At 58.9% G+C, this 57237-nt stretch carries 52 protein-coding genes and 1 pseudogene (2 of these 53 cut by a window edge); 34 read left to right on the forward strand and 19 right to left on the reverse strand.

Annotation, left to right across the window (positions count from 1 at the left end):
- Nucleotides 1-1125, reverse strand: partial view of a malto-oligosyltrehalose trehalohydrolase gene (treZ, locus tag HMPREF2860_RS10305; protein WP_038625756.1) — the 5' portion only. The gene continues 792 nt to the left of window position 1, outside the view; 1125 of the gene's 1917 nt are visible here — the first part of the coding sequence; the start codon lies at nucleotides 1123-1125; its stop codon lies off the left edge, out of view.
- 147 nt (nucleotides 1126-1272) lie between these two features.
- On the opposite strand from treZ, the gene HMPREF2860_RS10310 reads away from it, so the two are divergent.
- Nucleotides 1273-1974 carry a YigZ family protein gene (locus tag HMPREF2860_RS10310; protein ID WP_210386755.1) on the forward strand — a complete coding sequence of 234 codons (702 nt, stop codon included), beginning with the start codon at nucleotides 1273-1275 and terminating at the stop codon, nucleotides 1972-1974.
- A gap of 6 nt (nucleotides 1975-1980) precedes the next feature.
- On the opposite strand, the gene HMPREF2860_RS10315 is transcribed toward HMPREF2860_RS10310, so the two are convergent.
- The gene (locus tag HMPREF2860_RS10315) at nucleotides 1981-2727 is read right to left on the reverse strand and encodes a helix-turn-helix domain-containing protein (RefSeq protein ID WP_038625754.1); all 747 of its coding nucleotides are present in this window, start codon (nucleotides 2725-2727) and stop codon (nucleotides 1981-1983) included.
- A gap of 152 nt (nucleotides 2728-2879) precedes the next feature.
- Here HMPREF2860_RS10315 and HMPREF2860_RS10320 point away from each other — a divergent pair, with 152 nt between their 5' ends.
- The gene (locus HMPREF2860_RS10320) at nucleotides 2880-3125 is read left to right on the forward strand and encodes a hypothetical protein (RefSeq protein WP_038625752.1); all 246 of its coding nucleotides are present in this window, start codon (nucleotides 2880-2882) and stop codon (nucleotides 3123-3125) included.
- Nucleotides 3126-3518, forward strand: a complete 393-nt coding sequence (locus tag HMPREF2860_RS10985) for an RNA-binding S4 domain-containing protein (RefSeq protein WP_016422972.1) — start codon at nucleotides 3126-3128, stop codon at nucleotides 3516-3518. It begins immediately after the preceding gene.
- On the opposite strand, the gene HMPREF2860_RS10325 is transcribed toward HMPREF2860_RS10985, so the two are convergent.
- From HMPREF2860_RS10325 to HMPREF2860_RS10335, 3 genes are all read right to left on the reverse strand, one after another.
- On the reverse strand, nucleotides 3466-4632 hold the full coding sequence (locus tag HMPREF2860_RS10325; RefSeq protein ID WP_070628904.1) for a GTP pyrophosphokinase: 1167 nt from the start codon (nucleotides 4630-4632) through the stop codon (nucleotides 3466-3468). The genes HMPREF2860_RS10985 and HMPREF2860_RS10325 overlap by 53 nt on opposite strands.
- On the reverse strand, nucleotides 4622-7084 hold the full coding sequence (gene treY / locus HMPREF2860_RS10330) for a malto-oligosyltrehalose synthase (RefSeq protein WP_070628905.1): 2463 nt from the start codon (nucleotides 7082-7084) through the stop codon (nucleotides 4622-4624). Before treY ends, HMPREF2860_RS10325 begins: the two co-directional genes overlap by 11 nt.
- Nucleotides 7085-7197: 113 nt before the next feature.
- Nucleotides 7198-8841 (reverse strand): exonuclease domain-containing protein, encoded by a 1644-nt coding sequence (locus tag HMPREF2860_RS10335; RefSeq protein WP_070628906.1) that lies wholly within the window; start codon nucleotides 8839-8841, stop codon nucleotides 7198-7200.
- A 323-nt stretch (nucleotides 8842-9164) separates the two neighbouring features.
- Here HMPREF2860_RS10335 and HMPREF2860_RS10340 point away from each other — a divergent pair, with 323 nt between their 5' ends.
- A complete protein-coding gene (locus HMPREF2860_RS10340) occupies nucleotides 9165-9407 on the forward strand; it encodes a HigA family addiction module antitoxin (protein WP_005510305.1) in 243 nt (80 codons plus the stop codon).
- A 296-nt stretch (nucleotides 9408-9703) separates the two neighbouring features.
- On the opposite strand, the gene glgX is transcribed toward HMPREF2860_RS10340, so the two are convergent.
- Entirely contained in the window at nucleotides 9704-11845 is a 2142-nt protein-coding gene (glgX, locus tag HMPREF2860_RS10345) for a glycogen debranching protein GlgX (RefSeq protein ID WP_049182116.1), read from the reverse strand.
- A 274-nt stretch (nucleotides 11846-12119) separates the two neighbouring features.
- Between glgX and HMPREF2860_RS10350 the strand changes: the two genes are divergently transcribed.
- From HMPREF2860_RS10350 to HMPREF2860_RS10370, 5 genes are all read left to right on the forward strand, one after another.
- Nucleotides 12120-13616 carry a methylmalonyl-CoA carboxytransferase subunit 5S gene (locus HMPREF2860_RS10350; RefSeq protein WP_070628907.1) on the forward strand — a complete coding sequence of 499 codons (1497 nt, stop codon included), beginning with the start codon at nucleotides 12120-12122 and terminating at the stop codon, nucleotides 13614-13616.
- Between the two features lie 23 nt (nucleotides 13617-13639).
- A complete protein-coding gene (locus HMPREF2860_RS10355; protein ID WP_070628908.1) occupies nucleotides 13640-15253 on the forward strand; it encodes an acyl-CoA carboxylase subunit beta in 1614 nt (537 codons plus the stop codon).
- Entirely contained in the window at nucleotides 15253-15558 is a 306-nt protein-coding gene (locus HMPREF2860_RS10360) for a hypothetical protein (RefSeq protein ID WP_049182113.1), read from the forward strand. Before HMPREF2860_RS10355 ends, HMPREF2860_RS10360 begins: the two co-directional genes overlap by 1 nt.
- A gap of 71 nt (nucleotides 15559-15629) precedes the next feature.
- Nucleotides 15630-15989 carry a biotin/lipoyl-containing protein gene (locus HMPREF2860_RS10365; protein ID WP_038625742.1) on the forward strand — a complete coding sequence of 120 codons (360 nt, stop codon included), beginning with the start codon at nucleotides 15630-15632 and terminating at the stop codon, nucleotides 15987-15989.
- Between the two features lie 88 nt (nucleotides 15990-16077).
- On the forward strand, nucleotides 16078-17442 hold the full coding sequence (locus tag HMPREF2860_RS10370) for a Na+/H+ antiporter family protein (protein WP_038625739.1): 1365 nt from the start codon (nucleotides 16078-16080) through the stop codon (nucleotides 17440-17442).
- A gap of 40 nt (nucleotides 17443-17482) precedes the next feature.
- Here HMPREF2860_RS10370 and HMPREF2860_RS10375 read toward each other — a convergent pair whose 3' ends face one another.
- Complete coding sequence (locus HMPREF2860_RS10375; RefSeq protein WP_224786581.1) at nucleotides 17483-18151, reverse strand: TetR family transcriptional regulator; 669 nt, start codon at nucleotides 18149-18151, stop codon at nucleotides 17483-17485.
- Nucleotides 18152-18342: 191 nt separating this feature from the next.
- Between HMPREF2860_RS10375 and bioB the strand changes: the two genes are divergently transcribed.
- From bioB to nadC, 6 genes are all read left to right on the forward strand, one after another.
- Nucleotides 18343-19350, forward strand: a complete 1008-nt coding sequence (bioB, locus tag HMPREF2860_RS10380; RefSeq protein ID WP_038625737.1) for a biotin synthase BioB — start codon at nucleotides 18343-18345, stop codon at nucleotides 19348-19350.
- Nucleotides 19337-19639: a biotin synthase auxiliary protein BsaP gene (locus tag HMPREF2860_RS10385; RefSeq protein WP_070628909.1), complete on the forward strand. Its 303-nt coding sequence runs from the start codon at nucleotides 19337-19339 to the stop codon at nucleotides 19637-19639. The genes bioB and HMPREF2860_RS10385 overlap by 14 nt, the downstream gene beginning before the upstream one ends.
- Before the next feature lie 75 nt (nucleotides 19640-19714).
- Nucleotides 19715-20293 carry a hypothetical protein gene (locus HMPREF2860_RS10390; protein ID WP_070628910.1) on the forward strand — a complete coding sequence of 193 codons (579 nt, stop codon included), beginning with the start codon at nucleotides 19715-19717 and terminating at the stop codon, nucleotides 20291-20293.
- Nucleotides 20294-20585: 292 nt separating this feature from the next.
- Nucleotides 20586-21662: a quinolinate synthase NadA gene (gene nadA / locus HMPREF2860_RS10395; RefSeq protein ID WP_038625731.1), complete on the forward strand. Its 1077-nt coding sequence runs from the start codon at nucleotides 20586-20588 to the stop codon at nucleotides 21660-21662.
- Between the two features lie 58 nt (nucleotides 21663-21720).
- The gene (locus HMPREF2860_RS10400; protein WP_239122805.1) at nucleotides 21721-23232 is read left to right on the forward strand and encodes an L-aspartate oxidase; all 1512 of its coding nucleotides are present in this window, start codon (nucleotides 21721-21723) and stop codon (nucleotides 23230-23232) included.
- A 6-nt stretch (nucleotides 23233-23238) separates the two neighbouring features.
- A complete protein-coding gene (nadC, locus tag HMPREF2860_RS10405) occupies nucleotides 23239-24120 on the forward strand; it encodes a carboxylating nicotinate-nucleotide diphosphorylase (RefSeq protein WP_048734667.1) in 882 nt (293 codons plus the stop codon).
- A 34-nt stretch (nucleotides 24121-24154) separates the two neighbouring features.
- On the opposite strand, the gene HMPREF2860_RS10410 is transcribed toward nadC, so the two are convergent.
- The 3 genes from HMPREF2860_RS10410 to HMPREF2860_RS10420 are packed head-to-tail and all read right to left on the reverse strand — an operon-like array spanning nucleotide 24155 to nucleotide 28354.
- Nucleotides 24155-24730 (reverse strand): hypothetical protein, encoded by a 576-nt coding sequence (locus HMPREF2860_RS10410; RefSeq protein ID WP_038625726.1) that lies wholly within the window; start codon nucleotides 24728-24730, stop codon nucleotides 24155-24157.
- A gap of 50 nt (nucleotides 24731-24780) precedes the next feature.
- Nucleotides 24781-26607: a hypothetical protein gene (locus HMPREF2860_RS10415; protein ID WP_224786580.1), complete on the reverse strand. Its 1827-nt coding sequence runs from the start codon at nucleotides 26605-26607 to the stop codon at nucleotides 24781-24783.
- 40 nt (nucleotides 26608-26647) lie between these two features.
- Nucleotides 26648-28354: a hypothetical protein gene (locus HMPREF2860_RS10420; RefSeq protein ID WP_038625724.1), complete on the reverse strand. Its 1707-nt coding sequence runs from the start codon at nucleotides 28352-28354 to the stop codon at nucleotides 26648-26650.
- Nucleotides 28355-28650: 296 nt separating this feature from the next.
- On the opposite strand from HMPREF2860_RS10420, the gene hisD reads away from it, so the two are divergent.
- The 3 genes from hisD to hisB are packed head-to-tail and all read left to right on the forward strand — an operon-like array spanning nucleotide 28651 to nucleotide 31826.
- The gene (gene hisD, locus HMPREF2860_RS10425; RefSeq protein ID WP_070628911.1) at nucleotides 28651-30000 is read left to right on the forward strand and encodes a histidinol dehydrogenase; all 1350 of its coding nucleotides are present in this window, start codon (nucleotides 28651-28653) and stop codon (nucleotides 29998-30000) included.
- The gene (locus tag HMPREF2860_RS10430) at nucleotides 30000-31142 is read left to right on the forward strand and encodes a histidinol-phosphate transaminase (RefSeq protein WP_070628912.1); all 1143 of its coding nucleotides are present in this window, start codon (nucleotides 30000-30002) and stop codon (nucleotides 31140-31142) included. The genes hisD and HMPREF2860_RS10430 overlap by 1 nt, the downstream gene beginning before the upstream one ends.
- Before the next feature lie 45 nt (nucleotides 31143-31187).
- Nucleotides 31188-31826, forward strand: a complete 639-nt coding sequence (gene hisB, locus HMPREF2860_RS10435) for an imidazoleglycerol-phosphate dehydratase HisB (RefSeq protein WP_052155531.1) — start codon at nucleotides 31188-31190, stop codon at nucleotides 31824-31826.
- Nucleotides 31827-31836: 10 nt separating this feature from the next.
- Here hisB and HMPREF2860_RS10440 read toward each other — a convergent pair whose 3' ends face one another.
- A complete protein-coding gene (locus HMPREF2860_RS10440) occupies nucleotides 31837-32502 on the reverse strand; it encodes a pyridoxamine 5'-phosphate oxidase family protein (RefSeq protein ID WP_224786579.1) in 666 nt (221 codons plus the stop codon).
- Between the two features lie 202 nt (nucleotides 32503-32704).
- Nucleotides 32705-33927 (reverse strand): annotated as a pseudogene (locus HMPREF2860_RS11360) (IS110 family transposase).
- A 574-nt stretch (nucleotides 33928-34501) separates the two neighbouring features.
- On the opposite strand from HMPREF2860_RS11360, the gene HMPREF2860_RS10455 reads away from it, so the two are divergent.
- The gene (locus HMPREF2860_RS10455) at nucleotides 34502-35923 is read left to right on the forward strand and encodes an MFS transporter (protein ID WP_070628913.1); all 1422 of its coding nucleotides are present in this window, start codon (nucleotides 34502-34504) and stop codon (nucleotides 35921-35923) included.
- Between the two features lie 107 nt (nucleotides 35924-36030).
- Here the strand turns inward: HMPREF2860_RS10455 and HMPREF2860_RS10460 are convergent, their stop codons facing one another.
- On the reverse strand, nucleotides 36031-36654 hold the full coding sequence (locus tag HMPREF2860_RS10460; protein WP_070628914.1) for an arsenate-mycothiol transferase ArsC: 624 nt from the start codon (nucleotides 36652-36654) through the stop codon (nucleotides 36031-36033).
- Nucleotides 36655-36842: 188 nt separating this feature from the next.
- On the opposite strand from HMPREF2860_RS10460, the gene hisH reads away from it, so the two are divergent.
- The 12 genes from hisH (at nucleotide 36843) to pyk (ending at nucleotide 48315) form a co-directional block, all read left to right on the forward strand.
- On the forward strand, nucleotides 36843-37541 hold the full coding sequence (gene hisH, locus HMPREF2860_RS10465; RefSeq protein ID WP_038625717.1) for an imidazole glycerol phosphate synthase subunit HisH: 699 nt from the start codon (nucleotides 36843-36845) through the stop codon (nucleotides 37539-37541).
- A gap of 148 nt (nucleotides 37542-37689) precedes the next feature.
- Nucleotides 37690-38424 carry a bifunctional 1-(5-phosphoribosyl)-5-((5-phosphoribosylamino)methylideneamino)imidazole-4-carboxamide isomerase/phosphoribosylanthranilate isomerase PriA gene (priA, locus tag HMPREF2860_RS10470; protein WP_016422946.1) on the forward strand — a complete coding sequence of 245 codons (735 nt, stop codon included), beginning with the start codon at nucleotides 37690-37692 and terminating at the stop codon, nucleotides 38422-38424.
- Nucleotides 38425-38526: 102 nt separating this feature from the next.
- Entirely contained in the window at nucleotides 38527-39339 is an 813-nt protein-coding gene (locus HMPREF2860_RS10475) for an inositol monophosphatase family protein (RefSeq protein WP_038625716.1), read from the forward strand.
- Between the two features lie 83 nt (nucleotides 39340-39422).
- Nucleotides 39423-40199, forward strand: a complete 777-nt coding sequence (gene hisF / locus HMPREF2860_RS10480; protein ID WP_005510401.1) for an imidazole glycerol phosphate synthase subunit HisF — start codon at nucleotides 39423-39425, stop codon at nucleotides 40197-40199.
- Nucleotides 40196-40594 (forward strand): phosphoribosyl-AMP cyclohydrolase, encoded by a 399-nt coding sequence (gene hisI, locus HMPREF2860_RS10485; protein ID WP_038625714.1) that lies wholly within the window; start codon nucleotides 40196-40198, stop codon nucleotides 40592-40594. Before hisF ends, hisI begins: the two co-directional genes overlap by 4 nt.
- A 110-nt stretch (nucleotides 40595-40704) precedes the next feature.
- The gene (locus HMPREF2860_RS10490; RefSeq protein ID WP_070628915.1) at nucleotides 40705-42249 is read left to right on the forward strand and encodes an anthranilate synthase component I; all 1545 of its coding nucleotides are present in this window, start codon (nucleotides 40705-40707) and stop codon (nucleotides 42247-42249) included.
- 7 nt (nucleotides 42250-42256) lie between these two features.
- On the forward strand, nucleotides 42257-42907 hold the full coding sequence (locus tag HMPREF2860_RS10495; RefSeq protein WP_038625711.1) for a TIGR02234 family membrane protein: 651 nt from the start codon (nucleotides 42257-42259) through the stop codon (nucleotides 42905-42907).
- Nucleotides 42908-42911: 4 nt separating this feature from the next.
- Nucleotides 42912-43718, forward strand: coding sequence for an indole-3-glycerol phosphate synthase TrpC (gene trpC / locus HMPREF2860_RS10500; RefSeq protein ID WP_038625709.1), 807 nt, complete (start codon nucleotides 42912-42914; stop codon nucleotides 43716-43718).
- 147 nt (nucleotides 43719-43865) lie between these two features.
- The gene (gene trpB, locus HMPREF2860_RS10505; protein WP_005510336.1) at nucleotides 43866-45155 is read left to right on the forward strand and encodes a tryptophan synthase subunit beta; all 1290 of its coding nucleotides are present in this window, start codon (nucleotides 43866-43868) and stop codon (nucleotides 45153-45155) included.
- Entirely contained in the window at nucleotides 45156-45935 is a 780-nt protein-coding gene (gene trpA / locus HMPREF2860_RS10510; protein WP_038625708.1) for a tryptophan synthase subunit alpha, read from the forward strand.
- Nucleotides 45936-45942: 7 nt separating this feature from the next.
- On the forward strand, nucleotides 45943-46866 hold the full coding sequence (lgt, locus tag HMPREF2860_RS10515; RefSeq protein WP_052155530.1) for a prolipoprotein diacylglyceryl transferase: 924 nt from the start codon (nucleotides 45943-45945) through the stop codon (nucleotides 46864-46866).
- A gap of 33 nt (nucleotides 46867-46899) precedes the next feature.
- Entirely contained in the window at nucleotides 46900-48315 is a 1416-nt protein-coding gene (pyk, locus tag HMPREF2860_RS10520) for a pyruvate kinase (protein WP_038625706.1), read from the forward strand.
- Nucleotides 48316-48438: 123 nt separating this feature from the next.
- Here the strand turns inward: pyk and HMPREF2860_RS10525 are convergent, their stop codons facing one another.
- Both HMPREF2860_RS10525 and HMPREF2860_RS10530 read right to left on the reverse strand, forming a co-directional pair.
- Nucleotides 48439-49716, reverse strand: a complete 1278-nt coding sequence (locus HMPREF2860_RS10525) for an amidohydrolase (protein ID WP_049182096.1) — start codon at nucleotides 49714-49716, stop codon at nucleotides 48439-48441.
- Between the two features lie 46 nt (nucleotides 49717-49762).
- Nucleotides 49763-51112: a DUF4921 family protein gene (locus HMPREF2860_RS10530; RefSeq protein ID WP_070628916.1), complete on the reverse strand. Its 1350-nt coding sequence runs from the start codon at nucleotides 51110-51112 to the stop codon at nucleotides 49763-49765.
- Between the two features lie 111 nt (nucleotides 51113-51223).
- Here HMPREF2860_RS10530 and HMPREF2860_RS10535 point away from each other — a divergent pair, with 111 nt between their 5' ends.
- The 3 genes from HMPREF2860_RS10535 (at nucleotide 51224) to HMPREF2860_RS10545 (ending at nucleotide 54064) form a co-directional block, all read left to right on the forward strand.
- Entirely contained in the window at nucleotides 51224-51607 is a 384-nt protein-coding gene (locus HMPREF2860_RS10535) for a hypothetical protein (RefSeq protein WP_038625702.1), read from the forward strand.
- Nucleotides 51608-51862: 255 nt separating this feature from the next.
- Complete coding sequence (gdhA, locus tag HMPREF2860_RS10540) at nucleotides 51863-53206, forward strand: NADP-specific glutamate dehydrogenase (RefSeq protein ID WP_038625701.1); 1344 nt, start codon at nucleotides 51863-51865, stop codon at nucleotides 53204-53206.
- Between the two features lie 96 nt (nucleotides 53207-53302).
- A complete protein-coding gene (locus tag HMPREF2860_RS10545; RefSeq protein ID WP_038625700.1) occupies nucleotides 53303-54064 on the forward strand; it encodes a sulfite exporter TauE/SafE family protein in 762 nt (253 codons plus the stop codon).
- Between the two features lie 49 nt (nucleotides 54065-54113).
- Here HMPREF2860_RS10545 and HMPREF2860_RS10550 read toward each other — a convergent pair whose 3' ends face one another.
- From HMPREF2860_RS10550 to HMPREF2860_RS10565, 4 genes are all read right to left on the reverse strand, one after another.
- A complete protein-coding gene (locus HMPREF2860_RS10550) occupies nucleotides 54114-54887 on the reverse strand; it encodes an amino acid ABC transporter ATP-binding protein (protein ID WP_038625699.1) in 774 nt (257 codons plus the stop codon).
- On the reverse strand, nucleotides 54888-55805 hold the full coding sequence (locus tag HMPREF2860_RS10555; protein ID WP_370547264.1) for an amino acid ABC transporter permease: 918 nt from the start codon (nucleotides 55803-55805) through the stop codon (nucleotides 54888-54890).
- A 63-nt stretch (nucleotides 55806-55868) separates the two neighbouring features.
- Nucleotides 55869-56762 (reverse strand): ABC transporter substrate-binding protein, encoded by an 894-nt coding sequence (locus HMPREF2860_RS10560; RefSeq protein WP_038625697.1) that lies wholly within the window; start codon nucleotides 56760-56762, stop codon nucleotides 55869-55871.
- A gap of 219 nt (nucleotides 56763-56981) precedes the next feature.
- On the reverse strand, nucleotides 56982-57237 hold the end of the coding sequence (locus HMPREF2860_RS10565; protein ID WP_038625696.1) for an NAD(P)-dependent malic enzyme. Its footprint extends 1064 nt past the window's final position; the window shows 256 of its 1320 coding nt (coding positions 1065-1320); its start codon lies off the right edge, out of view; it ends in the stop codon at nucleotides 56982-56984.

Raw genomic sequence — 57237 nt, forward strand, 5'->3', positions numbered from 1 at the left:
TTCCAAAGCGCTAGCCAGCGCTTCCACCGAACCAAAGTCCGAGTAGTAGGCGTGGTCTTCACCAGAGATCAACGTGTGTAGCGCATGGTGGACGTCATCATCCCACTGAGCGTTGAGGCCAAAGCCACCGGCAGCCCGCGGGCGGACCAAGCGCGGATCATTTTGATCGGACTCTGCAATCAAGGAACGCGGAATACCAGTCTCAGCTGCGACAGTGTCTGCGACAACCTGCATCTGCTCCAGAATGTGGAATGCGCCCTCGTCATGCAGGGCATGGACCGCATCCAGGCGCAGACCGTCGACGTGGTAGTCCACCAACCATTGGCGTACCGCATCCAAAATGTACGCACGCACCTCATCAGAGTTGTCGCCGGTGAGATTGACAACCTCACCCCAACCCGTCGAACCACCAGCGGTGTAGGGCCCGAAAAATCCCACATAGTTGCCGTCCGGACCGAAGTGGTTATAGACCACATCAAGAATGACGGCCAAACCCTTGCGGTGGCAGGCATCAATCAGCTTCTGTAGTCCCTGCGGGCCACCGTAGCCCTCGTGCACACTGTGCCAGGACACACCGTCATAGCCCCAATTACGGTCACCGCCGAAAGGCTGCACTGGCATCAGCTCAATGTGTGTTACCCCCAGCTCAATCAGGTGGTCTAGATGTTCCAGCAAACCTTCGAAATCACCAGAATCGCTGAAGGTGCCCACATGCAGCTCATAAATCAGACCTCCTGGCAGAATCCGTCCTGACCAGGTCGAGTCCTTCCACTTATAGGCACCTAGGTCGACAACCTGGGAGAAACCATGCGGGCCATCTGGCTGGGACTGGGAACGCGGATCGGGCAGCGGTATTGTCCAGTCGCCGACAGCGGGGGAGGAGCCGTCCCCCGACTCGCCGTCAGGCGCGCCGTATCCCGCATGTGCCCGCAGCGAAAATGCGTAGCGATCCCCCGGTGTGCGAGCCACATCAGCTTCGAACCAACCAGAGTTGGCGCCGTAGCCATGGGTGGCATCAGCGATTGGATGCATATCAAAAATCGCAGGAGCGTCAGGATTACCCAACAACAGACGGACTTCGGAAGCGTACGGGGCCCAGACTCGGTAGTTGCTCATGAGCACCATGGTAGGTCAGTCAGCGGATTGGCACAGTGAAACTTTTTCGAACACTGCGGATTTGAGGTGAGCCCAAGGTGAGGTCGAGATAGTAGGGTGAGGTCGAGATAGTAGCGACCGACGGTGATTGGGCGTGCCCGAAGCCCATACGCAACAATGGACACTATGACCACCGAGCCATCCACTTCGACCGAAGCGACGCAGAATCAGCGTGACATCGAGCTGATTGTCCCCGCCGACGGTGACATCGTCACGAATGAAATCGAGATTAAGAAATCGCGCTTCATTACGTGGATTGCGCGTGGCGACGACGAAGGCAGCGCCCGAGAGGTCATCAATTTGGCCAAGGCGGAGTACCCGGATGCTCGCCACCACTGCAGCGCATACATTCATGAGGTCGTCGGGGGAAATCGCGTGGAGCGATTCTCAGATGACGGTGAACCCGGTGGTACGGCAGGTCTCCCGATGCTCGATGTGCTGCAGGGCTCTGGAATGACGAATGTCACCGCAGTAGTGATTCGCTATTTTGGCGGCATCAAATTGGGCACGGGTGGGCTTGTTAGGGCCTATTCGGATTCGGTCTCAGAGTGTCTAGAGAAAGTCACCCGCATGCGGCGTGTGCAAAGAGCCTTGAGAGTAGTGAGTGTTTCCGCTGCGGATGCGGGACGCATCGAGGCAGAATTGCGTGCTCGTGGCTACGAGATTGTGGAAACCCGGTGGGGCCAGAACGTGGAGTTTTCCATCGCGGTGACTGCCGAGGGGATTGCCCAGCTTGACGGAGAAATGCAGGCGCTAACTAAGGGAGCTAGCGAGCCCTCTACGGACGGTGGCGAAATCTGGTGGGAGCTGCGCGCCTAACAGCCACTACCCCTGGTTCGGGGATTCCTCGCCGTTGTGTGCACCGCGATGGCGCTTGAGAATTTCCACCAGTTCGTCCTTGTTTTCCGCAATCTTTTCCGGCCGACCGAAGACGCAGACTGCCGCGACAGTAGCACCGTCTTCCTCCACAGCAATAGAGACACCGTCAACGCCACCGCCCTCAGCAATACCCGGGGCAGCACAAACTCCGGTCTCTGCGATTTCCCCGGCCTGGCGGAGGAAATCATCCACATAAACCTGGTCTTCGGGCCGCGCGGAGTTCAGGTAGGACCACAGTTCGCGCTTTTCAAACCGACTCATCAAAACCCAACCTGCAGAGGTGCGCAGCAGTGAGCGCGGCAGGAAGTTCTCCGTCAGGTACTGGTAGCGCATGGATTCGCCGACGGTTTTAAGGTAGAAAAGTTTGCCACCAACTGGCAGCGCCAGCACGGTAATCAGTCCAGTTTCGTTGTGAATCGCTTCTAGCTCGGCCGTTGGAACGTTGACCATACGACGACCGGCCATGACATTGAGCAGAAACGGTGCCATGCCGAGCGTGTATCGCTTGTTGGACTCGTCAAGGTAACCAGTAACGGTCAGACCGTTGACAAGGCCCTGCGTGGTACTGAGCGGATAGTTCAGCGTGTGGGCGATGTCAGTGAGAGTTAGGCCTTCGTTAGAGCGTGCAACGAGTTCGAGGATCGCCGCAACGCGGTCGACCATGCGGTGGCGGGGGCGGACAGTTTCTGACATAGGGCTAACTTTAGCAACCTAGCTACGCCATTGTGTTATTTACCTACCCAAATAGGAATATTTAGCAAGTTTGCCTTCTCTGGTGGGATTTATCCCGAATTGTATGGCCCATCGACTTAGGCGATGCATCAGTGCGACCAGAACACTCTAATATGTACCCCATGAGCTATCTTCAGCCCCAATCTCAGAATCCCATTGAGCTCCGCAAGAACGCGGTGCGAAAGTACTCCCGCAATGCCGTTGTGTGGGCAGGCAGCGGTGTCGTCGGCGGTGCAGTGCTCGGACTTCTTGCCGGAAGCATGTCTCTATTCCTCATCCTGGCAGTGGTCGGCCTGGTCGGTGGTTTTCTCAATTGGCAAAAGGTTCAGCGGATTGTGAACTACAAGGATCCGCAGTAAATGCCTGCTCAGCAGCAATTGTCTACCGAACCAGTGCGTATCGATGCCTGGATTTGGGCGGTCAGGTTGCTGAAAACGCGCTCATTGGCCGCAGATGCGTGCCGTGGCGGCCACGTCAAAGTCAACGGCGAAGCCGTGAAACCCTCAGTTCTAGTCGTCCCAGGGGACAGAGTGCGATTGTGGGCAAACCACCGCGAACACATTGTTGAGGTCACCAAGACGGTGAAGAAGCGGGTCGGAGCTCCGGTGGCCAGGCAGTGCTATATTGACCACTCTCCGCCGCCGCCTCCGAGGGAGATTCTCGCCTCGATGCCGATGCGCGACCGCGGTGCCGGGCGGCCTACGAAGCGCGATCGCCGTCAGCTCGATCGTCTTCGGGGACGTCGCTCATAGGCATCCCGGCCTCCGCTAGTTGCTGTAATCGTGCGCGCAAACGAGCTGGTCGACGCTTCGGGTTATGGCTGGTATCCGCAGTGGCCTTAATGTGCTTGTCGCCGCGAGCCGCTAGTAGTAGGTCATCGATAACACGAACATGACCTGGGTTAAAGCGGTACTTCATGGCCTTGCTTACCGCGCTGAGGCGCTGCGGATTAAGTAGCTCTCGCAGCTGCCCGACAGTGCGAATGCCATTGCGTTCCAGCAGCTCTTCTGCCCAGCCGTAGTGCTCTGATTTTGAGCGGGGTGCATCTGGAAGCAGTATCGTCAGCACACCGGGTAGGGTTTCCTCAGTTACCACAATGTCATCGGCGGTCGTCTTTGCCGGAACTGAGGGCTGTTCGCCCTCTCCATTCGCGGAATTGTCGGGTGCAGATTCCTCCAGCACGGCAACGACTTGGTCGAACTGCTGGTCCGCGAGCTCAATAAGACCAGCGGCCAGCGCAAAGGCCCTATCAATCCGCGGGTCTGTCGCTCCTTCAGGGGCCTTGTAGCGAATATCGTGTTCAAACTCGGCCCATGCATGCTGCAGAACCGTGCGCAGTTGCACCTCAAACTGCATGTCCGCATATGGAGTTAACTCTGCTGGTGCCGCCGTCGACACCTTGCAGATCAAGTGCTGGGAGCCGTACCCCAACTGACCGCTAATTCGTGTCTCTGCAGTCTTGTCAATTGTGCGCAGCACAGTCAGGGAATCTCCCAGCGCATCCATAATTGCGGGTATCTCCGTCGAATGGTACGTGGTTACGCGCACACCGATGATGTCGTGGATATCGTGCCACGGGTCAGGGTAGACGTAGCTGCCGTCCGCTTCACGACGCAAGGCCTTCTGCCGCAATGAGCGGAAAGACTTCACCCGCGCTGTGACATTGTCAAAGGCCAAACCGGCATCGGAGAGAATCTCTTTAATCGCATCGACAAAGTCCTGCGCGGCAGTGGGGTTCCGAGTTGCCCACGAGTCGTACTTCGACTGCAGCGCACGTGTAACCTCTCGATCCTCCGCCAACTGAGCCTTGCGGTTCTGCTCGCGGGAATCGTCGGCAAGCGAATCCTTCATCCGATTAGTCGTCATCGTCCTCGCGTACCAGCAGTGCTACTGGGAAGGAGCTGAACAGAGAAGCCACGGCGATGGTGCCCGACCAGGTATGGCCGGTGAAACGGTCGGTCCAGAATCCCTTGGGAAGTGTCACTGTAGTGTCGCCCCAACCGCCTTCGCGCTGCAGCCCCAGCGGACGGCGCGTCACCAGCGCGATAACATCTTCCGGCTCGCCCTTCGGTCCACGCGCTGCACCGACCAGATGGCGCTCACCCACACCGACGGAAAATACTGGCTGGTAGGCACCGCCGACGAAGGACTCCGGGCGCTCCGCACGCAGCTTCACGCCGTGGTGAGTCACCATCAGCTTTGCGACGTCCGCATCGGCATCCGTAAAGTCCTCCGGCAGCTCAGCTGGGTGCTCTGGACTCTTAGTCACCGACGTGACCTCATCGCGGGCAACCTTATCCAGCGCCGCGACGCGCGCATCGTAGTCGACGAAGCGGCGGTTGTCGGGATCAACCAGGGAGTCCTCTGTGAACTCCGTCCCCTGGTAGGTATCGGGGATGCCGGGGCCGACAAGCTGGAGGAGCTTGCGCGACAGAGACGTGGTCAGGGCAGCTGGCGCAATGGAGCGGACGAACTCTGTGATGGAGTCGGTCAGGGGGCCGTCGAGAAGCGCGTCGATCCAGCTGCGGATGCCGAGTTCGAACTCCTCGACCGGCTCCGTCCAGGAGGTGTGCACATCTGCCTCGCGGATGGCCTTGATGGTGTAGTCGTGGAGGCGTTCACGCAGTTCATCGGTAATTACGCCGTCGGTCGGCCAGACTCCGATGATGTTCTGCAGCAGGAAGTAGCCGGTGGCATCGTCCGGGGCGGGGGTGATGGCCATCCAGTTGCGGACATTTTCAGCCCAGTCGCCGGAGACATCGGAGAGCTGGAGAATGCGGGCGCGGACATCTTCGCCGCGCTTGGTGTCGTGAGTAGACAGCGTGGTCATCGTTCGTGGCCAGAGGCGAGCACGTTCCGACTGCAACAGGTGGAATTCCGCTGCCGACATGCCGTAGCGACCGAGATCACCGCCGACTTCGTTTAGGCTGATCAGGCGGCAGGCGCGGTAGAAGGTGGTGTCTTCGACACCCTTTGCCATGACCGCACCACAGACCTGCGCGAACCGCGTGGCGGCCTCACCACCGGCTACCAAACCTGCCGAAATGAGGTCGAGAGCAAAGACGCGCGAGGGGAAACGCGCTGCCATTTCACCAATGACCGTGGAAGCCACTCGCGACAGGGAGACATAGTCCGAACGGTAGACAGGCATGGCAGCGACCAGCTTGCAGATGGTGTCGATAAGTACCTCATCGCTGACGCTGGTGCCGCTGATAGACCAGTTGTCCCGGCGTAGAGCCCGCGCTAGACGACGGACCTCCGCAGCCAGCTCGTGAGCAGCGACATCGTGCTTGAGAGCCTGCGCAGTTGCCTGCACGGCAGTCTTGTCCCAGGTTGAGCCGGACTGCTGCAGAGCCAACATGCTCATGGCGTCTCGGGAGTCGCGGTTGACGAAGACATTGTCGAACTCACGCAGGGCGTCGTAACCCGTGGTGCCGTCAACCTGGAGTCTCGGATCCAGTGGCTCTTCGGCACCCAGAATCTTCTCGATAACCAGCCACTTGTCATCGCCGAGTAGACGGCGCAGCTCACTGAGGTATCCGAATGGGTTGCTGAGGCCATCTGGGTGGTCAATTCGGACACCGTCAATGATGTCCGCAGCCAGCAGCTCGCGGATGATGCGGTGTGTGTGCTCGAATACCACCGGGTTTTCCTGGCGGATGCCGGCCAGACCGTTGACGCTGAAGAATCGACGGTAGCCAATGACCCCGTCCTTCCAGTACATCAGGCGGTAGGCCTGGCGATCATGTACTTCCTGCGGGGTGCCGTCCTCGGTGCCAGGGCGCACCGGGAATGCATTGTCGTAGTAGCGCAGAAGTGGCTGGTTGCCAGAGGTGTCGAGCTCCAGCTTGTCGATATCTTCCGGGGAGCCCAGAATCGGCAACCCCATCTTGCCGTTGGCACCGTTGTCCTCGTGCCAGTCGATGTCGAAGTATGGCTCGAACTGAGAATCCTTGCCATAGGTCAGAACGTCCCACCACCAGGCATTGAGCTTGGGCTCCTCAACACCGAGGTGGTTCGGTACCAGGTCGATAATGATGCCCAGACCGGCCTTGTGCGCCACCTGCGCGAGCTTCTGCAGCTCTTCCATGCCGCCGAGCTCCGGGTTCACAGTCGTCGGATCGATGACATCGTAGCCATGGTTCGACTCCGGTACTGAAGTGAGGATAGGCGACAGATACAGGTGTGAAATTCCGAGGTCTGCCAAGTAGCCGACCTGTTCAGCCGCGTCAGCGAACGTGAAAGCGCGCCCGTTTGGGTCGGCCTTGGGGCCACGGAGTTGGAGACGGTAGGTGGACGTAATTGGTCGGCGACTCATGTTCCCCTTTATACCGCCCACCAGGAAAAGCTGCTGCCTGACCGCTGTGGCAGCAGCTAGCCCCAGAGCCTGCGCCCGCCTTCCGAATGCGAATTTCTTCCCGTGAACGTGGCCTAGAAGGGCGGCATTCCGTCATCGCCGGGCAGGGAAGTGGAACCAAACAGCGGAACCGACTCACTGGAGTTGTTTCCGTCGCTGGCGCTAGGCGTCCCTTCCACAGTGCCTCCTGCTTCGGACGCGCCATCCTCTTCCGGATTCAGCCCGAGTGCAGTGAAGAGCTCCTTCTCGCTCCAAATCTGGATTTCCTGGCCTTCGGCCTGCAGCTGTCGAGCCCTCTTCTCCTTCGACGTCACCGAATCCCACGGACCGGCGACCAATATGGTCGTTTTCTTCGTAACACCCTTATTGATATTCGCACCTGCAAAGGCAATCTTGTCCCACAGAAAACCCTTGTCATACGGTGCAAAATCGCCCGTCAGTGTCACACGCTGCTGGTACAGAAGGCCGCTTGGATCCGCGTCCGGATTCGGGTCTGGAATGGTGTCCGGTGTCTTGGCTGCATCCCATTTCGCATTGCGACGCGGCCGACGTGACGGCGTGGAACTGCCGGACTGCGCACCAGCACTAGCACCAGTGCCCGCGTTGGTTCCGGCTCCAGTACTGGCGACATCAGACGGGTCATAGCGCACCATCCGCACTCGTCCACTGCCAATCTGGCCCAAGCTCAGCGAGACCTTCTTGCTCAAATCAGCCACCGATGCCGCGCGCTGGTGCTCCATCAACCACAGCGCTACCTCAGCACATGCGACCGCATCCGCCGTCGCATCATGATGATTCTCCAGTGACGCTCCCGCGGCCTCCGCCAACGTCCGCAGCTTCAAGTTGGGCAGCCCCAACTGCATCTGCCGAGCCCACATATAAGTACACGCAAAATTCAACTTCGGTGCTGGAATGCTTTCCGCCCGGCACGCCCGCGACAGGGCTGTGAAATCAAACCGCGCATTGTGAGCAACTACGTCCAAATCCCCGACGACGTCAACAAACTTCGCCAGCTGCTCCGGAAATGACGGCTCACCGGCCACATCTGCTGCCGTGATGCCATGAATCGCGACATTGGCTTCATCAAAATACTCCAACCCCTTTGGCGGACGGCACATCCAGGAATAACGCTCCGTCACCTTCCCGCCACGCACGACCGCAACGCCAAGCTGAATAATCGAGCCGGTGTCTTCGTTCGCTGTCTCTACATCGAACGCCGCAAACGGTGCGATGTCCGACACCGCAACCTCATCCCCCGAAGGTAGCGGCGCAAAAGGCACAGAGTGCTTTACGACGTCGCCCGCGCCCTCAACCACACTCACGCCTTCGGTGACCGCTGCGCGCTGTGCCACCCACGGCATCAACGTGGAAGTAAAAGCATCAGCTGAGCTGTAGAACTCCGGATTCTTGGCCATCTCCGCCATGAGGTCTGCCAGCAACTGTGCCGCTGCCTGGCGATGAGACATCACACGGGCCTTTGGCAAAGCTACTCCGAGGTCTACCGTGCCGGGGAAGAAGCGGTTGGCCGGAGTGTAGACACCGTTTTTACTTGCCGATGCGACCTCGGCAACGTCGGCAAGCGGGAGGGGCTTCGCGGGGGCGGTGCTAGCCGTGTTGATGGTGTGGGTAAGACGGAGCCCATCTGCGGTAATAGTCACCGTGTCGCCGGTGAGCTCGAAGACGACGGCGGGCTCGGAGGATGGCGTGGTCGTAGTCATGCACTAGATGGTAGCGCCGATGGCGGATTGAGCCCTATAGAGGCTGCGGTACCTGCGGTTCTAGCCGAGTACATGTGGCTTCCGACAATGTGGAAATGTCCACAGAAATAGGAATATTTATGGAGCGTTCGGACAGTGGGGGTGTCTGTACCCCTGAAAACCACATGTTTTGGGAGGTTAAATGTCCGGATGCATTTTGAGCGGGCGCTCCTTATACTTTTCGACGAACGGCGGTAACTGGTCGTTCGAGCTTTCGAGCTCAAGCGAAGGGCAAAGCGGAAACAACGTATGCCAGTGAAGCGATGAAATAAGGAGTAAATATTTTGAGCACGCATCCTGTGCACCCTGGTTCTATCTTGAACGATAATTTCCTCGAGCCGCGACACCTCTCTATCTACCGACTGGCTCTTGCCATCGGCGTGCCAAGCTCAACTCTGGAGCGCTTTCGCACCGGCCGCACTGCGGTCACCACTGACCTCGCAAATCGACTGTCCGACTACTTTGACACCGAGCCTGAGTACTGGTTGAACTCTCAGGCGGAGTTTAATATGCGCGCATCTGCGTAAGAAGACTTCACGCCAGCTCGGCTCCCGCGGTGCTGTGTTGACCCAATGCGAGTTACTGACTGCGTTTATGGCTGGCGGCGGGGGGGGGATGCGAGTTACTGACTGCGTTTATGTCAAAAATGGCCCGAAAAATGGCCTGAAAGCGTCATAAACTCACACAGTTTCAAATTTGCAGCCCTCAATTTTTGCTACGTACCCCTGTTTTGAGTTGAACTCAGAGCCGAAAATCTCCTGTCAGTGGAAGAAAAGTCTTCCGCCGACAGGGGATTTTTGTGTAGGACCCAACGCGGACGCGGCTAGTGTCGCTCGATCAGCACAATGGTCGAACGGGCCGGCACGCGGAGCTCGCCTTCCGGCTCAACGATGCGCTCGCGAGTCGGTCGACCCGTGATCTCTGCGGTGTCGATGATGACTTCCCAGCTGTGTGCGTATTCGGTGCCCGGAATTTGGAACATGATGTCCTCGTGGTGGGCGTTGAAGCACAGCAGGAAGGAGTCATCTTCAATCCGGTGACCTCGGCGATCAGGTTCAGTGATGGCATCGCCGTTGAGCCAGACCATCAACGACTTGCCGAAGTCGAAGTTCCAGTCATCGGTAGTCATGACACGACCCTCATAGGTCAGCCAGGCAATGTCACGATCATCGGTTTCCGCACCGAGCGGGCCACCGCGCAGGAAGCGGCGGCGCCGGAAGACTGGGTGTTCCGCACGCAGTTCAGTCAGGAACTGGGTGTATTCGACCAGTTCAGAGTTGGTACGAGTCTGATTCCAGTCCACCCATGACAAACGGTTGTCCTGACAGTAGACGTTGTTGTTGCCCTTCTGGCCGCGTCCCATTTCGTCGCCATGGCTAATCATCGGAGTGCCCTGGGACAGTAGGAGAGTGGTCAGGAAGTTACGATGCTGACGGGAGCGCAGAGAAAGAACGCGCTCGTCGTCGGTCGGGCCTTCCACACCGCAGTTCCACGAACGGTTGTGGGACTCGCCATCGCGGTTGTCCTCGCCGTTGGCCATATTGTGCTTCTCGTTGTAGCTGACCAAGTCGTTGAGAGTGAAACCGTCGTGCGCGGTCACGAAATTAATCGACGCAGTGGGGCGGCGGTCATTGTTTGCATACAGGTCCGAGGAACCGGTGATACGCGAAGCGAACTCGCCGAGCGTGGATGGCTCGCCGCGCCAGAAGTCGCGGATAGTGTCGCGGTACTTACCGTTCCATTCAGTCCACTGTGGCGGGAAGTTACCGACCTGGTAACCGCCCTCACCGACATCCCACGGCTCTGCGATGAGCTTGACCTGGCTGACAATCGGGTCCTGCTGCACCAAGTCAAAAAAGGCAGACAGGCGATCCACATCGTGGAATTCTCGAGCCAGGGTGGAGGCCAAATCGAAGCGGAAGCCGTCGACATGCATCTCGGAGACCCAGTAGCGCAGCGAATCCATAATCAGCTGCAGGGAGTGTGGGTGGCGCACGTTCAGGGAGTTACCGGTGCCGGTGTAGTCCATGTAGTGCTGTCGGTCACCCTCGACCAAACGGTAGTAGGCCTCGTTGTCGATGCCTCGGAAGCAGATGGTTGGGCCCATGTGGTTGCCCTCAGCGGTGTGGTTGTAGACCACGTCGAGGATAACCTCAATCCCCGCATCGTGAAATGCGCGCACCATGCCCTTGAACTCGCTGACTGCGCCGCCTGGCTTTTGGGAAGCCGAGTAGTCCTGGTGTGGCGCCAGGAAGCCGAAGGTGTTGTAGCCCCAGTAGTTGCGCAGCCCCTTTTCGCGCAGGTGGTCGTCCTGGAGGAACTGGTGGACAGGCATCAGTTCGATAGCCGTGGCACCAAGGTCCTTGAGGTAGTCAATAATCGCCGGATGAGCGAGACCGGCATAGGTACCGCGTAGCTCCTCCGGAATATCCGGGTGAGTCATGGTCATGCCCTTGACGTGGGCCTCGTAAATCACGGTCTCGTTGTACGGCGTGCGAGGTGCGCGGTCAGCGCCCCAGTCGAAGAATGGGTTGATGACCACGGAGGTCATGGTGTGTCCCAGGCTGTCCTCGGTGTTGCGCTTCGAGTGGTCATGAATGTCATAGTTGAACAGTGATGGGTGACCGTCGAATTCGCCGTCGAAAGCCTTGGCGTATGGGTCGACCAGCAGCTTGTTGGGGTCACAACGCTTACCGTTTGCCGGATCGAATGGGCCGTGTACACGGTAGGCGTAGCGCTGGCCCGGCATGATGGACGGGATGTAGCAGTGCCAGATATGTGCATCGACTTCTTCCAGCGCAATGCGTGTTTCTTCGCCTTCGGCGCTAATCAGACAAAGCTCCACCTTTTCCGCGACATCGGAAAAGAGCGCAAAGTTGGTGCCAGCGCCGTCGTAGGTAGATCCGAGCGGGTAAGGCTCACCCGGCCATACTTGATAATCGCCGACTGTATTTGCTTGGTTCATGTGACTACCTTAACCGTTTTGTAAAAAACATGAGCCATTTTCAGTCCAGTGTGGGCGCGCAAACCGACCCATTCGTCGAGCGCACTTCGCAAAAACGACCCCCAGACAAAAAGTCGAGTTGAACGGTTAAGCGCGTAAACTTCGCGCGAAAATAAGTATTTAACCCTGCAAGTGGGCAATTTGACACTCTAAACGCACCTTGGTGGGCGCCGAATCCCCAATATTCGCGGTCACCAACGCGCGAAGATTCCCAAAGGCCTTTACTTTTGGAATTATGAGTCCACGAACCATTGGTGTAACGGAAGTAGCGTTCCGAGACGCTCATCAGAGCCTCATGGCAACGCGAATGGCTATGGAAGACATGGTCGATGTCTGTGAAGAAATGGACAAGGCCGGTTTTTGGAGTGTGGAGTGCTGGGGTGGCGCAACCTTTGATGCCTGCATCCGCTTCCTTAATGAAGACCCCTGGGAGCGACTGCGGACACTCCGCAAACTGATGCCGAACAGCCGCCTGCAGATGCTGCTGCGCGGTCAGAATCTCCTCGGCTACCGCCACTACGAGGACATGGTGGTTGACAAGTTTGTCGAAAAGTCCGCTGAAAACGGCATGGACGTATTCCGTGTTTTCGACGCCCTCAACGATCCACGCAATCTCGAGCACGCCATGCGCGCGGTCAAGAACGTCGGCAAGCACGCGCAGGGCACGATCTGCTACACGACGTCTCCGCTTCACGACGTCGACGGGTACGTTAAACTCGCTGGTCGTCTACTGGATATGGGGGCGGACTCCATTGCGTTGAAGGACATGGCAGCGCTGCTGAAACCCCAGCCGGCTTACGACATCATCCGCGGCATCAAGGAAACTTACGGCGAGGACACCCAGATTAACGTCCACTGCCACTCGACCACCGGTGTCACCATGGTGACTTTGATGAAGGCCATCGAAGCTGGTGCGGATGTCGTGGACACGGCAATTTCGTCGATGTCGCTGGGGCCGGGGCACAATCCGACCGAGTCGCTGGTGGAAATGTTGGAGGGAACCGACTACACCACCGACCTGAACATGGATAACCTGATCACCATTCGTGACCACTTCCGCAAGGTGCGTCCGAAGTACGCAGAGTTCGAGTCGAAAACCCTGGTCAATACCGACATTTTCATGTCGCAGATTCCTGGCGGCATGTTGTCGAACATGGAAAACCAGCTCAAGGCCCAGGGCGCGGGCGACCGCGTCGAAGAGGTCATGCGTGAAGTGCCGATTGTCCGAAAGGACGCCGGCTACCCGCCGCTGGTGACTCCGAGCTCGCAGATCGTCGGCACGCAAGCTGTGTTTAACGTGCTGATGGGACGCTACAAGGTCATGACGGCTGAGTTCGCCGACCTCATGCTCGGCTATTACGGGCAGTGCCCGGGTGAGCGCAACCCAGAGCTGATTAAGCAGGCAGCGGAGCAGACCAAGAAGGAAGAAATCACGGTTCGTCCGGCTGATCTCCTCGAGCCAGAGTGGGACGACCTGGTCGAGCAGGCCAAGGAGCTCGACGGTTACAACGGCACCGCCGAGGATGTCCTGACCAACGCGCTGTTCCCATCTGTCGCACCGGGATTCTTCACCGCGCGCGGCGAAGGGCCGAAGAACGTCGGCAAGACCGCCGAGCAGCTCAAGCGCGAGGCAGAGCAGGCCTCTGGTGCTGCCAATGCCATTCGCGAGCCAATTCGCTACAAGGTCACCGTCGGCGGTCGCTCGCAGACCGTCCAGGTGGAACCCGCCTAGGAACATCGGGAGAAGAGATAGCAATGTCGCAAAGTTCAGCAAACCAGCCGACTTCGGCGGATGCCGTCGCGCCGGGCGTCGATGCCTCGATGGCGGAGCGCCTGGATTATTTGGATGCTCAGCGTCGCCGTGTTGAGGCCGGTGGCGGTGAAGCTCGGCAGGCCAAGCAGCACGAACGTGGGAAGATGACGGCCCGCGAGCGTATCGACACCTTCGTCGACGAGGGCACTTTCCGTGAAATCGGCATGTTCATGACTCACCGCACCACCGACTTCGGCATGGATACCGCCGATGCGCCTGCCGACGGTGTGGTCACCGGCACTGCCGCGGTTCTCGGCCGGGCAGTGCACGTGGCCTCTCAGGACTTCACAGTCATGGGCGGCTCCGCTGGTGAAACGCAGTCCCGCAAGGTTGCAGCCACTATGCGTGCCGCTGCCGACAACGGCACTCCGTTCGTGTTTATCAACGACTCCGGTGGTGCTCGCATTCAAGAGGGGATTGACTCACTGTCGGGCTACGGCCAGGTCTTTTACAACAATGTCTGGCTGTCCGGTCTGGTGCCGCAGATTTCCATCATTGCAGGTCCATGTGCTGGTGGCGCTGCCTACTCGCCAGCGCTGACCGACTTTATTATTCAGACTCGCAAGGCACAGATGTTCATCACCGGTCCGGGCGTTATTAAGTCTGTGACCGGCGAGGAAGTCACCTCCGAGCAGCTCGGTGGCGCTGATGCGCACATGGCTAAGGCCGGTAATATCGACTTCGTTGCCGACGATGACGAGCAGGCCATCCTGATTGCGCAGAAGCTCTTAAGCTTCCTGCCACAGAACAACACCGAAGAGCCGCCGGTTGTTGATCCGGTATTCGATGCCGAGCCGGATCCAGAGCTCCGCGACATCGTCCCCGTGGACGGCAAAAAGGGCTACGACGTCCGTGAGGTCATCATCCGTATCGCCGACAATGGCGACTTCCTCGAGTGCCAGGCGGGTTTTGCCACCAACCTGGTTGTCGGCTTTGGTCGAGTTCTGGGCCGTACCGTGGGCTTTGTCGCAAACCAGCCGAATGTGATGTCCGGTGTGCTGGACATCAATTCCTCGGACAAGGGCGCAAAGTTCATCCGCTTCTGCAACGCCTTTAATATCCCGCTGGTCACCCTGGTTGACGTTCCTGGCTTTATGCCGGGCGTCACCCAGGAACACGGCGGCATCATCCGCCACGGCGCAAAGATGCTCTACGCATACTCCGCAGCGTCTGTGCCCAAGGTGACCGTCGTCATGCGTAAGGCCTACGGCGGTGCGTACCTGGCGATGTGCTCGAAGGACCTCGGCGCGGACTACGTATTCGCATGGCCGACCGCAGAAATTGCGGTGATGGGCGCAGAAGGCGCGGTCAACGTGGTCTTCCGAAAGGAAATTGCGGCCGCGGGCGACGAGGAAGAGCAGGCACGCGTGCGCGACGAGCGTATCGCCGATTACAAGACACGCTTCTCGACGCCGTATGTCGCTGCCTCGCGAGGACTGGTCGACGACGTGATTGACCCGGCGGAAACTCGCCTGCGTGTGGCTGACGCACTGTCGGTTCTGCGTAACAAGCGTGAGGTTCGCCCGGCCAAGAAGCACGGATTGGGGCCACAGTAATGTCGGACAGCATCGGTGAGATTAAGGAGCTGCGAGCGCTCGTCGCTGAACTGACCGACCGGTTGGATGCGACCTCGACAAGCTTGCAGAAGGCCACGGCACGCCTGAATCAGGCAGAAAGCGAGTTGGCTGAACTGCGCAAACGCGTGGACGCAGATATCCCCGAGGACACTGTCATCGCCATTTCGGCAGCGGTGTCTGCGTACCTAGGCAATCGCGGCAAGGTGAAGGCAATTCGTTACAACCGCCACAAGACGTGGGCTGCGCAGGGCCGCCAGATCCAGCAGCAGCGCAACCTGCGTTAGTTGGAAATTTTCGATAACCGACTTATTTGAGCCTGATTCATTGACTTTTGCTACGTGAGGATTGTTGAGCCATGAAATTGAAAGTGACTGTCGGCGGCATTGCCTACGATGTCGACGTTGAAGTAGTTGAGGAGCCCAAGCGTCTTTCGCCCATCGTTTTGGGTGGGTCGTCTAGCGCTTCCGTTGAGCCAGCCACCGCTAGTGTCTCGGGTGTCTCCGCCAATTCGGTGGTGGCGCCACTGGCAGGTTCGGTCAGCAAGATTTTGGTCGAGGAAGGCCAGACGATTGAGGCCGGGGAGGTGCTGCTCATTCTCGAGGCAATGAAGATGGAAACCGAGATTACGGCCCCAGCTGCAGGCACCGTCGGCTCTATTCACGTCGAAGTCGGTGACGCAGTGCAGGGCGGCCAGGGACTCGTCTCGATTGATTAGTCGCATTAGCCGGGGTGTAAAGATTTTGGGGTGAAATCTTTCTAGCCCGGTTGCTGGAAATACTTAAGGTTGCCTTAATATTTTCCTTATGAATGCCGTTCTTCTCGCCGTTTTGGTGATGCTAATCCTGGCGGTCTGCCGGGTACACGTTGTGCTAGCGCTGTTTATTGGCGCCTTGGTCGGTGGTCTTTCCGCCGGTATGGGGCTCGATGCCACAATGGTTGCCTTCCAGGAAGGCCTCTCTGGTGGTGCGAAGATTGCCCTGAGTTACGCCATGCTGGGTGCCTTTGCCATGGCAGTGGCATCCTCTGGGCTGCCCAAATTGCTGGCCGATTGGCTGATTGCCAAGATTGGCGCCGAGGATGAAGGCGCTAAATCTAAGGCAGAAGCATGGACCAAGTGGGGTATGGTGGCCGGTATTTTGGCCATGGCGATTATGTCGCAGAACCTCATCCCAGTTCACATCGCGTTTATCCCGCTGATCATTCCGCCGCTATTGCCGGTATTTAACCGTCTCAACATCGACCGCCGAATGATAACCAGTGTGATGACCTTCGGTTTGATCACCACGTACATGTGGGTTCCGGTCGGATTCGGTTCTATCTTCTTGAACGACATTCTGCTGGGCAACATCGAAAACGCCGGCCTTGATGTTTCCAATATCAACATCATGATGACGATGGGCATCCCGGCTCTCGGTATGCTGACTGGTCTGGCCATTGCGGTGTTCTTCTCCTACCGCAAGCCACGGCATTACGAAGACCTGCCGATTGCCGAGTCCTCGCATATGGAATCGCAGTCTGATGAACCTGTGTCGAAGTACCGAGTCATCGTTGCTCTCGTTGCGATTGTGGTGACCTTCGTCGTCCAGATTGTGATGAACTCCATGGACACCGATGCCGATCCACTGCTGATTGGTGCCCTCACTGGTTTGGCAATCTTCATGCTTACCGGTGCGGTGCGCTGGCGTGAGGCGGACGACGTATTCACTGCCGGTATGAAGATGATGGCCCTGATTGGTTTCATCATGATTTCCGCACAGGGCTTCGCCTCGGTGATGTCGGAGTCCGGCCAGGTCGAGCCGCTGGTGACCGCCACTGCAGACCTGTTTGCAGGCAACAAGCCTGCCGCTGCATTCGCCATGCTGGTCGTCGGTCTGGTGGTCACGATGGGTATTGGTTCATCCTTCTCGACGCTGCCGATTATCTCCATCATCTACGTGCCGTTGTGTTTGTCGCTGGGCTTCTCGCCGATGGCTACCGTCGCCATCATTGGTACTGCAGGTGCTCTGGGTGACGCTGGTTCGCCGGCATCGGACTCGACGCTCGGCCCGACGATGGGTCTCAATGCCGATGGGCAGCACGACCACATTCGCGATTCGGTTATCCCGACCTTCCTGCACTTCAACCTGCCGCTGTTGGCAGCTGGTTGGGTAGCAGCTCTGGTGCTTTAATGCCAGGGTTTGGCTATGACCGCGAATGCTTCAGTGGGGCTTACTGACCTGCGGTTCCCTTAATCCCGGCAACCCCCGCAATTCCGGCGATAAAGAGCTCGGTTCCCAGTGCAATGCGCTGGCGACCGAGCTCTTTTGCCTGTTCAGCGGCATCTTCAGAGGAAGCCTCGGCCGCAGCGCCCGTACTAGCGTTGTTCTCGCCATTAGTGTCACCCCTGTCAGATACAGACTTGGCGCCGTTCAGATTAAGCGCGATGGCTGTCTGCTGGTCGACTGTCGCGCCGAGAATGAAATACACGAGGACGGACGCGGTATCAGTCGCTGATGGGGTGCTGATGGAGGTTTCGGGTGCGTTCTCCAGGACGTCGGCAAGCAATTGCTCGGGGCGAATCGTGGCGGTGCCCGTAGCCAGCGCGGCCGAGACGACCTCGGCGCCATCCCGATGAGCGGTGAGGCAGGAGTAGAGCAGCTCGGCGATGACTTCGGTGTCGGCGCGCCAATCGCCTGTGGCGGAAAACTCTGTGCAGGGAGTCAAGATGCGGTCAGCGACGGCGCCGAGCAGTGCCTGCTTGGAAGGGTAGTGCCAGTACATTGCGCCAGCGGCGGTACCCAAGTGGCGAGTCAGACGGCGGATTGTGAGATCGCCGAGTCCGTACTCGTTGAGAATGGTAAGAGCTGCGTCGACAATGATGTCCTTGGTCAATTGCACACTGCCTACCGTAGACGAAAGAAGAATCATCTGGAAGATGTCTCAAGACTGAAATGCGGAGCGTAAAACCGCGACACGACGGGAATTGAACCCTGTTCGACATTCTGTAGATGCGGTATTAAGTTTGATAACTGAACAACTTCTCAAACAGTGTTCAAGTTTTATCCCCAGCCTCAAGGAGTGTCGCCCCCATGACTCAACAGCAGCAGGACATTTTGGAACTCGCCCGCGAAAAGGTGCTCGCCCGCGGAGAGGGGCTGAACTACGAGGAGACCCTGGCGGTTCTCAACCTCGACGACGACAGCATCGAGAATCTGCTGGCGCTGGCTCATGAGGTGCGCTTGAAGTGGTGCGGCGAAGAGGTCGAGGTTGAAGGCATTATCTCGTTGAAGACTGGCGGCTGCCCAGAGGATTGCCACTTCTGTTCGCAGTCGGGTCTGTTCGAGTCTCCGGTACGTTCGGCATGGCTGGATATCCCGGCTCTGGTGGACGCCGCCAAGCAGACTGCAAAGTCTGGTGCGACTGAGTTCTGCATCGTTGCTGCAGTAAAGGGGCCGGATGAGCGACTGCTCAGCCAGATGGAACAGGCCGTCGCCGCCATTCAGGCAGAGGTTGACATTAATGTGGCCGCATCGATGGGCATTCTGACGCAGGAACAGGTGGATCGCCTGGCCAAGGCTGGTATTCACCGCTACAACCACAACCTTGAGACCGCCAAGAGCTACTTCCCGCAGGTCGTGACCACCCACACTTGGGAAGAGCGCCATGACACCCTGCGTATGGTCGGCGAAGCTGGCATGGAAGTCTGCTGTGGCGGCATCCTGGGTATGGGCGAGACCCTTGAGCAGCGCGCTGAGTTTGCTCAGGACCTGGCGGCGCTCAACCCGACCGAGGTGCCGATGAACTTCCTCGACCCGCGCCCGGGCACTCCGTTCGCCGGTCGCGAGCCGATGCCAGCCAAGGATGCACTGCGTGCCATCGGTGCCTTCCGTTTGGCATTGCCGAAGACTATCTTGCGTTTTGCTGGTGGTCGTGAGCTCACCCTGGGAGACCTGGGTGCAGAAAAGGGGCTGCTCGGCGGTATCAACGCTGTCATTGTCGGTAATTACCTGACCACGCTGGGCCGTCCGGCGGAGCAGGACCTGGACATGCTTGGCAAGGTACGACTTCCAATTAAGGCCCTCAATGCAACTGTCTAAGCCTCGGACATCTAGCCCGCGCGCGACGCGGAGTAGGAAAGTCGACTCCACAGAGCTGCTCCAGGCCATGGTGCTGGGAGACGAGCCCAAGTTCGATCCTTTTACCGGCGCCGACCTCCAAGCTGGTGAAGTGCGCGAACGCTCTTATGGTGCAAAAGCTGGATTGGAGGCACCTCGGTTCTGCCAGCTCTGTGGACGTCGGATGGTGGTGCAGGTGCGTCCGGACGGCTGGACTGCAAAGTGCTCGCGCCACGGCGAAGTAGACTCCGTTATGTTGGAGCAGCGATAAAAGGTGCTGGTTGTGCAAGTGCGCCGTTCAGGCGCGCTAGTACTGGATGCGCGCCGTGAGGTAAGTTTGTCAACTATGACTATGAAAAATACCCGAGTCCCACACGTTGAAAAGCAGAGCGTGGCAATGGCCTCGGGTATTGTTCTCTTCTCCGTTGTAACGGGATCGGTAACGGGAGTGGCCTGGGCATTCCTGCGGCCCAAGCAGCAAGTGCAAATGCTCCCCAATAACCAACTAGCGATTATTCAGGAAACCGTTGACGCTGGTTTTATTGGGCTGCTCTGGTTTGTTGCTGTCACTGCCATCAGCGGCCTGGTGCTGGGAATTACTACCTTCCGAAACCGTGCCATCACGACCCCTGTACAGATGCTCACGGCAATTGGATGGGCAGGTTTCTCCGCGTTGATGAGTGCAGCAGTGACGTACCTCGTCGGTCAGTCGGTTGCGGCATTGCTCCAGCCGAATCTGGCGGGAATGCAGCCGGGCGATAAGTTCTCGGTGATTCCGGACTTCAAAACCTATGTAGCACTGCTGGTCGCGCCACTGGTTGCTATGCTCGCACTGTGGTCCCGGGTGTTGTTCCAAACGGACTTCACGGGAGGCAACGAGAGCGCTGCGGACAATGCTACGGACGCAGATTCGGTCACTAAGTGAGACAGTGAGGTTCTGCGCGGGGGCCGTCGTAAAGCACTACTTCCTACTGAACAGGGGTAGTTATTGGGAAATAGGCTTATACAAGCCTTACAATTTTGGGAAATAGGTTCGTCCTCGATGCCGGTATTCGCCCCGATTTAGGGGCATTTTCGATATTGTGTGGCGAGCTTAGGTCTCTTGCACTTGCCCGTTTGAGTCCGCTGCGAATGCCTCCGGGGATCGTTGCCGGTAACGGTGACGGCGTTTTCTCCGGTCGTAGCCACAGCCCATTGAAGTAAGGACGTAGTTTTCCGTGAATACCAGCCTTGCGGCCAATGCTTCCAGCCTGCCGCGCCTTGAATCGGATCTGTACGAATCGGTAGTCGATAAAGATGGCCGCTACGGTGGCGTAATTGCAGATGAGCGCTGGGCTCAGGAGATTAAGCGCCTCGCCCGCGAACGCAATGCCGTAATTCTTGCGCACAACTACCAGCTGCCGGAGATTCAGGATATTGCCGATTACACCGGCGATTCCCTCGGGCTTTCCCGCATCGCTGCGGAAACCGATGCCGATGTCATCGTTTTCTGTGGTGTCCACTTCATGGCGGAAACCGCCAAAATTCTGAGCCCTGAGAAGACTGTCCTTATTCCGGACGAGCGCGCCGGCTGCTCCCTGGCGGACTCCATCACTGCAGACGAACTGGCCGAGTGGAAGGCTGAGAATCCCGGCGCACTGGTGGTCAGCTACGTCAACACCACGGCAGACGTAAAGGCTCTGACCGACATCTGCTGTACTTCCTCCAACGCCGTCGACGTGGTCAAGTCCATCCCGGAAGACCAGGAGATCCTGTTCAACCCGGATCAGTTCCTCGGCGCACACGTCCGCCGTGAGACCGGCCGCGACAATATCAAGGTATGGGCTGGTGAGTGCCACGTCCACGCCAACATCAACGGTGAGGAACTCGCGCACCGCGCGGAAGAGAACGCCGATTCGCAGCTGTTCATTCACCCGGAGTGCGGTTGCGCGAACTCTGCGATTTACCTCGCGGGTGAAGGCACCATTGAGCCGGAGCGCGTGCAGATGCTCTCCACCGGCGAGATGCTGACCGAGGCGCAGAAGCTGAAGGAGAACAAGCCCAACGGCAAGGTGCTCGTGGCCACTGAGGTGGGCATGCTCCACCAGCTGCGCAAGGCCGCACCGGATGTCGACTTTGAGCCGGTCAACGACCGCGCTTCCTGCTCGTACATGAAGCTCATCACTCCGGCGGCTCTGCTGCGCTGCCTCGTTGAGGGCACCGATGAGGTCGACGTCGCCCCTGAGGTCGCCGACAAGGCGCGCGCCTCGGTCGAGCGCATGATCGCCATCGGTAATCCAGGCGGGGGCGAGTAACACGTTTGGTCTGCGCTCATCATTCGACAGTTGGACACTGACGTGTGACTTCCTCGTCATCGGCGGGGGAGTCGCAGGGCTCAGTGCTGCGCGTAGAGCCCTTGAGCTCGGCCTCGACGTGCTGGTTATCGACAGCGTCGAGTGGCGTGTCGGTGCCCGCAAACAGCTGCGTTTCGCCGATGCCGCCACGAATCTCGCACAGGGCGGGCTCGCGGTCGTCGGGCTTGACGACGACCCCAGCGGCCATGTGGCCAATGGGTTCGAGGACACCACTGATTCCCATATCGCGGACACCCTCGATGCCGGTGCCGGCCACTGCGATGAAGCGGCCGTGGCTTCTATCATCCGTGCCGGCGCTGCGGCGACCGAGTGGCTGATTGGGCTAGGCGCCACATTTGACCCGGCGCCGGATAACCCGGCCGTATATTCCCGCACCAAAGAGGGCGGACACCACGCGCGGCGCATCATTCATGCCGGTGGTGACGCCACTGGTGCTGAAATTGAGCGCGCCCTAGAAGCCTCAGTTACCGGCGTGCGAGTACTGCAGAACGCTACAGCGCGCCAGCTCATCGTTGGCAAAGACGGCCGCGTGCTGGGGGCGCTGGTAGCGGATCCCCGTGGTGGCGGCGCTATTCGCGCAGGTGCAACTCTGCTGGCTACCGGTGGCGTGGGGCATATTTACCGCGCGACTACGGCGCCTTCGGGCGCCCGCGGTGAGGCTATCGGCATGGCCTCCGATGCTGGCGCGGAGATTCGGGACATGGAGTTTATCCAGTTCCACCCGACAGTGCTCTATGACGAGCGCTCGGCATCAGACGGCACCGGCCGACGCCATCTCATCAGCGAGGCTGTCCGTGGTGAAGGAGCCATCCTCGTCGATTCCCGGGGAAACAGTGTGACCGCCGGCGTTGACCCACGCGGAGACCTGGCTCCGCGCGATATCGTCTCGCGTGCCATCGCGACTCGCATGCGTCAGCTCGGCGAGGACCATGTCTTCCTCGACGCACGTCACATCGACAACTTCGCCGTCCGCTTTCCGACGATCACAGCGGGCCTGACCGCAGCGGAGATTGATCCGACCAAGGACCTCATTCCCGTGGCCCCGGCGGTCCACTACACCTGTGGTGGCATTGCCGTCGACCCATTCGGTGCAACTAGAGCGCCGGGTCTCTTTGCGGCCGGTGAATGCTCCGCGACGGGGCTGCACGGTGCCAACAGGTTGGCTTCCAATTCGTTGCTGGAGGGACTGGTCGTCGGCAAGCGAGTGGCCGAAAAAGTCGCTGAAACACACGCTGTGCCGGTCGGGGACGAGGAATTCGCAGCGGCGGTTGAAGGCCTGCCGCAGCCACGGCCGGAACTGGAACCGCGCCAGCTTTTCCGGTTGCAGACTGCGATGCAGGAAGGCGCTGGTGTAACGCGCAATGAGCAGAGTTTGCGGCAGGCATTGGCGGTTATCGATCGGCTCCCGCAATCGGTTCAGGTCGTGGCCGCAAGGAAAGTCGTCGAAGCGGCATTGGCACGACCATATACTTTGGGGTGCCACACTTGGTTTGAAAAGGACGGGGATTAGCTAGCCATGACTCTTGAGAAGGACACTCTGCGCGGGGTGCTGAACGAAAACATCACCCGCGGACTCATTCGGACGGCACTGCAGGAAGATATGAGCTTCGGGCCGGATGTGACTTCGCTGTCGACAGTCTCGGCAGCTGCGCAGGCACGCGCCCGCCTGGTGGCCCGGCAAGAGGGCGTTATCGCGGCTATCGATGCGGTGGAGTGGACGCTGCAGGAGGTCATCTCGGGTGAGTTCACCGTCGAAAAGCACGTTGAAGATGGCACCCTGGTGCGTCCTGGCACAGTGCTGGCAACGATTTCTGCGCCGACTCGGGGGTTGCTGACTGCTGAGCGGACAATGCTGAATATCCTCACGCACGCCAGTGGTGTAGCTACTGCGACGCGCCAGTGGGCTGACGCAATCGTTGGCACCGGTGCGCGGGTGCGCGATTCCCGAAAGACACTGCCGGGTCTGCGCAACCTGGAAAAGTATGCGGTGACCTGCGGTGGCGGAATTAACCACCGCTATGCATTGGGCGATGAGGCACTGATTAAGGACAACCACGTGGTGGCCGTCGGTTCCGTGTCCGGTGCGTTGAAGAGGGTGCGGGCTCAGTATCCGGAGCTGCCGTGCGAGGTGGAAGTCGATACCCTCGCACAGCTCGATGAAATCCTGCCGATGAAGCCGGACATCGTCATGCTGGACAACTTCGAAGTTTGGGAGACTCAGATTGCGGTACAGCGCCGCTCGCAGATTTCTCCGGCAACCCAGCTGGAGTCCTCTGGCGGACTGACCATCGATGTGGCTCGTGAGTACGCGTCCTGTGGTGTCGATTACCTGGCTGTGGGCGCGCTAACCCACTCGGCCAAGGTGTTCGATGTCGGACTCGACTTCGACGAGCAGTAGCTGAATCAGCCCCGGTTTCGCCTCGTAGCTTCGCCTACAGGCGACGGGCGATCTCTGCCCCAATCTCGCTTAGTGCTGACCCCCAGCGCTCCCGCGATTGCTCATCACAGGTTTTCTGTGCGCGGTAAAGCGCCTTCTCCGCAGCACCGGCATCGCCCAAATGCAGGTGGCACTGTGCAATTTGTGCAAGCAGAGGCACGGCCTGGATATTGAGCTTGTCGGACTGGAAAAGTCCCGCCGCCAACTCCAGGTGATCAATGGCGCGCCCCTGATGTCCTCGACGAATCTCTGCCTGGCCGTTCAAGGTGTGCCACATCGCCCAGCGCAAGTGGCGCGGTGGGGTGTCCGCGGTCGGCTCGAAGCCGTCTTTCTCCAGGTTATCCAGCAGATCCAACCAATCCGCGGCCTTGTCCATCAGCTTTGGTGCAGAGCCACGGATGGGGCGCCCCAGACTGTCGGTCTGTGGGGCATCAGCCTTGTCGCCGAGCTCCTCGAACCCCTGCATCAGAGTTAGGGCTGCTTCCCAGAGGTTGTTTTCCTCAGCCAATGCCGTGGCGGCGTCGAAAAGCTGCTGCGGGCTAGAAGTCGCGGAATCACCAGAAGTAGTCATGACCTAACACTCTACTTTGTGCCACCGCCAGCACCGAAGTGGGCGGGGCGCTAGTATTCGTCGTCAAGCGACTGAATGATGATGACGTCAAGGGCATCGAGAACAGGATGGCCTTCCCACACGTCGCGGGGCAGAAGCTCTTCGACGCGCCGAGCATAGGCGGCGGCACCGTCGGAATCACCCGCGTCGAGACGGTAGCGAACCCCCGCCAGCAGCGCGCGGGCGGCTTCCTCGCCATCGCCGGACTGCAGGTAGCCCTTCGCGGCGGCTTCCACATGGTTGATGGCCAAAGTGTCGCGGCCAGCGGAGTAGAAGACGTAGGCGGCATCGTCGTGCCAGTCGGCGAGTGACCAGTCGTCGGAGATGAGCTTCTGAGAACGCAGCAGAAGGTCCTCAGCCTCGCTGAGCGTGTGGTCAATGGCGGCGGAAGCGTCCTCAGAGACGATCTCGGCGGTGAATTCGGAGCCCTCTTCGGAAATGACCAGGTCAATGACATGAATGATAGAACGCGCAGCCTGACGGTAGGCCTTGGCAGCGCCCTTGGTATCGCCGTTGCGTTCAAGGTGCTCGCCGTGCTCGATGAGCAGCTTTGCCGCCCGGCGGGGATTATTGCCGAGCCCCGCGGCTGTGGAGGCAATAGAAAACGCCGCGTCGGTGCGTTCTTCATCGGCGGTAAATGCTGACCAGTGCGCAACTGGTTCGGCAAAGCGCAGCGCCTCGTCAACCTCGTCGGCATCGAGGAGACTGCGGGCCAAAACGAGCTGGATATCCATGGTGATGGGGTTGACCGGCATGCCCTCGGCGCTGGCGAGCGCGCGGCGGGCAAATTCGGCGGATTCCGCGAAATCGCCGTGGGCGTTGAGAAGCGCACAGAGCAGACGCACGCTGCGAAGCACCGCGACCGTGAGTCCTGCATCGAGACCAGCCTGCACGATTGGGCGTAGCTGGCGGATTGCCTCCGCTTCCTCACCAGCTTCCAGAGAGAGAAAAGCCAGAAATTGGCGCGCTTCAATCGTCGTGGTGACGGGTTCCGACTGAGGAGCCGCTGCGACGCTGGCAGCGATGCGGGCGGCCCTGCGCAGTTCACCACGGCTGTGCGCGAGCTGCGCCTCCAACAGCTTCCGATCGTCGAAACTGCTTCGCTTTGGTGCCCAGCGTGCGGACCATTCAGAGAGCTGACCGGCGATTTCCGCCCGGCGCGCCAGCGATGCTGCGGCGCCGGCAACAGCCGCGCTGACCAGGTAGTAATAGGCCTCGCCGGGCTGTGGAGTGGTGGCGACGATGTCCTTAGTAAGACTGATCAGCTCAGGGATTTCGGAGTCCTCGGGGCGACGGCCGGTGATGGCATCACCGGGGTTGGCGTCGATGAAGGCCTCAGCCTCGGCGAATGCTCCGTAGGAGCGTGCGTGCAAGATCGCGGGGCGAATGTTGGCCTCAGTTGCCCAACGCAGCCACTCGGCGCGTGCAGCAGTGGCTTCTTCTACTAATTCGAGTTGGTCGGCAACTGCATGCCTGAGTGCGTGGAATTCGCCAATGACATCGGGGGAGTTTGTAGGTGCGTCGGCCAACCAGTGCGTGTGGGCGAACTTGGTGACCGCGCGCCAACTGGTGACGTGGTCGAGCGTGGCGCCGGCCTTGCGGGAAATAACCAGCAGCTCCGGGAGGGAGTCCGGCAATGCCTTTAGCGGATTGGGCAGGGGAGGAAAGTCCAAGGGGTCGGACGAGTTCTCCGTCGCTGATGCGTTTTCCGAATTCACTGACACGTGGTCGGCAGCGATGCCGGCTTCCCAATCGCCAACTTGAATTTCAGACTCAGAGTTTTCTTCTTCCCACCAGACCATTGGACTATCTTCGCCCGTGGCATCGGGAAGATGCAAAACTGCTTTGCTTTTCAGACCTGTACAGCCGGATGCGCTGTTAATCCGGGGTTGAAAAGCTACGCATTAGTCCACGAACTTCATCGCGCACCGGGTGATCCGGGCCGACTAGGTCGCCGATGCGAGTCGCGAACCGGCGGGCGCGTTCCTCATTGTTGTCACTAGCAGCAGCACGCACTGCGATAGTCAGCGTGCGGGCGGCATCGGCAGGGGCGTGGGCTTCTAAGAAAAGCTCGGCAGCTTCGTCGGCGTACTTGTACACGCCGTCGTTGTCCCATACCGACCAGCACAGCAGCGCCTGCGACTCGTGCCACTTGGCCGATTCCCAGGACCCAACCACGTAGCCACGCGAGCGTTCCATCAGGTGGTCGGTCAGCTCGCTTGTGGCGCCCACGTTACTGAGCGATAGTGCGGCATCCATCAGAGTTTCCGCAGGTGAAATCGGTGACGAGTATCCGGCACGAATATCGGCCAGCGCGTCGAAGAGCACTGCCGCATGTTCAGTATTTCCCTCTTGGACTGCCGATTCCGCCGCAATAGCACAGGAAAAATCAGTACGCGCGGAATCCTGGGTAGGCTCAGACCACTTTGCAACCGACTCCGCTTCCTGGCCGGCGTGGCGGAAATCTCCGAGCTCGTACAGTGCCGTTGCCTTCAGCAGCGCGATTTCCATGGTGATTTCACAGTCGGGGTAGTCTGCCGACACGTCCTGGGCGCGCTGAGTCAGCTTCAGCATCTCCTCGGCATCGGGCTTGTTGTGTGCCACCTCGAAGTTGATGTCTGCCATCTCACGAACCGCGAGAATATAGTCAGTGTCCAGTCTGTGCTGGTCCGCGACTGCCACGTTGTTCGACAGCATTCGGAACGCGGTATCGCTATTACCGGTCTCTATCGAGTACCGTGCCAAATTCTGCCTCAGCTCAAGGCCCGCGATTACGGAGCGGTTACCGATTGCATTGAGCTGTGAGGCGCAAAGTCGCGCTGCGTCGACGACCTTCCCGGCTCGGTGCAGCAGTGATGCCTCCGTCAGAGTCTTCGCCAGCGCAATCGACTCAAACTTATCCTCATTCGGCAGTGCCCGAATCATCTCGTGCAGCTCCCGTGCCAAGTCCTCGCGGTTGACCTTTCGCAAGGCGCTCGCAATCCGAATCAGCGCGTCAGTCAGTGCCGCCCGCTTCTTCCACTGGCGGGGGCTAAACGGCTCATCCGCTTCTTCGCTTGCCGACGATTCCTGCGGCCGCAGCCCATCCGCATCCGTGGTCACCGCGCTGTGGCTGCCGGTTGGGGCATCCAAATCGTCGGCAAGCACGAGTGCCCGGTACGAGGTGATTTCCCTGCTCATGCGTGCGATGAGGGGGATTTCGGTCTCTGCGGCAGCAGAGGTTTGACCATCGGCGATAAAGGTGGTGTAGCGGCGGGCTTCGTCTGCCGCCAGCCGTGCCCGGGCGCGCCAGTACTCCGGCACGTTGTCGTTATCGGATGCCCATACCATCCAGTTCAGGGCGGCATCGTGCGCAGCTGTCATCATGCCGAGCGATTCGGTGACCTCGCGGACAATGCGGTAAAACGCGCCGACGTGTTCGATAACGCCGTGGGCTTCCGGGGCAGAAAAGAGTTGTGGGTTGTAGAAATGATGCGCGAAAACTGATTCCAGTTGGCGCGTGGCCAGGGAATTGTCGGCTGCGGTCGCGTCTGCGTAGGCTGCGACGAGCTCCGGCAAATCCGGGCTGTTTCCTACCTGGTTCAACAGCTGACCTTTCTACGACTGGTTACTACTTTCCTTAACACTGTAATGGGTCACTGTGGCGGAGCTAACTTGCGCCACAGTATGAGGGGTTAAATGGGGCAATCGGTATGAACCTAACGTGAGAAATATATGCTTAGTTCATACTCAAGGGTGCCTTTAAGGGCGAATAGTAGCGAAAACCGTGGATAAAGTCTTTGGCTTTGACCCAGATTTTTAATACTTTGTTGTCATTTCTTTGTCACTCTGAAGTGCTCACGTATGAATCCATCGTGCGAATAGGCGGTTACTAATTAATTATGTTGTCCACTATTGATCTTCGCGGTCAGACTCCCACCACCGCCACTCTGCGTCGAGTGTTGCCGCGCGGTGCGGCAGACGTTGATTCCATGATTCCCACGGTCAAGCCCGTTGTCGATGACGTGGCAGCCCGTGGTGTGGAAGCGGCCATGGAGTACTCCGAGAAGTTCGACCGGATTCGTCCGGCATCCATGCGCGTTCCAGCGGAGGTTATCGATGCCGCGGAAGCCGCGCTGGAAGACGACGTCCGCTCTGCTCTGCAGGAGTCCATCGGGCGCGTGCGCGCGTTCCACGCTGCTCAGAAGCCGAATGACAAGACTGTTGAAATTCTTCCCGGCGGCATTGTCCGCGAGAAGTGGATTCCGGTTTCGCGCGTCGGTCTTTACGTCCCCGGGGGCAACGCCGTCTACCCGTCGTCTGTATTGATGAACGTCATCCCAGCTCAGGAAGCTGGTGTGAAGTCCCTCGTCGTCGCCTCTCCGCCACAGGCCGACAACGACGGCTGGCCGCACCCGACCATCCTGGCTGCCTGCAAGCTGCTTGGTGTGACCGAGGTGTGGGCCGTCGGTGGTGCACAGGCCGTCGCACTGCTCGCATACGGTGATGAAAATGAAAGCCTCGAGCCGGTCGACATGGTTACCGGTCCGGGCAACATCTTCGTTACTGCCGCCAAACGCCTGTGCCGCTCGGTCGTCGGTATCGACGCCGAAGCTGGCCCGACCGAAATCGCCATTCTCGCAGATAACACCGCTGATCCTGTCTCCGTTGCCTACGACCTGATTTCTCAGGCGGAGCACGACGTCATGGCTGCCAGCGTGCTTATCACGGACGATGCTGATTTCGCCGCCGCCGTCGACCGAGAAGTCGAAAACCGCTACGAGGTCACCATGAATGCCGATCGCGTTCGCGAGGCGCTCACTGGCAAGCAGTCTGGCATCGTGCTTGTCGACGACATGAATATCGGCGTCCAGGTTGCAGATGCCTACGCTGCTGAGCACCTGGAGATCCACACCGAAAATGCGCAGGCGGATGCCGAACGCATTACGAACGCTGGCGCAATCTTCATCGGTCGCTTTTCGCCGGTGCCGCTGGGCGATTACTCGGCCGGCTCTAACCACGTGTTGCCGACCTCTGGTACCGCCCGCCACGCCTCGGGCCTGTCAACGCACACCTTCCTTAAGTCGGTCCACATGATTGACTACAACGAGGCCGCGTTGAAGGAAGTTGCCGACAGCGTAGTAGTCCTGGCCAACGAAGAACGACTGCCAGCGCACGGCGAGGCCATCCGTGCCCGCTTTGAGACGCTTCTCGGCTCTGAGGGCAATGGCGCAGAAAAGGGGAACAACTAATGAGCAACCAGCCTGAGAACCAGCCACAGCCGTCGGTAGCCAAGTTGGCGTTGGCAGATTTGCCACTGCGCGATGAGCTGCGCGGCGAGGAAGCCTACGGTGCCCCGCAGCTCGATGTCGATGTTCGCCTGAACACCAACGAAAACCCGTACCCGCCATCCGATGACCTCATCGCCGACCTGGTGGCGCAGGTGGAGAAGGTCGCCTCTGACCTCAACCGCTACCCGGACCGTGACGCAGTAGCACTGCGCAGCGCACTCGCCGATTATGTCACCCGCCAGACTGGCGTAGACATCACCGTCGACCAGGTATGGGCTGCCAACGGCTCCAACGAGATTCTCCAGCAGCTGCTGCAGGCATTCGGCGGGCCGGGGCGCAGCGCAATGGGGTTTGTGCCCAGCTACTCGATGCACCCGATCCTCTCGTCCGGCACGCAGACGGAGTTCATCGGCATCGACCGCGACCCGGAGACCTTCGACATCGACATGGATAGTGCGCTCGCGGCAATTGCCGAGCACCGTCCTGACGTCATCTTCATCACGACTCCGAACAACCCGACTGGCAACCTGACTACGCTCGCTGACCTGCGCCGTATTATTGAAGCCGCGCCGGGCATCGTCATTGTCGATGAGGCCTACGCCGAGTTCACTGAGGAGCCGTCGGCGACAACGCTGCTGGCTGAGTTCCCGTCGAAGTTGGTTGTCTCCCGCACGATGAGTAAGGCCTTCGACTTCGCAGGCGGTCGCCTCGGCTACTTTGTTGCTAACCCAGCGTTTATCGATGCTGTGATGCTCGTACGTCTGCCGTATCACCTGTCGACGTTGACGCAGGCCGCAGCCACAGTTGCACTTCGCCACTCGGATGCGACGCTGTCGACCGTCGCAAAGCTTGCCGACGAGCGTGACCGCGTCGTAGCCGCCCTGAACAGCTATGGCTACGACGTGATTGACTCGTACTCGAACTTCGTCTTCTTCGGGCGTTTCGCCGACGCCTCGTCGGCATGGCAGAGCTTCTTGAACGAGGGCGTACTCATTCGCGACGTTGGCGTGCCCGGTCGTCTCCGTGCCACTATTGGTCTGCCCAGCGAAAATGATGCGCTGCTGGCGGCGGCCAAGAAATTGGCAGCGACCGCGCTGGCTTAAGCGAAATGCTGCCGGTACACCCCACTACAAGGAGAGATTTGACTTATGCACTTCAGTGATAAGGACCATCTGGAGGCAGAGCGCACTGAGCGCGTTGGCCGGATCGAGCGCGCCACCCGTGAATCGAGCATCGTCTGCTCGGTGAATCTCGATGGCACCGGCAAGACCGATATTTCGACAGGTCTGCCGTTCTTTGACCACATGTTGACCGCTTTCGGCTCCCACGGCAGCTTCGACCTGACTGTGCATGCCAACGGTGACACCGAGGTCGATGCGCACCACACGGTGGAGGACACCGGCATCGTTATGGGGCAGGCGTTTGCCCAGGCACTGGGGGATAAGTCCGGTATTCGCCGCTTTGGTGACAGCTTCATTCCAATGGATGAAACTCTGACGCACGCAGTGGTTGACGTGTCGGGTCGTCCGTATTTTGTTGGTACTGGCGAGCCAGAGCAGATGTTGACTGCCGTTATTGGTGGCCACTACGCAACGGTTATCAATGAGCACTTCTTTGAGTCCTTCGCCCTAAATGCTCGCATTGCGCTGCATGTTCGCTGTCTCTACGGGCGCGATCCGCACCACATCACCGAGGCTGAGTACAAGGCTGTGGCCCGTGCCCTGCGTGCTGCCGTCGAGGACGACCCGCGCGTCCACGGTGTGCCGTCGACTAAGGGCACCCTATAGCTTTCGCAGGCTACGCGCGCCCGAGTTGCGCCTGTAGCTGTTCCACCTGCGCATTTAATTCCTCTACCTGCTGCTTCAAATCCTTGATGTCCTGGCGGTAGAGGTCAATGCGCTCATCAACCTGCTCCTTTGTGTAGCGAGGTTTGATGTATTTGGAACAGTTACTATCAGCCGAAATGACATCGACTACCATCGCGCGCTCATATGGGCTGCGGATTTCTCGGCCGTTGACCTGCCGTAGCGTATCCATCAGCTTTGGGTCGTCGGCTTTTTCAATCACTTGTGCTGTGCCGAAGAGCTTGAGCCGCTTGCGCGTAGCGTAGTCGATGAAAAACATACAGACTCGACTATCGCGGTCAACATTTCCGGTATTGACGAACTGATTATTGCCATGAAATTCGAGCCAACCCAGCTTCATGGGGTTCAGTACATGGACAAATCCCTCGGGTCCACCGCGGTGTTGGACATAGGGCCAGCCAGCGCCGGTAACAGTGGACAAGAAAAAGTGCGATGACGTTTTAATGAGCTTTTGGTGGGCCGGCTCGATTTCAAAGTGGTCTTGAGATCGGGGAATCTCAGTTTGAAGTGATTCCTGGCGGCGCCGGACGTAGCTGTCAAAGGCAATGTCCTGGTACTGGAGATCCTGGTACTCGGGCTTATTGTCCATCGGGCTCATATCCGCAGACTTTAGCCCCGAGGGGAAGCGCTAGTGCTGACTTTTCAAATAGTTCCCAATTTTGGAGGTGCAGTTTTGTGTGTGGGGGGAGCCTATGTTTTTGTCAAGCCTAAATCGGAATTCTTAGGTGAAACTCTTTTGGGGGGTATGCACGATTATTGGGCCCATCAACTGGTGTTGGTGGATCTGATTGCTGCTCGGCTTAAACTGCTACTGATTGTTTGGTAAGTGTCTCTCGGTAGAATTCCTTGTTTTTGAGCATGGCGTAGATGACGTTGCATCTGCGTCTGGTTGGGCACATGAGTGGGGCGCATTGTGGCGTTTGCCTTCTGCTCTTTTGCGCCCGTAGTAGGTTCGGGATGTTTCGTGGCTTCGAATGGCAGTAAACGCTTCAGTAGAACAGCGCATTTTTCAGTCGCTTGTTTCCTGTTCTGGATGGGAACTCGCCTCGTATTGATGAGCCTGATCTTCGTGTCACAGGAGCAATTCCTGCATAGGCGGCCAGGTGGCCAGAGGATGCGAAGTCGGATCCATCACCGATGGAAAGCAGGATTCTCGTGCTGCGGTCTTGATGCCGATTCCCGGCGTATTCGATCCAAGACCTCGGAGGCAGGGATATCCTCCAGCACGCCGTCGACCTGGCCGACGATAGTTTCGCGTTGGGTCTTTAGTGCTTTAATGTTGGCTGCCAGCTGCGGGATAACAAGTTCGGCTGCCTCGGTTCCGGGAACAGTAACAGTTCGTGCCGCTAGTGCCACGAAAATGCTGTCCACCAGCACGTCCGGGTTGTGCCGGCTTCTCTTGGATAACCACGCCAGAACCCGGGTACAACCAGTCTTTTTCAGTCCTGTCGGACCTGTGTAATGGATGAGTAAGTCCAGTGTCGGGGTGTGGGTACGCGTGCTGCCAGCGAAAACACGCTTCAGACTGGGGTAGATTTGGGTGAGTAGACTGCGTAAGCGGTTGACGGTTCTGGTGCAGTCACGAGAAATGTCATCGTCAAAGCCGGACAGCATCCTAAGGGCTGCGAGTACTTCACTGTTTCGGTCAACCGCCCGTAGGGTGTGCGGCATTGTTCATGCAGTGTCGGCTGATGATGAAGGCGTCGCGACTGTCGGTTGTCGCCTGTCCAGGGTAGAGATTTGCAGCTTTTCTCATGGCCGAGCCTGGTAAGTAGCAGACCTGGCAACCGTGTTGATGGGTAACCGCAATGGGGAGCGCTCCGATGGTGTTGGGTTAGTCAACAACAACTAAGACTGTGCCGTGAGTCTGAAAGTCTTCGAAGAGTGCTGCTAACTCTGATTCGAGTTGGGGAAGAGTCTTGTCAAAAACCTTTATGCCGTCCTTGTCTAAGGCGCAGGCGTGGTGTTGAGACTTGCCTACGTCTAGGCCCAGGAGAATGTCGATGGGAATATCCTGCGACATGGATGGCTCCTAGGAAAACGTGGTGGATTTGCCAGTCGCTGGTGTCATGACATTCGTGGCGCACACCCACGTCTACATTGAAGCCTGGAGATTCCGGCCGCGTCCCTATTAGCTGTCATCGAATGTTCTGGTGCCGGGCGGTACCCCGGTTTATTGAAACTACAGGGCGATTAAGCCGTACCCGGCCCAGCGACTGTTCCCATTATCGGGGATGACTTCAAGGTAACGGGCAATAGTGGGGCGGTTTAATGCGTGTTCATTGCGAGTCGAAATAGCACCGACAACGAGCTCATAATGGCAGCCGTGGTAGTTATTAAGGGCAGGCCAATTCTTTTCCTTAGCTGGAGTTTTGGAGGGACTAATGGTAACAACGTCTGTAGACGTGCTTCTAGCGCAGGTGTCTACCGCATCGACGCTAAGCACTTATTTTTTGTTCATTGTCGCTGGTCTGCTGGTGGGCGGAACATGGTCACTCTATAAGTCCGGATCAAGGGTTGGAACGATTGTTCTCGGGCTTTTATCTGTGATCGCTCTCGCCGGCGCGATTTTGTGGTTGTTAGGAGTGATGGAGTAAATGGCGTCCCGGGTGATGGACCGCAGGCAGTTAGACGAACTGGACAGCATGTGGAAAGCGCCCGGACTAGTACCTACGCTAGTCGCCGTGATGGCCGCCTTCGGTGGCTGGTCTCTCCTCATGCCTGTTATTCCGCAGGCAATTCTTGACGATGGCGGTGGAACCTCGCTCGCCGGTGCCTACACCGGTGTCTTCATGGCTGCCACAGTTCTGACGCAGACTCAGACGCCACGTGTGTGTCGCCATCTTGGCTACGGCATGACCATGCTGATTTCAGGTCTGTTCTTGGGCTTGCCGACGATTCTGCACATCTTCGGCACTGACGCTGCATTGGTTCTCATGATTGCGGTTTTGCGTGGTATGGGCTTCGGCGCGTTGACTGTCGCCGAGTCCGCATTGATCGCAGAGCTTGTGCCCCTGAAATTCCTGGGTAAGGCCTCTGGTGTACTTGGTGTGGCCGTTGGTCTGTCCGAGCTTATTTTCCTGCCACTTGGTCTCATCATTGCGGATAAGACTGGCTCCTACACTCCGGTTTATATTTTGGGTGCCGTCATTTCGCTCGTTGGCTCGGTGATGGCCCTATTCATTCCGAAGATTAAGCCAGCGCCGAAGGAGGGCAAGGGCGGCAACGAGGATGTCGGTGACCCCGTTCCTGGCTCTGCAGCAACGCAGCCGAGCCCAGTTGAGCACGTTGCCACTTGGAAGCTGGTGGCCATTCCCGCGCTTGCAATCTGCACGATTGCTATGGGCTTCGGTGGTATTTCCGCTTTCCTTGCACCGGCAGCTCGTGAGGTTGATGCTGTTTCTGGTGCAATTGTCGCTGGTCTGGCTCTATCGGTTCTCGGTGGCGCGCAGATGGTGTTCCGTTACTTCGCAGGAATCTACGCCGACCGTAAGTCTGAGGCTGGAATTCTGCTGATTCCGGCATTGATCAGTGGTTTTATTGGCCTGCTGATGATGTCCGGCGTGGTTCTCTTTGATCTGTCGGCCTGGCTGCTGTTGGTCGCTGCCATTTTCTACGGCGCGGGCTTCGGCATTGTGCAAAATGAGGCTCTGCTGCTGATGTTTGCCCGCCTGCCGCGTGACCGTACTGCTGAGGCCAGTGCCTTCTGGAACATGTCCTTTGACTCGGGCACAGGTATCGGCTCGTTCGTTCTGGGAGCCGTAGCTGCGGCTGCGCTCCGTCCGTACCCGGCTGTCTTTGCCTTTGCAGCAGCTCTGCTGGCAGTTGGCCTCATTGGTGCGGTGCTCGACCGAATCATCGGAAAGCACCGCGTGGCGGAGTACCAGAACACCCGCGCTACGCTGCGTCGTCTGGGAGATGCCGTGAAGCGTCATACGCCGGAGGCAGCCGTGCGTGTTGCCCGCCCGGCAAAGAACGCAGTGACGCGCTTGACGGTTCGGGACCGCAAGAAGAAGTAACTACATAAAAAGAGACGTTAGAAAAAGAGTGGCTGCGCTAGTCCTAGCGCAGCCACTCTTTTTTGGTTAATAAATGCAACCCCCGGTGTGTGATCAGCCGTGCCTGTTTACGCGACGGCGACGTCCATCTCGGTGAAGAGAGCCCGCAGGCGGGTTTCGATATCGTCGATAAGCGACTGGAGCTCGTCGTCTGCGAGATTGTCCGGATCCGCGACACCCCATTCCACGTAGCGGTCGCCTGGGACTGCCGGCGTCTCCTCGATGCCCATGAGCACTACGACATCGGCGCGGTGGGAAACACGGGGAGTAATCGTCTTTTGAGTGAGGCGCGAGGTGTCCACCCCGCGATCATGAAGAGCTTCGACGACGCGCGGATTCAGGCCATCCTCTGGAGTCAGGCCGATAGTGCGGATAAAGACTTCATCACCAACTAGGTGGTAGGCCAGGGCAGTGGCAATCTGGCTGCGGCCGGAACCACGGCTATCGGCAAAGAGAATCTCTTGGCGCGGGGCGAAGTCCTTGCATCCGCTCGCGGCCTTGATGCGCTCGGTGGCCTCGCGTTCGGCGAGGACGGGGAGGAAGTTAGTCACCTTCGCAGAGCTGGACAGCTCTGCAATGACATCGTCGAGGATGGAATCGATAGTCGCAGCATCGCAGGCTGCACCATAGAGCCGGTGAAGGTCCTCGCGGACAATGGCAAATGATTTACTAAGAACGGATGCGGTAGTCATAGCGTCTGAGTCTCTCTGTGAAAAATAATCAGGAGTATTAGGGATAAATCAATAACTTAGTTAACCTGTTGTTAATCTTGAGTTTACCAAAGTATTCGGTGGGCGTATACCAGCGCTTTTGCCTGTCCAGGCAGTTTTCTTGGGGTAAATGGGAAACATCGATTCCCAGCGCCTTAAAATGTCCAACTATGGAACAAGTCTCACCTTCGACGAAGACCCCAACTGTTGCCATCCTTGATTACGGCTCCGGTAATTTGCGTTCAGCTGAGCGCGCTGTGGCCACCACGGGTGCCGAGGTTATTGTGACCGCCGATCCGAAGACCGTGATGGAGGCCGATGGTCTCCTCGTTCCCGGCGTCGGTGCCTATGCCGCATGCATGGAGGGTTTGCATCGAGTGCAAGGGCCGCGCCTGATTGGCTCTCGACTCGCAGGTGGTCGGCCGGTGATGGGAATCTGCGTTGGTATGCAGGTGCTCTTTGACCGCGGCGTCGAGTACGCCGACGGCATCCATGCAGCGGAGACCGACGCATCCGCAGCTGTCACCGGCACCCCGGGTTGTGGTGAATGGCCCGGTACTGTCGAGCGCCTCGAGGCGTCGATTCTGCCGCACATGGGCTGGAACACGGTTGAGGTGCCGGAAGGCTCAAAGATGTTTAAGGGGCTGGAAGATCAGCGTTTTTACTTCGTCCACTCCTACGGTGTGCGCACGTGGGACCTTGATACGGATTCTCGCATCGCTCCGCCGCTGGTGACGTGGTCTGCCCACGAATCCGATCGGTTTATCGCAGCCGTAGAAAACGGTCCGCTGTGGGCTACACAGTTCCACCCTGAGAAGTCTGGCGAAGCAGGGTTGAAGCTGCTGCAGAATTGGGTGGACACGCTGTAGTTGCCCAATCGGTAGTATCTTCCCTAACCGCACTACCTGGTAGGTGACGGAATTTCGCCACTTAGACCACCTATACTGAGATAACTAGCAACAAGCGTCGTGGCGACTATGGCCACAACGCCCAAAAGTCGAAGAGAGTAGAGCCCCCATGAGTTTGACCCTGCTGCCCGCTGTAGACGTAGCCGATGGCCAGGCTGTGCGCCTTGTTCAGGGTGCTGCTGGAACCGAGACTTCCTACGGTGCACCGCTGGAAGCTGCCATGAATTGGCAGAACGCAGGCGCTGAGTGGATCCACTTGGTCGACCTCGACGCCGCGTTCGGTCGCGGTTCGAACTACGACCTGCTTGCCGACGTTGTGGGCAAGCTCGACGTGAAGGTGGAGCTCTCCGGCGGTATCCGTGACAACGCTTCGCTCGAAGCTGCGCTGGCAACTGGCTGCGCCCGCGTCAATATTGGCACCGCCGCACTGGAGAACCCGGAGTGGTGCCGCGAGGTTATCGCCAACTACGGCGACCGTGTGGCCATTGGTCTGGACGTCCTCAACGAAGAGGGTCAGTGGCGCCTGCGCGGCCGCGGCTGGGTCTCCGACGGTGGTGACCTCTGGGAGGTGCTGGAGCGCCTGGATGCTCAGGGTGCATCCCGTTTCGTGGTGACTGACGTCTCCAAGGACGGCACCCTGCAGGGGCCGAATGTGGAACTGCTGCGCGAGGTCGCTGCTGCTACCGATGCTCCAATCGTCGCTTCCGGCGGTGTCAGCAGCCTGGACGACATTGCAGCTATTGCCACGCTGGTCGATGAGGGTGTTGACTCCGCAATTGTGGGTAAGGCGCTCTACGCAGGGCGTTTCACTCTGGAAGAGGCCCTGGCAGTAGCTCGCGGCTAAAGAGAACACTTTCGTGGCCGGGCCGGGGAGACGTCGTCAAGCGAAAGCGTTAACGAGCAAACGGCACCCCGGCTGAGACGGCGGATGAAGGACTTAGAAAGTATGGATGCCCTGGAACCGCGGGCGATGCTCGCTATTGCTGAAGCGGCGCTCGATGAGGTTGAAGGCCTGTTCACGCAGCAGGTGGGCGCGGACCCGGTTGTCATGAAGCCGCGCGGGGATTTCGCGACGGAGACCGACCTGGAAATTGAGCGTCGTCTGCGCCAGCTCCTCACGCAGTATTCTGGCCTGCCCGTCTACGGCGAGGAATTCGGTGGCAAAGTCCCCGAGGAACATACCGCCTGGGTCATCGATCCGATTGACGGCACCACGAACTATTCCAACGGCTTTCCGCTGTGTGCCATGCTGCTCACACTCATGCATGAGGGGGAGCCGGTGGTCGGCATTACCTCCATGCCTCTGCTGCGCCGTCGTATCACCTCAGCTAAAGGTAGCGGCACATTTGTCAACGGCCGTCGCGTCAACATCGATGCCGAGGCCGGTCGCCCGGTTTCGATTGCCTTCGGCTCCGTCATTGCGAGTACCGACGGCACACTCCCACGTAAGTGGCGCCAACTGTTGCTGTCAAAGGTGGGCGAGCGCTATCCGACGATCCGAATTACTGGCTCTGTCGGAGTGGACTTGGGCTCCACCGCGATGGGGGCATTCGGCGGCACGGTGACTTTCTCACCGCATGTATGGGATAACGCAGCCGGCGTACTGCAGATTTCCGAAGCTGGTGGCGTGGTCACAGACTTGGCAGGCAATCCCTGGCGGCATGATTCCGTAGGCGTGCTAGCGGGAACTCGAGATGTCCATGCCACGCTGCGGTCGATTATTGACCAACTGGGTCGTCCGGAGACTTTCCGGAGCTAAAACTTGGGCGACGCCCCGAGCTGGGTGGTTGCGCAAACCGTCGAGCCACAACTTTGAGCTAACACGAGGAGAACTTAAAAACTATGTCTCTGGCAGTACGCGTGATTCCTTGCCTGGATGTCAACAATGGGCGGGTCGTCAAGGGGGTTAATTTTGAGAATCTCCGCGATGCCGGCGATCCGGTCGAGCTGGCCCGCCGCTATGGCGAGGAGGGCGCTGATGAGTTGACATTCCTGGACGTCACGGCTTCCAAGGATGGCCGTGGCACCATGCTCGACGTGGTGCGCCGCACCGCGAGTGAGGTCTTCATTCCGCTGACGGTCGGCGGCGGCGTGCGCAGCGTCGAGGATGTCGATCAGCTGCTTCGCGCCGGAGCCGACAAAGTCAGTGTCAACACCGCTGCGATTGCACGTCCGGAACTGCTCAGCGAGCTGTCGCGTCGTTTCGGCGCGCAGTGTGTCGTCCTGTCGGTGGATGCCCGCCGTGTTCCCGAGGGAGGCACGCCTCAACCGTCGGGCTTCGAGGTCACTACGCATGGTGGTTCACGCTCGGCCGGGATCGACGCCGTCGAGTGGGCGCGCCGCGGCGAGGAGCTTGGCGTCGGCGAGATTTTGCTGAACTCCATGGATGGCGACGGCACCAAGGATGGTTTCGACCTGGAGTTGCTGGAGAAGGTCCGCGCTGCCGTCGACGTTCCGGTGATTGCCTCTGGTGGTGCGGGTAAGGCGGAGCATTTCCCGCCAGCCGTGCGCGCCGGTGCCAACGCGGTTTTGGCTGCTTCCATTTTCCACTTCGGCGAGGTTAGCATTGCCGAGGTCAAGGAAGAGATGGCCCGTGAAGGAATCGAGGTACGTCAGTGACGGACCTAGCCCCAGGAGCTGCAGCTCACGGTGCAGGAGATGATCCGCGGGAGTACACGCTCCCAGCAGATATCGCGAACATCGCCAAGTTCAATGCTGACGGCTTGATTCCCGCAATTGTGCAGGAAGAGTCTACAGGCCGTGTACTCATGATGGCGTGGATGGATTCCCACGCCCTGGCATACACCATCGCCACCAAGCGCGGCACCTACTGGTCGCGTTCGCGGTCGGAGTACTGGATCAAGGGACTGACTAGCGGCCACTTCCAGACGGTGACATCGCTGGCGTTGGACTGTGATGGCGATACCGTGCTGATGCAGGTAGTGCAGGACGGCGCCGCATGTCACACTGGCTCGCACAGCTGCTTTGACGTGCATCCCGTGTTCGAGGACTAGGCGGTCAACCTTGGCTGCCGAGGTGGGGTTTCGTCGTCAAGCGCGCCCAACTCCGGTGAAGTTCGGGGTTAAGTGATGTGCAATCCGGGGTGCGTGGCACAATAGCGGCTATGACTCGTATCACCATGACCACGCGTGAGCGTTTCCGCGAACTGGCTGCACATCATCGGGTCGTACCCGTGGTTCGCAAGGTTTTGGCGGACGGCGAAACGGCGCTGTCGGCCTACCGCAAGCTCGCAGCCGATCGTCCCGGCACCTTCTTGCTGGAGTCCTCCGATGTGGGGCAGTCGTGGTCGCGCTGGTCGTTTATCGGTTGCGGCAGTCGCGCCGCGCTGACGGTGGATGATGCGGGGGAGGCAACTTGGATTGGCAACGCGCCGTCGGGCGCGCCAGAGGGCGGAAATCCGCTGGATGCGCTGCGTCGCACGCTGGAGCTGCTGCACACGGAACTCCCGCTTGCCGACGATGCTTCGGTACCCAAGCTCACCTCTGGTCTCGTCGGCTACTTCGGGCATGACATTGTCCGCTACATTGAGCCGCAGCTGCCGGATACCACTGACAATGATTTGCAGATTCCGGAGCTCATGCAGCTGCTGGTGGAAGATTTGGCTGCTTTTGACCACCACGAGGGTGTGCTGTGGCTGATTTCCAATGCCGTCAACTGGGACGGCTCGGATGAGCGGATTGATCAGGCGTATGACACCGCCTGTGATCGTGTCAATGCGATGGTGGAGCGGCTTTCGGAGCCCTCTGATCTGCGTCCGGCGGAAGTTAGCTTCCCAGAGCCGGTGATTCGTCGCCAGCGCGCCGCCGAGGACCACATGGATCGTATTGAGCGTTGCAAGGACCACATCCGCGCCGGTGATGCGTTCCAGATTGTGCTCTCGCAGCGGTTCGAGATGGACACGCAGGCCTCCGCCTTTGATATCTACCGCATCCTGCGGGTTTCCAATCCGTCGCCCTACATGTTCCTGGTCAACGTTCCAACCAAGGACTTCTCCGGTACTGCTTTCCAAATTGTCGGTTCCTCCCCAGAGTCGCTCGTGGCAGTCCAGGGCAGTGAGGTCATCACCAACCCCATCGCGGGCACGCGTCCGCGTGGTGCTACGGTGGAGCAGGACAATGCGCTGGAAGCTGATTTGCTGGCAGACGAGAAAGAAAATAGTGAGCATTTGATGCTCGTCGACCTTGGCCGCAATGACCTCGGACGTGTCTGCCGCCCGGGCAGTGTTGTTGTGCACGACTTCCGTCATATTGAGCGCTACAGTCACGTTATGCATCTGGTCTCTACGGTCACCGGCGAGCTTTCCAGCGACGCCACGGCTGTCGACGCATTCGCGGCCACTTTCCCAGCGGGAACGCTCTCAGGTGCGCCGAAGCCTTCCGCGCTGAGCATTATCGACAAGTTCGAGGACACGCGCCGGGGTGTTTACGGCGGCACCGTTGGATACTTTGACTTCCGGGGAAATACCGATCAGGCAATTGCCATCCGCACAGGCGTGAAGAAGGACGATACCGTCTACGTCCAGGCCGGTGGCGGAATTGTCAGTGATTCTGACCCGGTGGCAGAGGATGAAGAGACCCGCAACAAGGCCGCGGCTGTGCTGCGAGCTGTCGCGGCAGCTGAGACACTAGTCCCAGCGGAAAGGAGCTAGGTTTTCGATGAAGTCGACAACGATGCTCTCCGGTGGCCTCATTGGTGTGGCCGCGGCGGGAATGTGGTTGTGCAGCCGAAGTGCGTGGCTGACAGTCGATACTGTCGACGACAAGTCCGGTCCTGCGACCACAGATTTGGTGGGCGCAGTATGGGCTCCGGAGTTGACCTCGATTGCGCTGGCAATGGTGGCCGCGCTTTTTGCCACCACCATTTTGGGCGCACTCGGCCGCCGTATCGTCGGTGGGCTTGCGGCGCTGCTCGCAATTGCGGCGTCGTGGACCCCGATGACTTTGCTTGCCAGCGGAGAAGACGGTGTGGACTCCCAGCGGGCACTGGATTTGTTGACATCGGGAAGCGCCTCACAGCGCGCCAGTGATGCGGTGACTGTGGCAGACTGGGCGCAGGTCGATAACATTCAGGTACACGCGATGGGGCCAGCTCTGGCCTTGCTGTGCTGCGCACTGGCGCTGGTAGGGGCGGTATTGCTGGTACGTCGACCGGGTGCTGTGAAGAAACAGAAGTCCAGCGCGTATGAGACCCCGGAGGTACGCCGTCAGCGTATCGCCGAGGATCTGGAGGAAGACCCGCAGTCGGGTCGAGTTCTGTGGGATGCTTTGGATGCCGGTGTAGATCCTACGGATCTGGATAAGGAGTAAGGCCGTGGCTAACGTTCTGGACAAGATTATTGAGGGCGTGCGGGAAGATCTCGCTGCTCGGGAAGCCAAGATTTCCTACCGTGAAATCAAGGAGCTCTCGCTGAAGGCACCGTCGCCGATTGATACCGTGACGGCACTGGCAAAGCCTGGGGTGCAGGTGATTGCAGAGGTCAAGCGTGCCTCTCCGTCAAAAGGAGAGCTGGCTGACATCCCCTCGCCGGAAGTTTTGGCGGCAGAGTACGAGCAGGGTGGCGCGGCTGTCATTTCCTGTCTGACTGAGGAGCGCCGCTTCCGCGGTTCGCTCGCTGACCTCGATGCCGTGCGCCGCGCGGTGAACATTCCGGTGCTCCGCAAGGACTTCATCGTCACTCCGTACCAGGTCCATGAGGCTCGCGCGCATGGTGCCGATTTGGTGCTGTTGATGTGCTCCGCTTTGGATCAGCCGACACTGGAGTCGCTGCTGGATCGCACCGAGTCGCTCGGTATGAACGCTCTAGTTGAGGCGCACACCGCTGAAGAGGTTGAGCGCGCCGAGGCTGCTGGTGCCAAGATCCTCGGCATCAACGCCCGCAATCTGAAGACTCTCGACGTGGACCTCTCCGTGTACGAACGCCTTGCACCGATGCTGCCGGATCATGTTGTGAAGGTGGCAGAGTCCGGTGTCAAGGGGCCGGAGGAACTGCGCTACTACGCCTCCCACGGCGCCGACGCGGTGCTGGTGGGAGAGGGGCTGGTCACCGCGGGCAAGCCGGGTGAGGCTTGCCGACGTCTCGTTGCCGCCGGTGTTCACCCGACACTCCGCAGCGAGTAGCGATAGTCCGCGGTTGCGATAATCAGCTGCATCGCACCGCGAATTCCGCCTCATTTGGTTGCGTGTCCCACCTGTTGTGCTGGCGCACCACAGTTTCTTAGGCCTTATCTCCCCGCAACGGGTGGGGATAGTCCACAATAGATAACTGTGAGTGACCAAGATTTCAAGAATCATGATGCCCGAGGTGACCGCTTGCCTACGATGGGTGAGGTTATCGCGGAGACAACGAACCACGAGTCAGATGCCATTGGGCACTGGGGCAAGTGGGGCGGCCAGTTTGTGCCAGAGGCGCTGATGGCCGTCATCGGTGAGGTCACCGATGGCTACGCGAAGGCCCGCGTTGATCAGGATTTTCTCGATGAGCTCGACCGGCTACAGCGTACGTATGTCGGCCGTCCCTCGCCGCTGTACTACGCGGAGAAGTTCTCCGCTGACATCGGCGCTGACGTCTGGCTCAAGCGCGAGGATCTGAACCATACTGGCAGCCACAAGATTAATAACGTCTTGGGCCAAGTCCTGCTTGCCAAGCGCATGGGTAAGAAGAACATCATTGCCGAGACCGGTGCCGGACAGCACGGTGTTGCAACCGCCACCGCTTGTGCGCTGCTCGGCCTTAACTGCCGTATTTACATGGGTAAGGTCGACGCGATTCGCCAGCGTCTCAATATCGCCCGCATGCGCCTGCTTGGCGCTGAGGTTATCGAGGTCGAGATTGGTTCGAAGACTCTCAAGGACGCAATCAATGAGGCCATGCGTTTTTGGGTTTCACACGCCGATGACACCTACTACTGCTTCGGCACTGCAGCCGGTCCGCACCCGTTCCCAACAATGGTGCGCGACTTCCAGCGCATCATCAGCGCCGAGGCACGCCAGCAGATTCTCGCGGAGACCGGCTCGCTTCCCGACGCTGTCGTGGCCTGCGTTGGCGGCGGTTCTAATGCAATCGGCGCGTTCCACCACTTCATCGATGATGAATCGGTTCGCCTGATTGGCGCTGAAGCTGGCGGCGATGGTGTTGAGACCGGTCGCCACGCAGCCCCTATTTCGGCCGCCGGTAATCCGGGTGTGTTCCAGGGCTCCTTCGCCGCCCTGATGCAGAACGAGGACGGCCAGATTACAGAGTCGCATTCGATCTCTGCGGGTCTGGATTACCCGGGTGTGGGCCCGGAGCACTCTTATCTGGCTGATATTGATCGCGCGTCCTACCTGCCGGTGACCGATACCCAGGCGATGCAGGCATTCCAGGACCTGACTCGGATGGAGGGCATCCTGCCCGCTATCGAGTCCGCACACGCGGTGGCTGCCGCCCGACTCATCAGCGGTGACCTGAATGAAGAGCTGGGCCGTAAGCCGCTGATTATTGTCAATGTTTCCGGTCGCGGTGACAAGGATGTCGACACCGCTGCTAAGTGGTTTGATCTGATGGAGGAGTCCTAAATGAGTCTGAGTGACGTCTTTGACAAAGTCCGTGAGGAAAACCGCGCAGCATTTATCGGCTACTACCCAGCGGGTTTCCCGACTACCGATAAGTCGATTGAGAACATCAAGGCGATTGTCGACGCTGGCGCCGACATCATCGAGGTTGGTCTGCCTTTCTCCGACCCGATGATGGATGGCCCAACCATTCAGGATGCCGCCAACGTGGCTCTGGATGCGGGCTTCCGCACCCGTGAGATTATGCGTGTGGTCCGCGAAGTCACCGAGCACGGCGGTACCTGTGTGGTCATGAGCTACTGGAATCCGATTCTCCAGTATGGTCCGGAGCGTTTCGCTGAGGACTTGGCCGCCGCTGGTGGTCGTGGCACCATCATCCCGGATCTCATCCCCGAGGAGGCCGGCCAATGGCAGCGTGCAGCTGAGACCAATGGTCTGTCCAACATCATGTTGGTTGCTCCGTCATCGACCAACGAGCGTCTGCAGCTAACTGCCACCGCGTCGACCGGCTTCGTCTACGCCACTAGCCACATGGGAGTCACAGGTGCCCAGGCCAGTGTCGACTCGGCCGCTGGCAAGTTGGTTGCCCGCACGCGTGAGGTTACCGATACACCGGTGTGCGTCGGTTTGGGCGTCTCCAATGGGGAACAGGCCGCGGAGATTGCCGAGTTTGCAGATGGCGTAATCGTTGGCTCGGCACTGATCAAGGCCGCGATGAAGAGCACCGATGACCTGGTAACGCTCGCCCGTGAACTTGCCGCGGGCGTACGAGGAGAGAGCTAGCGCATCTATGAGTTCCACCCTTGTTCTCGCTGAGACTGCAACGACGTATCTGGCCAACATTCCCTCTCCGCCGCAGGGGGTGTGGCAGTTAGGGCTGCTACCACTGCGCGGTTACGCGATTTCCATCTTGGTTGGCGTACTTGTCGGCATTTACTGGATGCAGCGCCGCTACGTGGCCAGGGGTGGAGACCCGGAGTTGGTCCTCGACATTGCCATTGCGGTTATTCCTGCGGGCATTATCGGCGGCCGTCTCTACCACGTCGCCACCGACTGGGAGAAGTACTTTGGCCCCGGCGCCAATCCCGCCGATGCACTGAAGATCACCAATGGTGGTCTCGGTATCTGGGGAGCGGTGGCGCTGGGGGTGCTGGCCGCGTGGGCGGTCGCTAAGTGGCGGAAGGTGCCGTTTGCGCCAGTTCTTGACGCGGCCGCACCCGCAATCATCCTTGGTCAGGCCATTGGGCGTCTGGGCAATTGGTTCAACCAGGAACTCTACGGCGGCCCAACGTCGCTTCCGTGGGGTCTGGAAATTTACCAACGAGTTGATGAGTTTGGCCGAGTTGCCCCTGTCACCGGAACGTCGACAGGCGAAGTGCTGGCCGTGGTGCATCCGACGTTCCTCTACGAGATGGTGTGGAACGTCCTCGCCTGTCTGGTCATTGTCTGGGCGGACCGAAAGTTCAAGATGGGCGGCGGCCGCGTCTTTGCACTCTATGTCGCAGCCTACACTTTGGGACGTTTCTTCATTGAACTCATGCGCGTCGATGACGCAACGCTGATATTCGGTGTGCGTATTAATAACATCACGTCGCTCGTGGTCTTCTTCTGCGCTGTGATTGCTTTGTGGATTCTGCGAGCGAAGAGCCGCGAAACCGCAGCTGAAGTCAGGGGAGAGTGCGAGGCTGCTGAAGCTCACAGTGTTTCCAACTGACGCATAGCCCGTTAAGGGACTAGGCTGGAGGCCGTGCTTAGACGAACGAAGATTGTATGTACCCTCGGTCCAGCAGTTGCTTCGCTGGAGGGGATTACCGGGCTGGTCAACGCCGGCATGGATGTTGCCCGTCTGAATTTCTCTCACGGTGAGCATGAGGACCACGCTCAGAACTACCACTGGGTGCGTGAAGCATCCGATGCTACGGGACGTGCGGTTGGTATTCTCGCCGATTTGCAGGGGCCAAAGATTCGCCTCGGTCGCTTTAAGGAAGGCTCGACGTATTGGGCTGACGGCGAGATTGTGCGCATCACCGTCGACGATGTCGAAGGCACGCACGACCGCGTCTCCACCACGTACAAGAACCTCGCTGATGATGCCCGTCCGGGCGATCGCCTGCTTGTCGACGACGGTAAGGTGGGCCTGGAGTGCATCGAGGTAGATGGCAATGATGTGGTGTGTCGTGTCATCGAGGGCGGTCCGGTCTCTAACAACAAGGGTGTTTCCCTGCCGGGGATGAACATCTCGGTGCCGGCTCTGTCGGAGAAGGATATCGCTGACCTGCGCTTCGCTCTGAAGCTGGGGGTGGACTTCATTGCGCTGTCCTTCGTCCGTTCGCCTTCCGACGTCGAACTGGTCCATGCGGTCATGGATGAGGTTGGCCGTCGTGTCCCGATTATCGCCAAGCTGGAGAAGCCAGAGGCAGTCGAGTCTCTTGAGGCGATTATCCTGGCCTTCGATGCCGTGATGGTTGCTCGTGGCGACCTCGGTGTTGAGGTGCCGCTGGAAGATGTTCCGCTGGTTCAGAAGCGCGCTATTCAGATTGCCCGCGAGAACGCCAAGCCGGTCATCGTGGCCACCCAGATGCTCGACTCCATGATTTCGAATTCGCGCCCGACTCGTGCGGAGGCCTCCGACGTGGCCAACGCTGTGCTCGATGGTGCAGATGCCGTGATGCTTTCGGGTGAGACCTCAATTGGTAAGTACCCGCAGGCCACGGTGAAGACCATGGCTCGCATCGTTACCGCCGCTGAGCGCGAGGGGGAAGTTCCTGCGCTGACTCACATGCCGCGCACTAAGCGTGGTGTTATTTCCTACGCAGCTCGCGATATTGGTGAGCGCTTGAATGCCCGCGCTATGGTTGCTTTCACCACCTCGGGTGATACCGCTCGCCGTGTGGCACGCTTGCACTCTCGCCTGCCGCTGCTGGTATTCACTCCGAATCAGCAGGTTCGTTCGCAGCTTGCGCTGACGTGGGGCGCGGAGACCTTCTTGGTGCGCGAGGTTAACAGCACGGATGAGATCATGCAGGTCATCGATGAGCAGCTCTTGACCATGGAAAACTACAACGCTGGTGACACGCTGGTCGTTGTTGCTGGTACCCCTCCAGGAAATGAGGGCAATACCAACATGATTCACGTCCACGTTATTGGCGAGGACGCACGCTAGCTCTTTGGCACATTTGAAAAGCCGGTAAGCCCTTTTGGGGCTTACCGGCTTTTTGCTAGAGCCTTTCAACCTGGGCTGTCTTTTTGTCCCTGTGCGCGGTGGCAAGTGGCCGACAAACAACCTTTACTTTGCCAGGTAGGACAGCACGGCGGCAGCGGCGGCAGAAGTCGCGGAGGTAGCCGTTGGCTTGAAGTCTGGCAGGAAGGTCGGCATGTGGTTCGACGGTACGTCTTCGACCACGCGGTCGGCAGCAACGGCGGCTTCCCACGTATCCCGAGGTGTGGCGCCAACTGTCCAGTAGACATACGGGCAGTTCAGGCCACGGGGAAGGTCTGAGAAGTCCTCCGACGCCGTCCACGGCACGGCATCGGTGGAGTCTTCGCCGAGAACAGCGTCCAAGACCGGGCGAATCGTGGCAAACGCGTCCGAATCATTGTCAGTGACTTCGCCGTGATCCGAGTAGTCAATCACAGGTTCAACCTCAGTACCGGAAGCCAGGCACTCGCCACGAACAACGCGCTCAATGCCCGCAATGAGCTTGGCGCGTACCTCGTTGGAGTAGTAGCGAATGTTCAGCACAATCTTGGCCTGACCTGGGATTGTGTTATTCGAATTGCCAGACTGCAGCGTGCCGACGGACAAAACACCAAACTCGTGGGGAGGAATCTCGCGCCCCACAATTCCTTGCAAGCGCAGAACGATCGCGGCGGCCAAGTACGTCGGGTCAATGGCGTTGTGCGGCATAGATCCATGCGCGGAGCGACCGGTCAGCGTGATGCTGATGGTGTCACAGCCAGCAAGTGCCGGGCCGGGCATGGTCATTACCTGACCTGCGGGGCCGGGAACAATGTGCTGGCCGAAGCACACATCTGGGGTGGGGATGAGGTCTGCCAGGCCGTCGTCAATCATGGCCTGTGCACCGCAGGCCAGTTCCTCGGCGGGCTGGAACAAGGCAATGAAAGTACCCGACCACTCAGACTTAGTCGCTGCCATCAGGCTAGCCAGGCCAAGACCAGCCGTCATGTGCATATCATGGCCGCAGGCGTGCATGACGGCGGTGGCGGAACCATCGCGGGCGGTACCGGTGGCTGAGGAAGCGAAGTCCACACCTGTTTCCTCGAAAACTGGAAGCGCATCGATATCAGCGCGGAACAGCACAGTGGGGCCGGGGCCATTTTCCATGACACCAACCAGTCCGTGGCCACCGATTCCCTCATGCACTGTGTAAGTGCCCATGTCGCGAAGAGCACCGGCCAGATAAGCGGCAGTTTTCTCCTCTGCTTGAGACAGCTCCGGGTGCTGGTGCAGGTAGCGGTAGATTTCCCACTGCCTGTCCAACGGCACTCGATGGGTGGCGATGAGGTCGCGAATGCGGCTCAGTCGTGCTTCATTGTTGCTCACCTGGATTAAGACTCCTTACTTCTTTCTCTATTTTCTGCCCAGAGGCCTACAGTCGCGTTCCGTCCTCGACAAGCGGGTTGTACTTCAGGGAATTCGGCAGGCACTGGCACTCGGTCGCAATGTGAATGCTGTCCGAGATCTTCCCGGTCTCCCGTAGACGGTACATCTCTGGTACGACGCGGTCGCGCAGATCCCATGGGGAGATGGTGTTCAGATAAATCTTGGTGCCACCTTCAAAGCCGGCCAAGTTCGAGGTGCGCCACTTAATCATCACCCGCCATGGCATGCGGGCATCCAAATCGACAGGACGGTGATGCCATTCCTCATTGCATGGAATGGTGGGGCCGGCAGCGGCATGACAGGCGTGAATCAGATCCGACATGGCGTCGATTTCAGCGCGGGTTTGCAGCCACGGTTCGCAGATGTCCGACTTCGAGAAAATCTCCAGCGTGGGGTAGCGGTGTCCGAATCCGGCAAAAGCCACTGCATGCTCATTTTCCGCGATGATCAGATTGTGGCGGGCAGCATAGTCCACTGCGAATTCGTTGTAGATATTCGGGTTCTTGCGCACCGCTTGCACTTCGCGCTTGAGCTGCTCGCCGTGCTCATCGATGGCCACAAGCTGCTTGTGCAAGTGATCGAAGCTCGCGCCTGCCGGCTTCAGCCAGTTTTGGAAAGCGGCCACATAACGCACGTAGCGGTTACGTCGGTACAGGTCAGCAATCGACTCGACGGTAAACGCAATGAGTGCGCGGTGCTCGGCAACGCTCAACGTGCCAGAAGAAGCCAGCTGGTTATCGTGAGTAGCGCCGTCCACAAAGTGACGACGGGCAACGATTACATCGTGGCCGCCGGCGAAATAGCTCGGGGCTCGGCGCAGCAACTCCTCGTCGGAAAGCGAGCTGATTTCCTCTTCGCTGCGTCCAGCGGCGCGGTAGCGCGTGCGAATGATGTTGAGCACATGCTCGCGGCCCATCGGGTCGTCGAGGTAGGCCTCCATACGCTGCTGAGTCTCGCGGTCGGGCTCGAATCCGTAGTTGTCCGCCCAGTAGTCATACGAGACGATTTCGAACAGGTTGGGCACGCGGCGGAATTCCGCAGTGGTGTCGAAGAGCTGGTCAGGCAGTACTCCGGTCACTGTGGTGTAACCGCCGAATACTGAGTCATCGAGGACAACGCGGGCCTTCTCTGGTGGGGTTTGCAGCAGATTGTTCCAGCCGAAGGAATCGCGGGAACCAAAATCCTCCTCGCTCAGTGGCTGCGGATCCGGGTGCTTAATTCCCAGCGGCCGATTGCCACGACCGGGGACTGTCCACACCTGGGTACCGGAAAAAGGATTGACTTGCTTCACCGTGCCGTCGGCAAGCGTGATGAGAGGATTGCTGAAAGCCTGCATAGGTTCAACACTACGTCTTTGCTGGCGGTCGGCGCGTCAACGTAGGGGGATAGGAGCTTGACGACGGTTAGTTATTGTCTGGCCGTCTCGCGTGGCTTAGCCTGTGAAGTTATGTCGAAGATTGTTTTTCACTGCCTGGTGAAGCCGACCGAATCGGAGGCGCTGGCCGAGGCATTTCGTACTAAGTTGAGTGAGTTTGACCGCGCCGGGCGGGTTAGTGATGTGGCTGTGTCGGTGGCGTCGGCGGACACTGACGCGCAGTTGGTGGAGCAGTGGGAGCGCGAGAACCCGAAGGAGCCGCTTGGAGAGAGGAAGGTATTCCGTTATCTCTTGAGCTTCGATCAGCACGGTGGTTCTCTCAATGAACTCGCTATGGACCTCTCGGAGCTACTGACTCCGCGTGCAGAATTGCCCCCGGACCCGGTGCTGCGTGAGTTCGACGAATTACTCGAATCTGTTGCGACGTATCCCTGGAATGTTGCCGTATTTAGGTAATTTCCTACCTAATCGGTGAAAAGTGTAACTGGTCACAGTGGCGGTGCTTGGCTCAGAGAGCGGGTGTAGTGCGAAACACTACGAGTTTTCCCAGCAATATGCCGTTGTATAATTATGTCCGCTTCAATATCAACAGTTGCCCAGTCCTTGTGCACACAACCTGTGCCACCGAGATACGGCAACCGAGAAGCGGTTTACAACCGCGGACTGGTTGTTCTTCGTGGGCGCCATAATGGTTACGCAGAGAGGTTTATTTTGAATATCGAGCAGAAGGTTTCGGGACTCTATGACCAGATTCTTACCCGAAACGCCGGTGAGCCGGAGTTCCACCAGGCAGTGGCAGAAGTTCTGGAGTCCCTGAAGGTCGTCCTGGAAAAGGATCCACACTACGGTGACTACGGCTTGGTTCAGCGTCTGTGTGAGCCGGAGCGCCAGATCATTTTCCGCGTGCCGTGGGTCGATGACCAGGGCCAGGTTCAGGTCAACCGTGGCTTCCGCGTTCAGTTCAACTCTGTGCTGGGCCCGTACAAGGGCGGTCTGCGCTTCCACCCGAGTGTGAACCTCGGCATCATCAAGTTCCTGGGCTTCGAGCAGATTTTCAAGAACTCCCTGACCGGCCTGCCAATCGGCGGCGGTAAGGGCGGCTCCGACTTTGATCCGAAGGGCAAGTCTGAGCTGGAGATCATGCGCTTTTGCCAGTCGTTCATGACTGAGCTGCACCGCCACATCGGCGAGTACCGTGATGTCCCGGCCGGTGACATCGGCGTCGGCGGCCGCGAGATCGGCTACCTGTTCGGTCAGTACCGCCGTATGGCCAACCAGCACGAGTCCGGTGTCCTCACCGGTAAGGGCCTGACCTGGGGCGGCTCCCTGGTCCGCACCGAGGCCACCGGTTACGGCTGCGTCTACTTCACTGAAGAGATGATGAAGGCCAACGGTGCTGACATCAACGGTGCCAAGGTCATCGTTTCCGGTTCCGGTAACGTCGCTATCTACGCCATTAAGAAGGCTCAGGAGCTCGGCGCTACCGTCATCGGTTTCTCTGACTCCTCCGGTTACGTCTCCACTCCGAACGGTGTCGACGTCGAGCTGCTGAAGGAAATCAAGGAAGTCCGTCGTGCTCGTGTCTCCGAGTACGTGGCCGAGGCTGAGGGCGCTGAGTTCCACGAGGGTGGCAACATCTGGGAGCTCAAGGCCGATGTTGCACTGCCGTGTGCAACTCAGAACGAGCTGAGTGGCGAGTCCGCCAAGCTGCTGGTCGAAAACGGCTGCCGCTTCGTTGCCGAGGGCGCAAACATGCCGTCCACCCCGGAGGCCATCGAGGTCTTTAAGTCCAACGGTGTCCACTTCGCACCGGGTAAGGCTGCCAACGCTGGCGGTGTTGCTACCTCCGCTCTGGAGATGCAGCAGAACGCGACCCGCGATTCCTGGTCCTTCTCCTACACCGATGAGCGCCTGAAGCGCATCATGACCAACATCTTTAAAAACTGCGAGACCACCGCAGCTGAGTACGATCACGAGGGTAACTACGTGCTCGGTGCCAATATCGCAGGTTTTAAGAAGGTCGCTAACGCAATGCTGGCTCAGGGCGTCATCTAGTTCGCATCGAGTCCGCTAACGTCTCCGCTTTACGACGGGTTCCCGGAGACCCCGCCCGTGGAGTAGCCAAAAAGCCCACGCTGTAAACTCCCTCCCATGGAGTTATCAGTGTGGGCTTTTGTCTTTATCGTGGCAACGATTTTCATCGGGGCACTGATGCAGCGAGTAGCTGGCATGGGACTCGGCCTGCTGGGAGGGCCAGTCCTCTCACTGATTGCAGGCCCAGTAGCAGGTATTTTGATTATCAACGTGCTCGCCACCGTCAATGCGGTCATGCAGACTATCTCGGTGCGAGAAAACGTCGACTGGAAGAAGTTCTGGCTAATTGGTCCGGTGATGGCTTTTGGGGCGCTGCCAGGCGCCTGGGTGGTTCACAACACGCCCAGCGGGCCACTCCAGGTTCTGGTCGGTGGGCTAGTGCTGCTTGCGCTGCTGGTGACATCCTTTATGCCTCAGCGCATGCGTGTTGACGGCCCACAGTACGCCGTTGCCTCTGGCGTTGCCGGCGGCTTTATGAATACCTTGGCCGGCATCGCGGGCCCGGCCATTACCGTTTACGCGCAGGCCTCTCGTTGGCCAGCGCAGACGTTTGCGGCCACCTTGCAGCCGCTTTTCTTTGTCTCCGGCGCATTGTCCTTGCTGTTCAAGGAAATCAGCGCTGACGTCTCCGTCTTCTCCACCACGCCGGTTATACTCTGGCCGCTGTGTCTGGCTGCCATGGTGGTGGGTATATTTTTGGGCACTCGCGTTTCTCGGCGAGTGCCCATTGTGCAAGCCCGAAAGCTCGCAGTCATTCTGGCGACTACTGGCGCGGCAGTCACTATGCTTCGCGGAATCTCCGCAACTTTTGGCGCTTAGGCTTGCTGTTCCGCCTGCCAGCCTCCCCTGGCTGTTACTTCAACGGCTGTTACTTCAACAGCGAAGACAGGAAGTTGCGGGTGCGTTCGTGCTGTGGATTCCCCAGCACCTCATCCGGAGTGCCCTTTTCCACAACCACGCCGTCAGCCATGAACACAACCTGGTCGGCGACTTCGCGGGCAAAGCCCATCTCGTGCGTCACGACGACCATGGTCATACCCTTATCGGCCAGACCATGCATGACGTTGAGAACCTCACCGACGAGCTCCGGGTCAAGAGCGGAAGTCGGCTCATCGAAGAGCATTAGCTTCGGTTCCATGGCCAGTGCACGAGCAATGGCAACTCGCTGCTGCTGGCCGCCCGAGAGCTGAACAGGGTAGGCGTCGGCCTTGTGAGCCAGACCAACAGTCTCCAGCAGCTCCATGGCACGCTTTTCAGCCTGCTCCTGGGAGACACCCTTTACCAGCACTGGTGCCTCGGTGATATTTCCCAGCACCGTGCGGTGCGGGAACAGGTTGAAGTTCTGGAACACCATGCCAATATCGCGACGCTGACGGGCAGCTTCTGCGGCGGAGATTTCGTAGAGGCTACCGTTCTTTTCGCGGTAGCCAATCAGGGAACCATCGACGTAGAGACGGCCTGCATTGACCTTCTCCAGGTGGTTGATACAGCGCAGCAGTGTGGACTTGCCGGAGCCCGAAGGGCCAATGAGGCAGGTAACCGTACCGCGTGGAACCTCCAGGTCGATGCCCTTGAGGACCTCGAGACGGCCGAAGTTCTTCCGAACCCTTTGCGCCTCAACCATCAAATCTTTGGTAGTCATTTACTGCGGATCCTCTCGGTAGAAGTGCTCTTCGTCCTTATCGACAACGCGAGCATTTGCAAGCGGCACACCTTCGGCGTCGGCAAGCGCGGCCAGCTGGCGGGCGGTGAGCTGACGGGTAGCGCCGCGGGCGAAGTAGCGCTCAAGGTAGAACTGGCCGACCATCAGAATCGATGTGATGACCAAGTACCAGGTGGCGGCGACCAGCAGCATCGGCACCGGCAGGAATAGAGCATTGGCGATATCCGTGGAGCGGCCGTAGAGTTCCAGCGAGAACGGCACTGCGATGACCAGCGAAGTGGTCTTCAGCAGGGAAATGAACTCGTTGCCCGTCGGCGGGATGATGATGCGCATGGCCTGCGGCAGGATGGTGCGGCGGACGGTCTGCCACCAGCTCATACCCAATGCTTTCGATGCCTCGGTCTGCCCCTCTGGGACAGCCTGGATGCCGGCACGGACAATTTCAGCCATGTATGCGGACTCGTTCAAGCCGAGACCGACGAATGCCAGCACGAAGGTATTGGAGAGAATGGTGCTTAAATCAACCTCGGTAACGCCCAGGTCAATCGTCGAGTAGATAGTGCCGAGGAGACCCCAAAAGACCAGCTGCACGTAGACCGGCGTTCCTCGGAAAACCCACAGGTAGAACCAAGCAACTGTGGACAGAACGGGGTTTTCCGACATGCGGAGCACTGCGACGATGGCACCGCCGACGACACCGATGAGCATGGCCAAGACTGTCAGTGCAATGGTCCAGCCAGCGGCAGCGGCGATTCGTGTGTCGAACAGGTACTGGAAGTAAACATCCCAGTGGTAGGCCTCATTGCGGGCGGCACCGATGATGAACCACAGGAAGAGCACCAGCAGCACTGCTGCGGTAATCCAGCGCCCCGGGTGTGGCAGCGGTTTGGCCTTAATTTCTTCGTTGAGTTCCGCCTGTGTGGCCTCGTAGCGGGCGCCAGACGCAGATGAGTCGCTCACTTAAAGTTCCTCTCCGTTAATAGTGGCGCGTTCCAAAGCACCGTCTTCCAAACCCCATGTGGTCAGGATTTGCTTGTACTGGCCGTTGTCGATGAGGTACTGCAGTGCCTGCTGCAGCACTGGGCCGAGTTCTGAATCCTTCGGAATAGCGAAGCCGAACGGGGCACCATCGTAGATATCTCCGGCAAGTTCGAGTTTGCCCTCGGAGCGATTGACCGCGTAGGCACTGACTGGTGAGTCAGCGGCCAATGCATCAGCACGCCCCAGCACCACGGTGGTAGCGGCGGTACCAGCATCCTGGTAGGCCAACTTGTTAATTGGTGGCAACCCACGATCCAGACAATCCTGATTCTTTACCGGCAGGTCCTCCATGTCAGCGACGGTATTGCGCTGAACGGCGACAGTTTTGCCACAGTAGTTGTCGGAGCTGGCGTCGCTGCCCGGGCGACGTGCCCACTGCAGGCCGGTATCCAGATAGTCGACGAAGTCGTAAGTCTTGCGGCGCTCCTCGTTTGAGGTGAATCCGGATGCGCCAACATCGACTGCGCCGGCCGACAGGGCCGGCAGAATCAGTGCGAAATCCTGTTCTTGGATTTCAATCTTCAGGTCCAAGACACTGGCCATGGCTCGGATGAGATCGATGTCGAAGCCGATGATGGAACCGGCGGAATCCTTAAACTCTGCCGGGGCGAATGTTGGGTTGGTGCCGATGCGCAATACTTCGCGCTTACGAAGATCTGCTGGGACCTGTTTCGCCAGTTCGGGGACCGCTGCCGGTTTGATTTCTGACCAGCCCTCGGGGTTACCGCTTTCGTCATTGGTGACGCAGCCTGTAAGCCCTAAGAACAAGGTCGCAGTCAGCGTGGCAGCCGCCAATGCGATGGGTCTTTTCATATCTGAATATGTTACCTAGGCGCAGTAATACCTTAAATTCGGTACCCCTATTCAGCTGCGCTTCAGGCTGGTGTAGGAAAACCGCACACTTTTCAGGCTTCTGGGAGTGGGGAACTGCAGGTACTGGCTGCGAAACACTGAACAAGACTCGGGCCTGGACAAGGAACAAAACCTTATCCAGGCCCGATTTACAAGGGGACGCTGAGCATCGCCGGATTTCTAGTTTGCGTCAGCAGAAGCTAGCCCTGAGCCGGTGACATCGAGCGGCTCGACCGCGCCGGATGCCGGGTCACTCAGTGCGGCATCGCGGACCGCCTTCGCCACGGCTGGCATCACGCGCGGATCCAGGGCCGACGGAATAATGCGGTCGGCACTTAGGTCTTCGACGCCAACACCTGCAATCGCTTGGGTAGCAGCCAATTTCATAGCTTCGGTGATGCGCTTGGCACCTGCCTCCAGTGCGCCACGGAACAGA

It is taken from the genome of Corynebacterium sp. HMSC064E10, from assembly GCF_001812505.1.
GTDB lineage: Bacteria > Actinomycetota > Actinomycetes > Mycobacteriales > Mycobacteriaceae > Corynebacterium > Corynebacterium amycolatum.

Coding starts and splice junctions, on each gene's coding strand:
- HMPREF2860_RS10310 (WP_210386755.1), top strand. CDS start 1,273: ATGGACACTATGACCACCGAGCCATCCACTTCGACCGAAGCGACGCAG.
- HMPREF2860_RS10315 (WP_038625754.1), bottom strand. CDS start 2,727: ATGTCAGAAACTGTCCGCCCCCGCCACCGCATGGTCGACCGCGTTGCG.
- HMPREF2860_RS10320 (WP_038625752.1), top strand. CDS start 2,880: ATGTACCCCATGAGCTATCTTCAGCCCCAATCTCAGAATCCCATTGAG.
- HMPREF2860_RS10985 (WP_016422972.1), top strand. CDS start 3,126: ATGCCTGCTCAGCAGCAATTGTCTACCGAACCAGTGCGTATCGATGCC.
- HMPREF2860_RS10325 (WP_070628904.1), bottom strand. CDS start 4,632: ATGACGACTAATCGGATGAAGGATTCGCTTGCCGACGATTCCCGCGAG.
- treY (WP_070628905.1), bottom strand. CDS start 7,084: ATGAGTCGCCGACCAATTACGTCCACCTACCGTCTCCAACTCCGTGGC.
- HMPREF2860_RS10335 (WP_070628906.1), bottom strand. CDS start 8,841: ATGACTACGACCACGCCATCCTCCGAGCCCGCCGTCGTCTTCGAGCTC.
- glgX (WP_049182116.1), bottom strand. CDS start 11,845: ATGAACCAAGCAAATACAGTCGGCGATTATCAAGTATGGCCGGGTGAG.
- HMPREF2860_RS10350 (WP_070628907.1), top strand. CDS start 12,120: ATGAGTCCACGAACCATTGGTGTAACGGAAGTAGCGTTCCGAGACGCT.
- HMPREF2860_RS10355 (WP_070628908.1), top strand. CDS start 13,640: ATGTCGCAAAGTTCAGCAAACCAGCCGACTTCGGCGGATGCCGTCGCG.
- HMPREF2860_RS10360 (WP_049182113.1), top strand. CDS start 15,253: ATGTCGGACAGCATCGGTGAGATTAAGGAGCTGCGAGCGCTCGTCGCT.
- HMPREF2860_RS10365 (WP_038625742.1), top strand. CDS start 15,630: ATGAAATTGAAAGTGACTGTCGGCGGCATTGCCTACGATGTCGACGTT.
- HMPREF2860_RS10370 (WP_038625739.1), top strand. CDS start 16,078: ATGAATGCCGTTCTTCTCGCCGTTTTGGTGATGCTAATCCTGGCGGTC.
- bioB (WP_038625737.1), top strand. CDS start 18,343: ATGACTCAACAGCAGCAGGACATTTTGGAACTCGCCCGCGAAAAGGTG.
- HMPREF2860_RS10385 (WP_070628909.1), top strand. CDS start 19,337: ATGCAACTGTCTAAGCCTCGGACATCTAGCCCGCGCGCGACGCGGAGT.
- HMPREF2860_RS10390 (WP_070628910.1), top strand. CDS start 19,715: ATGACTATGAAAAATACCCGAGTCCCACACGTTGAAAAGCAGAGCGTG.
- nadC (WP_048734667.1), top strand. CDS start 23,239: ATGACTCTTGAGAAGGACACTCTGCGCGGGGTGCTGAACGAAAACATC.
- HMPREF2860_RS10410 (WP_038625726.1), bottom strand. CDS start 24,730: ATGACTACTTCTGGTGATTCCGCGACTTCTAGCCCGCAGCAGCTTTTC.
- hisD (WP_070628911.1), top strand. CDS start 28,651: ATGTTGTCCACTATTGATCTTCGCGGTCAGACTCCCACCACCGCCACT.
- HMPREF2860_RS10430 (WP_070628912.1), top strand. CDS start 30,000: ATGAGCAACCAGCCTGAGAACCAGCCACAGCCGTCGGTAGCCAAGTTG.
- hisB (WP_052155531.1), top strand. CDS start 31,188: ATGCACTTCAGTGATAAGGACCATCTGGAGGCAGAGCGCACTGAGCGC.
- HMPREF2860_RS10440 (WP_224786579.1), bottom strand. CDS start 32,502: ATGAGCCCGATGGACAATAAGCCCGAGTACCAGGATCTCCAGTACCAG.
- HMPREF2860_RS10455 (WP_070628913.1), top strand. CDS start 34,502: ATGGCGTCCCGGGTGATGGACCGCAGGCAGTTAGACGAACTGGACAGC.
- HMPREF2860_RS10460 (WP_070628914.1), bottom strand. CDS start 36,654: ATGACTACCGCATCCGTTCTTAGTAAATCATTTGCCATTGTCCGCGAG.
- hisH (WP_038625717.1), top strand. CDS start 36,843: ATGGAACAAGTCTCACCTTCGACGAAGACCCCAACTGTTGCCATCCTT.
- priA (WP_016422946.1), top strand. CDS start 37,690: ATGAGTTTGACCCTGCTGCCCGCTGTAGACGTAGCCGATGGCCAGGCT.
- HMPREF2860_RS10475 (WP_038625716.1), top strand. CDS start 38,527: ATGGATGCCCTGGAACCGCGGGCGATGCTCGCTATTGCTGAAGCGGCG.
- hisF (WP_005510401.1), top strand. CDS start 39,423: ATGTCTCTGGCAGTACGCGTGATTCCTTGCCTGGATGTCAACAATGGG.
- HMPREF2860_RS10490 (WP_070628915.1), top strand. CDS start 40,705: ATGACTCGTATCACCATGACCACGCGTGAGCGTTTCCGCGAACTGGCT.
- HMPREF2860_RS10495 (WP_038625711.1), top strand. CDS start 42,257: ATGAAGTCGACAACGATGCTCTCCGGTGGCCTCATTGGTGTGGCCGCG.
- trpA (WP_038625708.1), top strand. CDS start 45,156: ATGAGTCTGAGTGACGTCTTTGACAAAGTCCGTGAGGAAAACCGCGCA.
- lgt (WP_052155530.1), top strand. CDS start 45,943: ATGAGTTCCACCCTTGTTCTCGCTGAGACTGCAACGACGTATCTGGCC.
- HMPREF2860_RS10530 (WP_070628916.1), bottom strand. CDS start 51,112: ATGCAGGCTTTCAGCAATCCTCTCATCACGCTTGCCGACGGCACGGTG.
- HMPREF2860_RS10535 (WP_038625702.1), top strand. CDS start 51,224: ATGTCGAAGATTGTTTTTCACTGCCTGGTGAAGCCGACCGAATCGGAG.
- HMPREF2860_RS10545 (WP_038625700.1), top strand. CDS start 53,303: ATGGAGTTATCAGTGTGGGCTTTTGTCTTTATCGTGGCAACGATTTTC.
- HMPREF2860_RS10550 (WP_038625699.1), bottom strand. CDS start 54,887: ATGACTACCAAAGATTTGATGGTTGAGGCGCAAAGGGTTCGGAAGAAC.
- HMPREF2860_RS10560 (WP_038625697.1), bottom strand. CDS start 56,762: ATGAAAAGACCCATCGCATTGGCGGCTGCCACGCTGACTGCGACCTTG.